The organism is Actinomadura sp. WAC 06369, from assembly GCF_003947565.1.
Lineage (GTDB): Bacteria > Actinomycetota > Actinomycetes > Streptosporangiales > Streptosporangiaceae > Spirillospora > Spirillospora rifamycini.
The window spans coordinates 1-43,071 of sequence record NZ_QHJN01000058.1 but is presented as its reverse complement, the minus strand read 5'-3'; the positions used below and the strand labels follow the sequence as shown (position 1 = coordinate 43,071).

At 74.3% G+C, this 43,071-nt stretch carries 35 protein-coding genes; 16 read left to right on the top strand and 19 right to left on the bottom strand.

Annotated elements, in window-relative coordinates; genetic code table 11:
- Positions 1 to 384 precede the first annotated feature (384 nt).
- Entirely contained in the window at positions 385 to 1,401 is a 1,017-nt protein-coding gene (hemE, locus tag DMH08_RS17775; protein ID WP_267898555.1) for a uroporphyrinogen decarboxylase, read from the top strand.
- A 12-nt stretch (positions 1,402 to 1,413) separates the two neighbouring features.
- Here hemE and DMH08_RS17770 read toward each other — a convergent pair whose 3' ends face one another.
- Together DMH08_RS17770 and DMH08_RS17765 are read right to left on the bottom strand one after the other, a co-directional pair.
- Positions 1,414 to 2,469, bottom strand: coding sequence for a DUF4349 domain-containing protein (locus tag DMH08_RS17770; protein ID WP_158642336.1), 1,056 nt, complete (start codon positions 2,467 to 2,469; stop codon positions 1,414 to 1,416).
- A 167-nt stretch (positions 2,470 to 2,636) separates the two neighbouring features.
- On the bottom strand, positions 2,637 to 3,818 hold the full coding sequence (locus DMH08_RS17765; protein WP_125615956.1) for a hypothetical protein: 1,182 nt from the start codon (positions 3,816 to 3,818) through the stop codon (positions 2,637 to 2,639).
- A gap of 124 nt (positions 3,819 to 3,942) precedes the next feature.
- On the opposite strand from DMH08_RS17765, the gene hemG reads away from it, so the two are divergent.
- Positions 3,943 to 5,361, top strand: coding sequence for a protoporphyrinogen oxidase (gene hemG, locus DMH08_RS17760; RefSeq protein WP_026400517.1), 1,419 nt, complete (start codon positions 3,943 to 3,945; stop codon positions 5,359 to 5,361).
- Positions 5,358 to 6,056, top strand: coding sequence for a hydrogen peroxide-dependent heme synthase (gene hemQ / locus DMH08_RS17755; RefSeq protein ID WP_026400516.1), 699 nt, complete (start codon positions 5,358 to 5,360; stop codon positions 6,054 to 6,056). The genes hemG and hemQ overlap by 4 nt, the downstream gene beginning before the upstream one ends.
- 65 nt (positions 6,057 to 6,121) lie before the next feature.
- On the opposite strand, the gene DMH08_RS17750 is transcribed toward hemQ, so the two are convergent.
- Together DMH08_RS17750 and msrB are read right to left on the bottom strand one after the other, a co-directional pair.
- On the bottom strand, positions 6,122 to 6,784 hold the full coding sequence (locus DMH08_RS17750) for a TIGR04222 domain-containing membrane protein (protein ID WP_267898554.1): 663 nt from the start codon (positions 6,782 to 6,784) through the stop codon (positions 6,122 to 6,124).
- Between the two features lie 44 nt (positions 6,785 to 6,828).
- On the bottom strand, positions 6,829 to 7,230 hold the full coding sequence (gene msrB / locus DMH08_RS17745; RefSeq protein ID WP_026400514.1) for a peptide-methionine (R)-S-oxide reductase MsrB: 402 nt from the start codon (positions 7,228 to 7,230) through the stop codon (positions 6,829 to 6,831).
- Positions 7,231 to 7,290: 60 nt separating this feature from the next.
- Between msrB and DMH08_RS17740 the strand changes: the two genes are divergently transcribed.
- Entirely contained in the window at positions 7,291 to 8,373 is a 1,083-nt protein-coding gene (locus DMH08_RS17740; protein ID WP_125615950.1) for a DNA polymerase domain-containing protein, read from the top strand.
- Positions 8,374 to 8,444: 71 nt separating this feature from the next.
- Here the strand turns inward: DMH08_RS17740 and DMH08_RS17735 are convergent, their stop codons facing one another.
- Positions 8,445 to 10,409 carry a Xaa-Pro dipeptidyl-peptidase gene (locus DMH08_RS17735; protein ID WP_034516122.1) on the bottom strand — a complete coding sequence of 655 codons (1,965 nt, stop codon included), beginning with the start codon at positions 10,407 to 10,409 and terminating at the stop codon, positions 8,445 to 8,447.
- A gap of 180 nt (positions 10,410 to 10,589) precedes the next feature.
- Here DMH08_RS17735 and DMH08_RS17730 point away from each other — a divergent pair, with 180 nt between their 5' ends.
- On the top strand, positions 10,590 to 10,796 hold the full coding sequence (locus DMH08_RS17730) for a DUF4236 domain-containing protein (RefSeq protein WP_084549703.1): 207 nt from the start codon (positions 10,590 to 10,592) through the stop codon (positions 10,794 to 10,796).
- Between the two features lie 95 nt (positions 10,797 to 10,891).
- On the opposite strand, the gene DMH08_RS17725 is transcribed toward DMH08_RS17730, so the two are convergent.
- Complete coding sequence (locus DMH08_RS17725) at positions 10,892 to 12,838, bottom strand: DNA/RNA non-specific endonuclease (RefSeq protein WP_125615947.1); 1,947 nt, start codon at positions 12,836 to 12,838, stop codon at positions 10,892 to 10,894.
- A gap of 208 nt (positions 12,839 to 13,046) precedes the next feature.
- Between DMH08_RS17725 and DMH08_RS17720 the strand changes: the two genes are divergently transcribed.
- On the top strand, positions 13,047 to 13,943 hold the full coding sequence (locus DMH08_RS17720) for a hypothetical protein (RefSeq protein WP_125615944.1): 897 nt from the start codon (positions 13,047 to 13,049) through the stop codon (positions 13,941 to 13,943).
- A 23-nt stretch (positions 13,944 to 13,966) separates the two neighbouring features.
- Here DMH08_RS17720 and DMH08_RS17715 read toward each other — a convergent pair whose 3' ends face one another.
- Positions 13,967 to 15,091 (bottom strand): hypothetical protein, encoded by a 1,125-nt coding sequence (locus DMH08_RS17715; protein ID WP_125615941.1) that lies wholly within the window; start codon positions 15,089 to 15,091, stop codon positions 13,967 to 13,969.
- 395 nt (positions 15,092 to 15,486) lie between these two features.
- On the opposite strand from DMH08_RS17715, the gene DMH08_RS17710 reads away from it, so the two are divergent.
- The gene (locus tag DMH08_RS17710) at positions 15,487 to 15,972 is read left to right on the top strand and encodes a peptidoglycan-binding domain-containing protein (protein ID WP_233617660.1); all 486 of its coding nucleotides are present in this window, start codon (positions 15,487 to 15,489) and stop codon (positions 15,970 to 15,972) included.
- Positions 15,973 to 16,041: 69 nt separating this feature from the next.
- Here DMH08_RS17710 and leuA read toward each other — a convergent pair whose 3' ends face one another.
- A complete protein-coding gene (gene leuA, locus DMH08_RS17705) occupies positions 16,042 to 17,727 on the bottom strand; it encodes a 2-isopropylmalate synthase (RefSeq protein ID WP_125615972.1) in 1,686 nt (561 codons plus the stop codon).
- A 287-nt stretch (positions 17,728 to 18,014) separates the two neighbouring features.
- Here leuA and DMH08_RS17700 point away from each other — a divergent pair, with 287 nt between their 5' ends.
- Positions 18,015 to 18,722, top strand: a complete 708-nt coding sequence (locus DMH08_RS17700) for a FadR/GntR family transcriptional regulator (protein ID WP_026400510.1) — start codon at positions 18,015 to 18,017, stop codon at positions 18,720 to 18,722.
- Between the two features lie 6 nt (positions 18,723 to 18,728).
- Here DMH08_RS17700 and DMH08_RS17695 read toward each other — a convergent pair whose 3' ends face one another.
- Positions 18,729 to 21,119, bottom strand: a complete 2,391-nt coding sequence (locus tag DMH08_RS17695) for a HelD family protein (protein WP_026400509.1) — start codon at positions 21,117 to 21,119, stop codon at positions 18,729 to 18,731.
- Positions 21,120 to 21,328: 209 nt separating this feature from the next.
- On the opposite strand from DMH08_RS17695, the gene DMH08_RS17690 reads away from it, so the two are divergent.
- Positions 21,329 to 23,008 (top strand): alkaline phosphatase D family protein, encoded by a 1,680-nt coding sequence (locus DMH08_RS17690; protein ID WP_125615935.1) that lies wholly within the window; start codon positions 21,329 to 21,331, stop codon positions 23,006 to 23,008.
- A 64-nt stretch (positions 23,009 to 23,072) separates the two neighbouring features.
- Here the strand turns inward: DMH08_RS17690 and DMH08_RS17685 are convergent, their stop codons facing one another.
- From DMH08_RS17685 to DMH08_RS17675, 3 genes are all read right to left on the bottom strand, one after another.
- The gene (locus DMH08_RS17685) at positions 23,073 to 24,887 is read right to left on the bottom strand and encodes an alpha/beta fold hydrolase (protein WP_125615932.1); all 1,815 of its coding nucleotides are present in this window, start codon (positions 24,885 to 24,887) and stop codon (positions 23,073 to 23,075) included.
- A gap of 70 nt (positions 24,888 to 24,957) precedes the next feature.
- Positions 24,958 to 25,530, bottom strand: a complete 573-nt coding sequence (locus DMH08_RS17680; protein WP_125615930.1) for a TetR/AcrR family transcriptional regulator — start codon at positions 25,528 to 25,530, stop codon at positions 24,958 to 24,960.
- 58 nt (positions 25,531 to 25,588) lie between these two features.
- The gene (locus tag DMH08_RS17675) at positions 25,589 to 26,680 is read right to left on the bottom strand and encodes an ATP-dependent DNA ligase (protein WP_125615927.1); all 1,092 of its coding nucleotides are present in this window, start codon (positions 26,678 to 26,680) and stop codon (positions 25,589 to 25,591) included.
- A gap of 62 nt (positions 26,681 to 26,742) precedes the next feature.
- On the opposite strand from DMH08_RS17675, the gene DMH08_RS17670 reads away from it, so the two are divergent.
- Entirely contained in the window at positions 26,743 to 27,438 is a 696-nt protein-coding gene (locus DMH08_RS17670; RefSeq protein ID WP_125615923.1) for a dihydrofolate reductase family protein, read from the top strand.
- Here DMH08_RS17670 and DMH08_RS17665 read toward each other — a convergent pair.
- Positions 27,417 to 28,151, bottom strand: a complete 735-nt coding sequence (locus DMH08_RS17665) for a pyrimidine reductase family protein (RefSeq protein WP_125615921.1) — start codon at positions 28,149 to 28,151, stop codon at positions 27,417 to 27,419. The two genes, DMH08_RS17670 and DMH08_RS17665, sit on opposite strands and share 22 nt — an antisense overlap.
- A 117-nt stretch (positions 28,152 to 28,268) precedes the next feature.
- On the opposite strand from DMH08_RS17665, the gene DMH08_RS17660 reads away from it, so the two are divergent.
- The gene (locus tag DMH08_RS17660; protein WP_125615918.1) at positions 28,269 to 28,670 is read left to right on the top strand and encodes a hypothetical protein; all 402 of its coding nucleotides are present in this window, start codon (positions 28,269 to 28,271) and stop codon (positions 28,668 to 28,670) included.
- A gap of 13 nt (positions 28,671 to 28,683) precedes the next feature.
- Here DMH08_RS17660 and glgX read toward each other — a convergent pair whose 3' ends face one another.
- The 3 genes from glgX to DMH08_RS17645 all read right to left on the bottom strand — a co-directional run bounded on the left by glgX (position 28,684) and on the right by DMH08_RS17645 (position 32,066).
- Positions 28,684 to 30,774, bottom strand: a complete 2,091-nt coding sequence (glgX, locus tag DMH08_RS17655) for a glycogen debranching protein GlgX (protein ID WP_125615915.1) — start codon at positions 30,772 to 30,774, stop codon at positions 28,684 to 28,686.
- Between the two features lie 112 nt (positions 30,775 to 30,886).
- Positions 30,887 to 31,486, bottom strand: coding sequence for a GNAT family N-acetyltransferase (locus DMH08_RS17650; RefSeq protein WP_125615912.1), 600 nt, complete (start codon positions 31,484 to 31,486; stop codon positions 30,887 to 30,889).
- 31 nt (positions 31,487 to 31,517) lie between these two features.
- A complete protein-coding gene (locus DMH08_RS17645; RefSeq protein WP_026400497.1) occupies positions 31,518 to 32,066 on the bottom strand; it encodes a DUF4262 domain-containing protein in 549 nt (182 codons plus the stop codon).
- A 128-nt stretch (positions 32,067 to 32,194) separates the two neighbouring features.
- Between DMH08_RS17645 and DMH08_RS17640 the strand changes: the two genes are divergently transcribed.
- Genes DMH08_RS17640 through DMH08_RS17630 form a run of 3 tightly spaced genes read left to right on the top strand, consistent with a single transcriptional unit; the run spans position 32,195 to position 35,402 of the window.
- Positions 32,195 to 33,370: an acyl-CoA dehydrogenase family protein gene (locus DMH08_RS17640; protein WP_233617659.1), complete on the top strand. Its 1,176-nt coding sequence runs from the start codon at positions 32,195 to 32,197 to the stop codon at positions 33,368 to 33,370.
- Complete coding sequence (locus DMH08_RS17635; RefSeq protein WP_199747860.1) at positions 33,361 to 34,209, top strand: phosphate/phosphite/phosphonate ABC transporter substrate-binding protein; 849 nt, start codon at positions 33,361 to 33,363, stop codon at positions 34,207 to 34,209. The genes DMH08_RS17640 and DMH08_RS17635 overlap by 10 nt, the downstream gene beginning before the upstream one ends.
- Entirely contained in the window at positions 34,206 to 35,402 is a 1,197-nt protein-coding gene (locus DMH08_RS17630) for a ferritin-like domain-containing protein (RefSeq protein WP_125615909.1), read from the top strand. The genes DMH08_RS17635 and DMH08_RS17630 overlap by 4 nt, the downstream gene beginning before the upstream one ends.
- Here the strand turns inward: DMH08_RS17630 and DMH08_RS17625 are convergent, their stop codons facing one another.
- Both DMH08_RS17625 and DMH08_RS17615 read right to left on the bottom strand, forming a co-directional pair.
- Entirely contained in the window at positions 35,403 to 36,575 is a 1,173-nt protein-coding gene (locus tag DMH08_RS17625; protein ID WP_125615906.1) for an epoxide hydrolase family protein, read from the bottom strand.
- Positions 36,576 to 36,809: 234 nt separating this feature from the next.
- Positions 36,810 to 38,990, bottom strand: coding sequence for an MMPL family transporter (locus DMH08_RS17615; protein ID WP_125615903.1), 2,181 nt, complete (start codon positions 38,988 to 38,990; stop codon positions 36,810 to 36,812).
- 239 nt (positions 38,991 to 39,229) lie between these two features.
- Here DMH08_RS17615 and DMH08_RS17610 point away from each other — a divergent pair, with 239 nt between their 5' ends.
- Together DMH08_RS17610 and DMH08_RS17605 are read left to right on the top strand one after the other, a co-directional pair.
- Positions 39,230 to 40,456 carry a sensor histidine kinase gene (locus DMH08_RS17610; protein WP_125615900.1) on the top strand — a complete coding sequence of 409 codons (1,227 nt, stop codon included), beginning with the start codon at positions 39,230 to 39,232 and terminating at the stop codon, positions 40,454 to 40,456.
- Positions 40,453 to 41,148 carry a response regulator transcription factor gene (locus DMH08_RS17605; RefSeq protein ID WP_026400491.1) on the top strand — a complete coding sequence of 232 codons (696 nt, stop codon included), beginning with the start codon at positions 40,453 to 40,455 and terminating at the stop codon, positions 41,146 to 41,148. The genes DMH08_RS17610 and DMH08_RS17605 overlap by 4 nt, the downstream gene beginning before the upstream one ends.
- Before the next feature lie 110 nt (positions 41,149 to 41,258).
- Here the strand turns inward: DMH08_RS17605 and DMH08_RS17600 are convergent, their stop codons facing one another.
- Positions 41,259 to 42,884, bottom strand: a complete 1,626-nt coding sequence (locus DMH08_RS17600) for an acyl-CoA dehydrogenase family protein (RefSeq protein ID WP_233617658.1) — start codon at positions 42,882 to 42,884, stop codon at positions 41,259 to 41,261.
- Between the last annotated feature and the right edge of the window lie 187 nt (positions 42,885 to 43,071).

The window sequence follows — 43,071 nt, the reverse complement described above, 5'->3', positions numbered from 1 at the left end:
GCCCCGACTGTCCGGAGCGCGCGCGCGGGATCGGGGGCCGGGTCGGGACCGACCAGGACGGCCGTACCGCAGTCGACGCACGCGCGCTCCGGACAGTCGGGGCCGTGCCCGTCGGGACACGGCGGCTGCTCGAACATACGTTCATCACCGCAGGTGGAGCAGTACAAGGGGGAACCTCCCTCACCTATGACACGGATCACGTTGGCACGAGCCGCCGACAGAATGCGGGACTTCGCTCGGCGTGTCCGGAACTTCATGCGCCCGCCGGACGTACGCGCGTCGCCGCGCCGGACTCTACGCGCTCCGCCGGAGTGCGGGGCCGGTGCGTGGCCGTACGGGTTTCGTGGGACCATCTCAGACGTGGTTGCCAACGAGAGCCCGTTCCTGCGCGCCTGCCGCCGCCTGCCCGTCGAGCACACGCCGGTGTGGTTCATGCGGCAGGCGGGACGGTCGCTGCCGGAGTACCTGCGGGTGCGCGAAGGCGTGCCGATGCTGGAGTCCTGCACCCGGCCCGACATGATCGTCGAGATCACGATGCAGCCGGTGCGCCGGTACGCCGTGGACGCCGCGATCTTCTTCAGCGACATCATGGTGCCGCTCCGGGCGATCGGCGTGGACCTCGACATCAAGCCGGGCGTCGGCCCGGTGATCGCCGACCCGATCCGGGACGCGGCGGACCTGGGCGCGCTCCGCCCGCTCGAACCGGACGACGTCCCGTACGTGAGCGAGGCCGTCGCGGGCCTCGTCGGCGAGCTGGGCGGCACGCCGCTGATCGGCTTCGCGGGCGGCCCGTTCACGCTCGCCTCGTACCTGATCGAGGGCGGCCCGTCCAAGAACCACGAGCGCACCAAGGCCATGATGTACGGCGAGCCCGAGCTGTGGTCCGCCCTCATGGAGCGGCTCGCCGACCTCACGATCGAGTTCCTGAAGATTCAGGTCGCCGCGGGCGCGAGCGCCGTCCAGCTGTTCGACTCCTGGGTGGGGGCGGTCGCCGAGCAGGACTACCGCGCGTCGGTGCTGCCGCACACCCGCCGCATCTTCGCGGCGATGGAGCCGCTGGGCGTCCCGCGCATCCACTTCGGCGTCGGCACCGGCGAGCTGCTCGGCCCGATGGGCGAGGCGGGCGCGGACGTCGTCGGCGTCGACTGGCGGGTGCCGCTGGACGAGGCCGTCGGCCGCGTCGAGCCCGGCAAGGCCCTCCAGGGCAACCTCGACCCGGCGATCCTGTTCGCCCCGTGGGAGACGGTCGAGGAGCGCGCGCGCGACGTCCTCGCCCGCGGCCGCACGGCGGAGGGGCACATCTTCAACCTCGGGCACGGCGTGCTGCCGTCGACGAATCCCGACGTCCTGGCCCGCCTCGCGGACCTGGTCCACGAGGCGAGCGCGGAACGCCTTTCCTGACGTCCGCACCGGTCAGGGCCTCCCGCCGGTGCCGCCGGTGTCGCCCGAGGGCGGCGGGCCGGACGGCTGCGACGGCGGGGCACCCGGACCCGGGGCACCCGGCGCGCCGCCCGGGACGTGCGGGGCGCCCGGGACGTGCGGGGCGGGCGCGAGAGGCCCGCTCGGGTTCGCCAGCGCGCGGAACCACGCGCGGAACCGCGCGCGCAGGCGGTGGCGGAGCAGGTAGACCGGGACGGCCAAGACCGCGAGCGTGACGAGGAACGGCAGCAGCCAGCCGAGCATGGTCGCGAGCCCGCCGGCGAACGTGCTGAACGCGTCCCAGCCGTCCCGCAGGCCGCCGAGGAAGCCGCCCGCCTCCTCCTTCTCGGGCTCGGCCTTCGGCTCGGCCTTGCCGACCAGGGTGACGGTGAGGGTCGCGTAGCTGGTGCTCTCCTGGAGGGCCTTGTGCCGGGCCTGCAGCGACTCCAGGTCCGACTCCCGGTCGGAGATCTCGTCCTCCAGCTTCATGATCTCGTCGAGGGAGTCGGCGCGCTCCAGCAGCTTGCGGAACGACGCGAGCGTGGCCTCCGCCGACCGGACGCGGCTCTCCACGTCGGCGACCTCCGCCGTGACGTCCTCCGCCTCCTGCGTCAGCGACAGCTTCTCGCCCAGCTCCGAACCCAGCCGCGCCAGCAGGTCCGCGTAGCGGTCCGCGGGGACCCGCAGGGTGATCTCCGCGCGCGGCGGGCTGCTGCTCGCCGACTCGCGCCCCACGTACCCGCCCGCCGCCGCGGCGAGCTGCTTGGTCCTGCCCGCGGCCTTCTCCACGTCGTCCGCGCGCATCCTGAGCTCGGACGTGTAGACGACGGCGCGGGCCGCGGACGGCAGCTTCGCGTCCGACCCGCGGGCGCCCCGCTCCCCGCCGGTCCCGCCGTCCTCCTCGCCGCCGGAGGTGTGCCGTTCCTTCTGCGGGGCGGCGCCGCCGCCCTGCCGGGTCCCCTCGTCGCGGGCCTCGGCGGGCGCGGAGCCCGCCGTGTCGCTCCCGCCCGAGCAGCCGGCGAGCAGCCCGGCCAGGAGCAGAGTGACCACCACGAATGTCGCTTGCCTGACGCTTCTCGCGATCCGCATGCGGCTTCGACGGGGTGGCGCAGATCACCGTTCCGCGGGGCGCGTCGCGATCCGGGCACGAACCGGGCACGCCCGGGTCACGGCCGGCGCCCCCGCCGGGCCGGCCGCGACCCGGGCGGGCCGGCCGGTCAGCGGCCCGCGACCCGGCCGGTCAGCACCATCGGCCCGCCGATGTCGACGGTCCCCAGCAGCCACAGGTCGCCGGTGCCCGGGACGAAGGCCAGCGCCCGCCCGTTGAAGTTGTCCCGGTTCGGCGCCGGGGTCGTCCGCACCCGCTCCCACGTCCCGCCGGCGAGGCGCAGCAGCCCGGGCTCGGCGGGCTCGTGCAGGGAGTGGCCCTGGGCCCAGACGGTGCCGTCCGGCCCGGCGACGAGCTCGTCCAGCTCGTTGAGGCCCGCGGGCGGCTCCACGTTCGTCCAGGAGGCGCCGTCCCAGCGCATGACGACGGGCGTGGCGGGGGACGTGCGGCGGTTGGTGCCGACGGCCCACGCCTCGGTGGGCGACACCCCGAGCACGCTCGTCAACCACGCCGATCCCGGGGGCTGCTCGATCGGGACGTCGTGCCACGCGCGGCCGTCGAAGCGGCGCGCGACCGTCCCGTCGCCGCGCCGGTCGCGGCCCAGCGCCCACATGTCGCCGTCCGCGCGGATGTCGATGGAGCCCAGCGCGTTCGGCTCGAAGGCCGGCGGCGCCACGTGCGTCCACGCGTCGCCCGTCCGGCGGTAGACGCCGCCGTCGCTCAGCAGCCAGACGTCCGAGCCCCGCACCCGGAGCCCGGCGGAGGTCGCGCCCTCGGGGAGGTCGACCTCCGTGAAGGCGGTCCCGGTGAAGCGGGCGACGTACGGCTCGCTGGGGTAGCCCTCCCAGGCCGACCCGTCCAGGTAGCGGGTGCCGTTGATCCAGACGTTTTCCGGCCCGGCGGTGTGCACGCCGGTGATGGTGCCGCGGCGGGACAGGCCGCCGAGGTCGTACTCCACCCAGCGGTCGCCCGTCCAGCGGCGCACCACCGGGTTCCCCGGGACGGTCCGGCCCGTGCCGGGGATGGGGCCGGGCACGACGAGCTCGCCCTGGACGCCGCTGATCCAGACGCTGTCTGGGGAAGCGGCGGCGAGGCCGTACAGGTAGTTGTTGGGCCAGAAGAACGGGAGTCCGACGGAGGAGAGCCCGACGGTCTCGGCGGCACCGGCCGCCGCGGCGGGGGCGGCGGGCGCGGCGGGCGCGGCGGCGGCCGGCGGCGCGGCCAGCGCGAGGCCGGTGCACAGCGCGCCGACGCCCGCGCCCGTGCGGCGGAGGAACGTCCGAAAGTCCATGGATGCCAGTATTCACTGGCGGAGTGTCGTCCGCTTGTCATCCGGGGCACAAAACGGGCACGGCCCGGCCCCGCAGCGGGCGCCCCGGTGCACGATCCGGCGGGGCGTCTGGAAAGGTGGAGACATGACCACGTCCCATGCCGTCGTCATCGGAGGCGGCATCGCGGGCCTCGCCGCAGCACGCCTCCTCGCCCGTGCGGGCGTCCGGACGACCGTGCTGGAGGGCTCCCCCCGGATCGGCGGAAAGCTGCGCGTCGGCGAGATCGCCGGGCTCCCGGTCGACGAGGGCGCCGAGTCGATGCTCGCGCGCCGTCCCGAGGGCCTCGGCCTCCTCCGCGAACTCGGCCGCACCGACGATCTGGTGCACCCCGGCACCACCTCGTCGGGCATCCGCAGCCGCGGCGCGCTCCGCCCCATCCCGTCCGGCCAGGTGATGGGCGTCCCCTCCGACCTCAAGGCGCTCGCCGCGGCGCAGGTGCTGTCCCCGGCCGGGCTCGCCCGGGTGCCCCTCGACCGCGTCCTGCCCGAGACGCCGCTCGGCGCCGACGTGTCCGTCGCCGACTACATCGGCGCCCGCGTCGGCTCCGAGGTCGTCGACCGGCTCGTCGAGCCGCTGCTCGGCGGCGTCTACGCGGGCCGCACCGAGCTGCTGTCGTTCGAGGCGACGATGCCGGCCGTCGCCGCCGCCGCGCGGTCCCACCGGTCGCTGATCGACGCGGTGCAGAGCGTCCGCGACGCCGCCCCGAAGGACCCCGGCCCCGTCTTCGCCAGCCTCCCCGGCGGCCTCGGCGCGCTGCCCGGGCTGGTCGCCGACGACCTGGCCGCCGCGGGCGGCACCGTCCGCACCGGCGCGATGGTCCGCGAGCTGCGGCGCCGCCCGGACGGCTGGCGCCTCACGGTCGGGCCCGCGCGGGCGCCCGAGGCCCTGGACGCCGACGCGGTGGTGGTCGCGGTCCCGGCCGCGCCCGCCGCGCGGCTGCTGGAGCCCGACGTGCCCGCCGCCGCGAGCGCGCTCGCCGGCATCGAGTACGCGAGCATGGCGATCGTCACCCTCGTCTACCCCGTCGCGGCGTTCCCGTCGCTCCCGGCGGGCAGCGGCTACCTCGTCCCGGCCGTGGAGAACACCAACGGGGTGAAGGCCGTGACGTTCAGCTCCGTGAAATGGCCCCACCTGCGCGACCGCGAGCCCGGCCTCGTCGCCGTGCGGTGCTCCCTCGGCCGGTTCGGCGAGGAGCACACCCTGCAGCGGACCGACGAGGAGCTGATCGCGGCGGCGACGGCGGAGCTGGCCGCGACCTGCGGCGCCGCCGACGTGCCCGCCGCCACCCGGGTGACCCGCTGGGGCGGCGGGCTCCCGCAGTACAACGTCGGCCACGCCGACCGCGTCGCCCGGGTCCGCGCGGCGGTCGCCGCGCAGCCCGGGCTGGCCGTCGCGGGCGCGGCCTACGACGGCCTCGGCGTCCCCGCGTGCCTCGCCACGGCGCGCGCGGCGGCCGACCGGGTGCTGGACCACCTGCGCAGTCGAGAAGGAGCAGCGAGATGACCGAGTCCGCGGCGAAGCCGAAGGCCCGCGACCTGAACAAGCAGATCCGCTACACCATGTGGTCGGTCTTCCGGGTGGCGCGCCCGGGCGAGATCGCCGAGAAGGACGCCGCCGAGGTGCAGGACCTCCTGGACCAGGCGGCCCGCAAGGACGTCACCACCCGCGGCCTCTACGACGTCGCCGGGCTCCGCGCCGACGCCGACTACATGTTCTGGTGGCACGCGCCGAGCTCCGACGACCTCCAGGAGGTCTACGGCCGGTTCCGCCGCACCGCCATGGGCCGCGCGAGCGAGCCCGTCTGGTCGCAGATGGCGCTGCACCGCCCGGCCGAGTTCAACAAGAGCCACATCCCCGCGTTCCTCGCCGACGAGGAGCCCCGCGCGTACGTGTGCGTGTACCCGTTCGTCCGGTCCCTGGAGTGGTACCTGCTGCCGGACGAGGAGCGCCGCGCCATGCTCGCCGAGCACGGCAAGATGGCCCGCGACTACCCGGACGTCCGGGCGAACACCGTCTCGGCGTTCGCGCTCGGCGACTTCGAGTGGATGCTCGCCTTCGAGGCCGACGAACTGCACCGGATCGTCGACCTCATGCGGCACCTGCGCGGCGCGAAGGCCCGCCTGCACACGCGCGAGGAGATCCCGTTCTACACGGGCCGCCGCAAGCCGCTGGGCGAGCTCATCGCGTCCCTCCCGTAGGGCCGCCGGCGCCCGGCGGCCGCCCGCCGGGACCGGCCGTCAGGACCGGCCGTCAGGACCGGCCGTCAGGGGGCGCCGCCCCCGCCGCCGGAGTCGTCGCCGCCGGGGTCGCCGCCGTGGCCGTACCGCAGGTCGACCGACGCGGGGTCGAGACCGCCCCACCCGCGCGAGCGGAACCCGCCGCGCGAGAGGCGCACCCGCTTCGGGGGCGGCTCGCAGAGCACCGCGCGCATCTTGGCGTCCTCGACGGCGGACGGCCCGAGCGCGGCGAGCCGCCCGACGTCCGCGGACCTCCCGCCGGGCGGGAAACCGGGCAGGACGCCCCGCCGCGCGGCCTCCAGGACGGCGCGGCCCTCGCGCGTCGGCCGGAGCCGGCGCGGGAACCCCGCGCCCAGCAGCCCGCCGTCGATCAGGGCGTCGCAGACGTCCCACACCGCGTCGGCCGTCCCGGCGAACACGAGCAGGTCGGCCAGCGGCGTTCCGGTGCGCGGCACCTTCTTCAGGAGCGCGGCCTCCACCGGGTGGAGCGCGGGGGCGTCGTCGTCCTCGCGGACGGCGGTGTCGACGCGGTGCGTCAGCCGGGACACCCGGACGACGCCCCGCTCGTACAGCGCCAGCAGCGCCGTCTGCACGACGCGCTTCTGGCGGCCGGACAGGAACGCGATCTCGTAGGGACCGTGCATGGGGACCCCCTCAGGGCGTGCCGTCGCCTCTTGGACGCGCGGCACGCTCGGGGGGTTTGCCGGAATTCGCCCGGCCGCGCCGACCGGGGTTACTCGGCGGGCTCGAGGGTCAGCGAGATCGAGTTGATGCAGTAGCGGTCGTCGGTCGGGGTGCCGTAGCCCTCCCCGTGGAACACGTGCCCGAGGTGCGAGTCGCACGTCGCGCACAGCACCTCGGTGCGGACCATGCCCAGGGACCGGTCCTCGCGCAGGACGACCGCGTCCGAGTCGGCCGGCGCGAAGAACGACGGCCAGCCGCAGTGGCTCTCGAACTTGGTCTCCGACCGGAACAGCTCGGTGCCGCAGGCGCGGCACCGGTAGACGCCGACGGTCTTCGTGTCGGTGTACTCACCGGTGAACGGCTTCTCGGTGCCCGCCTCCCGGAGCACGTGGTACTCCTCGGCCGACAGCTCGGCCCGCCACTCGTCCTCGCTCTTGCGGATCTTCTCCATGCCCTCGAACGTACCCGGCGCCTCCGGGGGAATGTCGCACCCCTGGGTTAACGTGCACCTATGGCCTCGCCCTTCATCGAGATCCCGGTCGGGGATCGGCTCGTCAAGGTGTCCAATCCCGACAAGCCGTACTTCCCGCGGCACGGTTACACCAAGCGGCAGCTGGTGGAGTACTACCTGGCCGTGGGGGAGGGGATCCTGCGCGCCACCCGCGACCGGCCGACCACGCTGGAACGCTGGCCCGCCGGTGTCTTCGAGGGGGCCAAGATGGCCACCCGGGAGGACTACGCCCGCGGCCAGGCGGGCATGGGCGCGGGCAAGTCCGACGCGTTCTACCAGAAGCGCATCCCCAAGGGCGCGCCCGACTGGGTGCCCACCGCGCGGATCAAGTTCCCCAGCGGCCGGTACGCCGACGAGGTGTGCCCGTCCGAGGTCGCCGTGATCGCCTGGGCCGCCAACCTCGGCACGCTGACGTTCCACCCCTGGCCCGTCCGCAAGGGCGACGTCGACCACCCGGACGAGCTGCGCATCGACCTCGACCCGCAGCCGGGCACCGACTTCGCCGACGCCGTGCGGGTCGCGCTCGGCCCCGCCCGCGACGTGCTCGGCGAGCTCGGCTACACCGGCTACGTCAAGACGTCCGGGAAGTCCGGCGTGCACATCTACATCCGGATCGAGCCGCGCTGGACGTTCACCGAGGTGCGGCGGGCCGCGCTCGCGTTCGGCCGCGAGGTCGAGCGGCGCGCCCCGACCCAGGTGACCACCCGCTGGTGGAAGGAGGAGCGCGGCGAGCAGATCTTCATCGACTTCAACCAGAACGCCCGCGACCGCACGATCGCCTCGGCCTACAGCGTCCGCCCGGCCCCGCACGCGCCCGTCTCGGCCCCCGTCACCTGGGACGAGCTGGGCGACGTCGACCCGCGCGACCTCACCATCGCGACGATGCCCGAACGGTTCGCGAAGGTCGGCGACCTGCACGCCGCCATCGACGACGCCGCGTTCTCGCTGGAGCCCCTGCTCGAACTGGCCGACCGCGACGAGAACGACCACGGCCTCGGCGACATGCCGTACCCGCCGAACTATCCGAAGATGCCCGGCGAGCCCAAGCGCGTCCAGCCCAGCAAGGACACCGACAACAAGTGAGGCCGCCGCCCCCGGAAGGGGGCGACGGCCTCGCGTCACGCGGTGGACGCGTCACGCGGTGCGGCGGCAGGTCAGAAGAACCGGCGCTCCGGCACCGGCAGGCTGACCTCGGCCGGCCCGCGCCACACCGAGGTCGGCCGCGGGACGCCGAGGTTCACCGGGGCGTCCTCGTCCAGCTCCACCACCGGGAACCGGATCGAGCTGGACGCCAGGTCCACGGTCACCGCCGCGCCCGTGGGCGTCTCGGTGGTGTAGTCGGCGTCCGTTCCGGCCAGCACCAGCCCGAGCCGGTGCCCCTTCTTCAGGACGTACTCCTGGCTCAGCGTCTCCCAGCGGATGCTCTCGAACTCGCCGGGCGTCAGCGGCTCGGGGGCGCTCAGCGAGTCGTGGTTCTGCACGTCCAGCCAGCCGCGCGCGATCACGTTGACCGGCGACGTCGCCGTGGTCACCCGCGTCTCCTTGTAGCACGCGTCGTCGAACGCGGTGCTCGCCCCGTGGCAGCTCTCGGTGTCCAGCGTCTCGATGCCCTCGCCGCGGCCGAGGTGGTCGACGCGCTCGGCCGTCCCGTAGTCGACGAGCAGCGCCGTGACGTTCGCGGTCGGCCGGTCCAGCTTGACGCGCAGCCGGACGTCCGGGGTGCCCGACAGGCGCCCGGTGTTCGGCAGCGGGCCCGACACGAACGCGGCCCGGTACGGCCGGTCGGCCGTCGGGTCCTCGACCATCGCGCCCTCGGAGTACCCGTTCCCCTCGGGGCCCGCCGCGTCGGCGAACGTCGCGGTGTCGCCCTTCGGGGTCCGCTGCTCCGCGAGCGTCCCGTCGGCTCGGGGCCGCAGGATCACCGTCTCGCCGTCCCGCGACGGCCAGTCGTCCTGCGTGATCCACTCGTCCGGCCCGACCTCGATGTCGGCGCGCGGCTCGTCGGTGATCCCGTTGTCGATGCCGTGCAGCTCGTGGTCGAACCAGCGGTGCAGCGTCCGCACCCAGTGGTCGCGGCGGAAGTCGAACGGGTCGACGTGCCCGCGCTGCGTCAGCCACACCTTCCGCTCGACGCCGTGCTGCGCGAGTTCCTCCCACCACAGCGAGAAGTGGTCGTCCTTGACGTTCAGGTCGTTCACGCCGTGGATCGCGAACACGCTGGCGCGCACCTTGCTCGCCCGCCCGACCGTCCCGTGCCGGTAGTCCGTCGTCTTCCAGTAGGCGTTGTAGTTGCCCGTCGCGTCGTCCTCGCCCGCGTCGAGGTCCGCGTTCACGGCGGCGCACTTCTCCGGCGGGTCGGTGTCGACGTAGCCCGCGAGCCACGGCTGCTCGTCCGTCCAGTACTTCACGCCGTTCATCCGGCTGTAGTTGTACCAGCCGCTGATCGCCGCGATCGGGACGATCGTCTCCAGCCCCTCGACGCCCGTTGCCGCGACCCCGTTCGCGAGCGTCCCGTCGTACGACTTGCCGATCATCGCGGTGCTGCCGGTCGTCCAGTCGGCCGCGACCGGGGTGCCGTCCGCGCGGAACGCCTTCGCGCGCCCGTTCAGCCAGTCGACGACCGCCTTGCCGCCCAGCACGTCCGACGGCCCGCCGCTCACCGGGCAGCCGTCGGACCGGGTCGTCCCGACCATGTCCACGGCCAGGAACGCGTACCCGCGGGGGACGAAGTAGTTGTCGTAGAACAGCGGGAACTTCAGCGGGTCGCCGTTCTCGGCGTAGGACTTGCGCTCGCCCTCGTTGCCGCGTCCCGAGTTGTCGTAGTACGGGCTCTCGTCCATGATCACGGGAACCTTGAGGCCCTGCTCGGTCTCCCGCGGCCGGACGATGTCGACGTTGACGCGGTCGAGTTCGCCGTCGCGGTCGCTGTCGACCTGCGTCTGCACGTACACGTGCTCGCGGATGGCGTCCTCGTAGGAGAAGACCGGCTGCGTCACGCCGTCCTCCACCGCGATCTCGGGCGCCGTCCGGGCGAGCGCCGTCCCGCCGCCCGCGGCGAGCGCCGCGCCGGTCAGCACGGCGATCGCGGCCGTCCGCCGCCTCAAGGGTCTGCTGGCCAACCCGCACCTCCGGGAGTGGGAATGATCTCTACCGGAGCACACGTTCCCGAACGCGCGGCATGAGGTAAAGAGCGGTGATCTGCCAACTCTCCGCAATTTTGGTCATGTCCTGCCCTTGCGTCCGGCCGTCCGATGCGGAACCCGAGGTGCAAGGCCGCGCGGAAGGGGAAACCCGCCGCCATGGGATGGCATTACCGAAAATCGATCCGGCTCGGACCCTTCCGGCTCAACCTGTCGAGGCGCGGAGTCGGCCACAGCGTCGGCGCCCGCGGCGCCCGCTACACCCGCTCCGCGCACGGCCACCGCTACCTGACCCTCCGTATCCCCGGCACCGGCCTCTCCTGGCGCCGCCCCCTGCGCCGCCGCACCCGCACCCACCGCCGCTGACGGCGCCCGCGGGCGACGCCGTGCGGCGGCTCCGCGACCCCGCGGAGCCGCCGCACGGCCCGAACGCCGTCCTCAGGGAAGCGAGGACGGACCGGTCAGAGGACGAGGTCTTCGGGACGGGCGACCTCGCGGGGCACGGGGAACGCTTCGCGCCCCTCCAGCGGGTCGGCCCGGACGTGCGCGTCCAGGTCCAGGCCCGTGAGGATCCCGATGGCGCGCACCGGGACCTGGTACGTCCGGTACGCGCCGTAGGAGAACTCCTCCTCGCCGGGGAGGCCGGCGATGAGGGCCGCCTGGCTGAGCAGGTAGCCGGTCACGGACAGTTCGCCGCTCTTCCGTGTCATCGCGACGATCTTCCAGAACCCGCGGGGCAGCGCGGTCCCGCGATGGACCGGGTCGTCGGGAGCCAGGACCGGGCCGGTGAACACGCTTACGGTCAGGTCGCGGTTGTCGGCGTTGCCGAGGATGTGGTCCTCGAGGCCGCGCCAGAGCGTCTCGCCGGCGTTGAAACCGTGGTGCTGGGGAGAGGCGTTGGTGTAGTGGAAGGTGTCGGCGCAGGCGGCTTCGGCCTGCGCCTCCGTCCCCCAGGCCGGGTCGAGCCGGCGGACCAGGTGGCCGCGGTCGAGTTCGGGATCGGCGTACACCTCCTCACCGGTCTGCTCGGCGGCGGGCAGCCGGGGATCGAAGGACCAGCGGTCCCGGCCGCGGCGCGGTCGCCGCGAGCGCCCGCCGTCGATGTTGCAGGCGGTGAACAGCGCCAGTTTGCGCCGCCGGTGCATGACGACGCTGAAGTGGTGGTAGCGCAGTTCCGCCGAGGCGGCGGCCGCCAGTTCGGGCGGCGGCAGGGGCGGCGGCAGCGGGCGGGCCAGGAACGCGGGATCGTACCCTTCGCGGTCGCTGTAGCCGGCTTCGGAGGCCGCCGCCCGTTCGCCCGCGGCCCGCCCGTCCCCGTCCGCGAGCCGGACCGTGATGTCGATCGGCCCGGGGACGACGAGGTTCAGCCCGCCGGACGGCGCGGGGGCGGCGAGCGGGGCGGACGCCGCGGCGAGGGAACCGGCCGACGCCGGCGCGGCGGCGCCCGCCTGCTCGACCCGTGCGGGAGCGAAGATCTCGTCGGCGAGCGCGCGCTGCCCGGGGGGCAGCGGCGCCTCCCGGACCGCCCGGCAGACGCGGCTGATGCGCACCCCCTCGTTGACGAACCCGCCGAGTTCCTCCTGCCCGGGCACGGGCACGCTCGCGTGGTGCAGCGCGACGACCTCCCACTGGTCGTTGAACACCGGTGAGCCGGACGACCCGGGCTCGGTGTCGGCCGCGTAGTGCAGGTGCCGCTCGGGAATGTCCACGATCTTGTTCTCCCGCAGCGCGACCTGCTTCTTGTCGCCCCGCGGGTGCTGGATGATCGTGACGAACTCGCCGATGATCGCCTTGCCCTCCGCTTCGACGAGCCGGTTGTGGCCGTACGCCTCCAGCCCGCCGGGCGGGGACGTCACCGCGACGAGGGCGAAGTCGAGTCCGGCGTCGGCGACGAAGAAGCGGTCCGGGTCGAGGGGGAAGGTCCGGGGCGCGAGCGGCCGTCCGTCGACGCCGTCCTGGAAGTCGAACTCGATGACGCTGGCGCGGGCCGTCTCGATGTCGGGGAGCACGTGGTGATTGGTCAGCAGCAGGCTGGCGGAGACCATCGATCCGGTCCCGTACCCGGTCGGCCGGCCGCGGTCGTCCCGGATGTCGACCCGTCCGACGGTGCGCGCGGCGACCACGCCCGCGTCCAGGTACCGCACGCCCACGTAGTCCACCGTGTTGATGATCTTCTCGAGCCGCGCCGCGGGCGCCGCGGCGGCCGGCTCCACCAGTTTCCCGGCACCGTGGAACCGGTTGAGCCGGTCGATCCGCTCGGCGATCCGCTCCGGCGTGTCGGCCTCGGCGATCCCGCCCGGCGCGGCCAGCACCCGCTCGTTGCCCCGCCGCCGCTCGGCGCGCTCCGCCACCCGCCGCGCGGCCGCCTCCTGCTGCCGCCGCTCCTCCTCTCGCTCCAGCAGCCTCATGATCGCCCTCCGATTATCAAATAGTTCGAAATGCAGGCATCAATTGCAATGTGTCAACCCATCGCATGATTTGGCTATAGGCTGGTTTCCGTTTTTGCCTGACAGCGGGAAAGGTTGTAAGCAGAGGGGACGTACCGGGAGGTCACGGCATGAGCGGATCAGCGAGCGGGCCCGCCGCGCCGCGTTCCGGAGCGGGCGGGGAAGCGCCGTGACGGCCACCGCCGTATTCGTGCACGGACGCCGCCAGGAAGCCCGCGACCCCGAAATCCTCGCGCGCGGCTGGCTGGCCGCTCTCAACACCGGGCTCGGCAGGGCCGGGCTGCCCGCGCTCGCGCCGGAACGCGTGTCACTGCCCTACTACGGCACCGCCCTCCACGACGCCACGGCGGAGCTGGCCGGGGCCCGCCTCCGGCTGGAGGACCTCCCCGCGGACGGTCCGCATGCCGGGGCCGCGCCGGGAACGCTGGATCCGGACCTGCCCGCCGACGTGGGCGAACTCGAGCGCCGGCTCGTCGCCGACATGGCCGCGGCGCTCTCCCCGGACGCCCCGCGGCGAGAGGCGCTCGAATGGTCCCCGGACCGGCTGCTGTCCTGGGACGCCGCCCGCCGGCTGCTCTCGGAGATCGCCCTGCGCACCCGGACGGACCAGTGGATCATCACCGTGCACCTGCGCGACGTCGCGGTCTACCTCACCCATGCCCGCGACGAGGTCCTGGCGGCCGTCCGCCGCGCCCTGCCCGCCGCGGGGCCGGTGGTCCTGGTCTCCCACAGCCTCGGCACGGTGGTCGCCCGCGACCTGCTCGCCGGGGCGGACGTGCGGGACCGCACCGTCGCGTGGATCACCGCGGGCTCACCGCTGGGACTGGAGGCGGTGCAGCGGAACATGCGCCCGCCCGGCGCCCGGCACCCGGGCCCCGCGGTGCCCTGGTTCAGCGCGTACGACGTCCGGGACGTCGTGGCGCTCGGCCATCCCCTCCGCCCCGCCTACGGCGAACCCCTCACCGACATCAGGGTGGAGAACGGCGACGCCCCCCACCTGATCGAGCGGTACCTCGCGCACGCGGACGTCGCGCGTCCCATCGGCGAGGCGCTCGCCCGCGGCTGAGCGCCGCGTCGTGCCCAGCGGTCTCACCGCCCGTCGGCGCCGCCCGCGACTCCGTCGCCGCCCGCCTTGGGCAGGGGCGCGGGGCTCCCCGCGCCCTGCACTCCCTCCAGCACGTCCTGACCGCGGCGGTCGACGAACCTGGTGAACAGCTCCTGCGAGTAGCCGAAGATGATCGCCCAGGCGATGATCTGCGCCGACGAGTCCAGCGCGGTGAGCCCGGGGATGAAGCCGCCGCGCATGAGGAGCAGGCCGAGCACCGCGGTGAGGGCGCCCGTCGGGAGCTTCAGCACGGCCAGCGCCACCGGTATGCCGAACGCCGTGGACGTGCCGCGGATCTTGCGCAGCGCCGACGCGGCGGCGATCCCGGCGGCCACGAGCCCGGCGAACTCGACGACGATGTAGTCCTCGCGCGTCACGACCCGCCGGGTCTCGGCGCCGAGCCGCTCCCCGGGAAGCCCCCGCGCGGATTCGCGGACCGGGCAGACGACGCTGTACATCTGCCGCCCGCTCGCCTGCGTGTCGGCCGGCTCGAAGCACAGCGGCACGGTCGTCCGGAAGATCGCCGACAGCACCGCGACGGCGGCCGCCAGCACGAAGAGGAACACGGCCACCCACCGCACGATCACCACGAAGCTTCCGGCGCGCACCCGCTCCCGCAGCGCGGCCTGGCGGGCGGCGTCCACGGCACCGATGATCGCCGCCCGTTCCGACGACTCGAGGTCGCGGGTCTTGCCCGCCTCCCGCGCGGCGCGCAGTTCCAGCGCGACCCGCTCCATCGCCGTCCGGCGCTCGTCGGTGTCGGACAGGTGGGCGCCGACGACCGCCAGCATCCCCGGGATGTGCGCTTCGAGCGCCGTGGACGGGAGGGTCCGCAGCCAGAGGGAGCGCGCGGTGTCGAGGTGGAGCCGGGCCGTCGTCACGTGCGAGGCGGACACCGCCCGGCGGTGGTGGTCGAAGTCGACGATCCGCCGGGCCGCGTCGAGTTCCCGCCGCGCCCCCGCCAGCAGTTCGGCGTCGCTTCCGGACGGGCGCCGCTCGCCGCGCTCGTCGGCGTCCAGGAGCGCGTCCAGTTCGATGAGCTGCGCGCGGATCTCCTCGCAGAGCACCCACGAGCCCCGCTCGCGCCACCATTCGGCGTACTTCTTCACCCGCGAGCCTCTCCGGCGACCTCGATGACCTGCGAGGACGCAGCCTAGGCCGGTGCGGAGGCCGGTTCGCCGCGCGGCGCGGGACCTGGCGGGCCCTTTGCCGTCGGCGGAACGGATGCGTGCCGGACAGGCGGGACCGGGCGGAGATTCTTTAAGGCTCAACACCTTTCGATCTAATTGTGGCTCCTTCAAGTATTCGCGTCACTGTTCGCTAGATTGGCAGTAAAAGGGGGAAATTGAACTCGACATTGCGGGTGTTCCGTCATATCAAGGAAGAAGCGTGGCCGGATATGGGGAGGCCGCGCCGGGGAGCGGCCCGCCGTGAGCGGACGGGGCGCCCGTTGGACCATCCCGGGCCCTCTTCGCCGAAACCTATGACGTATCGAGGAGGAGAAATGACGACACCGGAATACAAGCCGCCGCCGCTGAAGCACCCGCCGTCCACCCGCACCCCCGCCGTCACGACGTGGCAGAAGCAGATGCGGGACCGCGGCTGGCACATCGACGTGGACGGCATCTACGGCGAGGAGAGCAAGCGGCTCTGCGCCAACTTCCAGATGGAGCACCGCCTGGAGATCGACGGCATCGTGGGCCCGAAGACCTGGAAGGCCACCTGGGAGGCGGCGAGCACCAGGCCGCCGCAGGCGCCCGACCGCACGCTGCAGAAGGGCGACTTCAACAACCAGAACGTCCGGAAGTGGCAGCGCCAGGTGAACAACCGCGGCTGGCCGGAGCTCGAGGTCGACGGCGACTTCGGGTCGCAGACCGAGAGCATCTGCAAGGAGCTGCAGAAGTTCAAGGGCCTGCCGGAGACCGGCAAGATCGACCACGACACCTGGGACGCGGCCTGGCTGGAGAAGGTGCCCGTCGCGGCCATGTGAGGGACGGCCTCGGACACCCGGGCCGGCGCGCTCCGCACGCCGGCCCGTTCGTCGTGCCGGGCGTTCCCGCTATGCCGTCTTGGCGCGGTTCACCGCCGACAGGACGGCCTGGACGGACGCGGCGAGGACCGAGGTGTCGCGTCCGGCGCCCCAGGCGACGACGCCGTCGACGCGGCACTCGGCGTAGGCGACGGCGGGGGAGCCGCCGCCGGGCGCGGTCGCGTCGGTCGAGTGCTCGGCGAACCGGAGGACGTCCACCGCCACCCCGGCGGCGGCCAGCGCGCCGGTGAGCGCGTCGATCGGGCCGTTGCCGGTGCCGGTGTGCTCGCCGGCGCGGCCGTCCACCGCGACGGTGCCGGCGAAGTCGTGCCGGGCGGGGCCGGTGTGGGCGGTGCGCCAGCCGGTGACGGAGACGGGGCCGGCGCGGTCGAGGTACTCGGCGCGGAACAGGTCCCACAGCTGCTCGGCGGTCACCTCCTCGCCGCTGCCGTCGGCGGCCCGCTGCACCACCCGGGAGAACTCGATCTGCAGGCGGCGCGGCAGCTCCAGGCCGTACCCGGTGCGCAGCAGGTAGGCGATGCCGCCCTTGCCCGACTGGCTGTTCACCCGGATGACGGCCTCGTACCCGCGGCCCACGTCGGCGGGGTCGATCGGCAGGTACGGGACGTCCCAGGGGGCCTGCTCGGGCGGGACGCCCAGGTCGGCGGCGCGCTTCGCGTGGTGTTCCATGCCCTTCGCGATGGCGTCCTGGTGCGTGCCCGAGAACGCGGTGTGGACGAGGTCGCCGCCGTAGGGGTGGCGCTCGTGGACGGGCAGGCGGTTGCAGTGCTCGACCGTCCGGCGGATCTCGTCGATGTCGGACAGGTCGAGGCGCGGGTCGATGCCCTGGGCGTGCAGGTTCAGCGCGAGGGTGACGAGGTCGACGTTGCCGGTGCGCTCGCCGTTGCCGAACAGGCAGCCCTCGACGCGCTGGGCGCCCGCCAGCATCGCCAGTTCGGCGCACGCGACGCCGGTCCCGCGGTCGTTGTGCGGGTGCACGGAGAGGATGACGGCGTCGCGGCGGGCCACGTTCCGGTGCATGTACTCGATCTGGTCGGCGTACACGTTCGGGGTCGCGATCTCGACGGTCGCGGGCAGGTTCAGGACGACCGGACGGTCGGGGGAGGCGTCCCACAGGTCCGTGACGGCGTCGCACACCTCCAGCGCGAAGTCGGGCTCGGTGAAGTTGAACGTCTCGGGGGAGAACTCGAACCGGACGCCGGGGCCGGCGAGGCGCGCCACGTCCGCCGCGCCGTCCAGGATCATCCGGCGCACGCCGTCCCGGTCCTCGCGGAGGACGACCTCGCGCCAGGCGGGGCCGGTCGCGGTGTACAGGTGGACGACCGCGCGGGGCAGGCCCTCGATGGAGGCGAAGGTCCGCTCGATGAGGTCGCGGCGGGCGGGCGTGAACACGACGGGGGTGACGTCGTCCGGGACGCCGGTCTCGGCGAGCCGGCGGACGAACGCGAAGTCGGTGGCGCTCGCGGACGGGTAGCCGACCTCGATCTCCTTGAAGCCCATGGCGACGAACAGGGCGAACATGCGGGCCTTGCGGTCGGGGTCCATGGGTTCGGCGAGGGCCTGGTTGCCGTCGCGCAGGTCGACCGGCACCCAGAGCGGCGGTTCGGTCAGGCGGCGGGACGGCCAGGTGCGCTCGACGTCCGGGACGGGCGAGGGCTCGCGGTCGTGGACGGAGCGGTAGCGGTGCGAGGGCATGGTGCCGCCGCGCTGCGGGTTCCAGAACGGCGCGCCGGCGGGGACGGGGCCGCTGGGCGTCCGGAGTGTCGGGAAGGCGTGGGTCACGGGATGTCTCCTGATGTCGCCGGTCGGACGACCGGCAGCACCGGACCCCGCGGCGGGGTGCCGGTCGGATCAGGCCCCGCCGCGGCGGCCGAGAAGAAGGGGCTGCCACGCCATGCCGGGCACTCTAGCGACATGTCAGGTCCTCAGACAAGTTCGGGTCGCGCTACCGTGGTCCGGTCCCGCGTCCCGGAAGGATCCGCATGCCGCTCGGCCCGCTCCGTCCCAGCCCGCTCGTCGAGCAGGCCGCGCAGCGGCTGCGCGAGCAGATCGCGGACGGGACCTGGCCGGTCGGCACCCGGCTCCCCGGCGAGACGACGCTCGCCAGGGAACTGGGCGTGGGCCGGTCGACCGTGCGGGAGGCGCTGCGCGCCCTCGCCGGCGCGGGACTGGTGCAGGCGCGGCAGGGCGCGGGCGTGTTCGTCCTCGCCGCCGAGCCCGACGAGGACTGGCGGACCCGGCTGCGCCGCGCGTCCGTCGCCGACGTCTACGAGATCCGCGAGATGATCGAGGGCCGCGCCGCCGAGCTGGCCGCGGCGCGCCGCACCGACGCCGACCTCGACGCCATCGAGCGGGCCCTCGCCGAGCGCGACGCCGCCCGGCCCGCCCCGGGCGCCGCGGGCCCGGCCGTCGAGGCGTTCATCGACGCCGACATCGCGCTGCACGCCGCGATCGTCCGGGCCGCGCACAATCCGGTGCTCGTCGACCTGTTCGCCGAGTTCGTCCCGGTCCTGCGCGAGGGGCTGCTGGACCTGACGGCCCTGGTGGACGTGGCCCGCCACGACCTCGACCACGGACGGGACGCGCACGCCGCGCTGGTCGCGGCCGTGCGCGACCGCGACCCGGCGGCGGCGGCCGAGGTCATCGCCGCGGAGATGGAGCAGACCCTGGCGGGCCTGCGCCGCCGCTGACCCCGCTCACCCGAGGGACGCCAGGACGGGCGGCAGGTCGCCCGCGTGGACGACCGTGAGGCGGCGGGTCGCGCGGGTGAGGGCGACGTACAGGTCCTGACCGCCCTTCGGGGAACCGTCCAGGATCCCCGCGGGGTCGACCAGGACGACCGCGTCGAACTCCAGGCCCTTCGCCTCCTCGGTGGTCAGCACCACGGCGGGGGAGTCGAGGGCGGCCGGGGTCGCGCCGGCGGCCGCGCCGGGCAGGACGGCCCGGACGGCGGCGTGCCGCGCCGCGGAGACGATCACCGCGAGGCGGCCCTCGCCGATGGCGTCCAGCTCCTCCTCGACCAGGGCGGGCAGCCCGCTCACCGGGAGGTCGACCGCGCGGGGCGGCGCCTCGTCGTCGCGCACGGACTCGGGCGGCGTCTGCCCCGGGTCGACCGCGGCGAGCACCTCCGCGGCGACCCGCATGATCGCCGCCGGGGTCCGGTAGTTGACCATGAGGCGCTGCTCCCGCCACCGGCCCGGCACGTAGGGGTCGAGCATCTGCCCCCACGACGCGGCCCCGGCGGCGCTGCCCGTCTGCGCGATGTCGCCGACGACGGTGAGGGAGCGGGTCGGGACCCGCCGCATGATCGTCCGCCACGCCATCGCCGACAGCTCCTGCGCCTCGTCCACGATGACGTGCCCGTACGCCCACTCCCGGTCGGCGGTCGCGCGCTGAGCGGTGGTGAGCGGCGGGCCGTCCTGGTGGTGCCGCCCGGCGAGCCCGGCCGCGTCGATCACGTCGGCGGCGTTCAGCAGGCCCGACTCGTCCCGGGTCTCCAGGACCTCGCGGGCGTACCGCTCCTCCTCCGCGCGGGCCGCGGCGGCGGCGCGGGCGCGGGCCCGGTCGGCCGTGTCGTCGACGCCGAGCCATTCGGCGGCCTCGTCCAGCAGCGGGACGTCCGAGACCGTCCACTCGGCCGCGGGCGGGCGGTGCAGCAGTGCGGCCTCGTCCGGCCGCAGGCCCGCGCGACCGCCGATGCGGGCCAGGGCGTCCGGGTCGGCGAACAGGCCGGACAGGAGGCGCTGCGGCGTCAGCTCGGGCCACAGCGCGTTGATCGCCGACCGGACGGCCGGGTCGTGCCACAGCGCCTCCTTCGCCAGCCGCAGGTCGGCCTCGTCCATCAGCGGCTCGTCCTCCGCCTCCTCCATCAGCTCCCGCAGCCACCCGGGCAGCCCGCCCTCGCGGATCATCTGCTCCAGCGGCTCGTCGACCATCCGCTCGTACTGCTCGGCCCGGTTCAGCGCGAGCGCTTCCAGCAGGTCGTGGACGAACCGGCGCCGCTGCACGTTGTGGGGCACGCGCAGCGCGCGCGCACGGTCGCGGGCGCGCGCGCAGTCTTCGGCGGACGCCTTCAGCACCATGCCGTCGGTTTCCACCCGGAGCCCGTCCTCCGGGGCGCGCTGCCGGTCCCGGACGGCCTCCGCGACGAGGTCGGCCATCCGCGGATCGCCCTTCACCACCGCGACGTCCGGCCGGTCGGCCGCGGTCGCGCGCGTCCCCGGGAACAGCTCGCCGACCGTGGCGAGGACGACGTCGGTCTCGCCGAGCCCCGGGAGGACCTGCTCGATGTACCGCAGGAACGTCGCGTTCGGGCCGACGACCAGGACGCCGCGGCGTTCGAGCACGTCGCGGTGCGTGTAGAGCAGGAACGCGGCGCGGTGCAGCGCCGCGACGGTCTTGCCGGTGCCGGGACCGCCCTGCACGACGAGCACACCGTGCAGGCCCGCCCGGATCACCTCGTCCTGCTCCTGCTGGATGGTGGCGACGACGTCGCTCATCCGCCCGGTCCGGCCGCGGCGCAGCGTCGCGAGCAGCGCGGCCTCCCCGACGAGCGTGCGGCGCTCCGACTCCGCCAGCCCGTCGAGGTCGAACACCTCGTCGTCCAGCCGGGCGACCTCGCGGCGCCGCAGGTGCAGGTGGCGGCGGCGCGCGAGGGTGCCGGGCGCCCCGGACGTCGCGGTGTAGAACGGGCGCGCGGCGGCGGCGCGCCAGTCGATGAGCAGGGGCTCGTGGTCCTCGTCGCGCAGCCCGATCCGGCCGATGTAGAACGTGTCGCCCGGCTCGTCGCCGTCGGCGCGGTGGTCGATCCGGCCGAAGCACAGCCCGTCCTCCACGCCCGCCAGCCGCGCGAGCCTGCGGGCGGCCTCGTCGGTGGCGACGGCGCTCTCCAGCCGCGCCTGGAACGCGCTCCCGCCGCCCGCCGCCGGTCCCTCGCGCAGCGCGGCCTCGGCCTTGGCGCGCTCGGCGTCGAGCCGCCCGTAGAGGCGGTCGACGTGCTCCTGCTCCGCCCGGACGGCCGCGCGCCGCGCCGCGTCCCCGTCGGTGGTGCCGGCGGATTTGACAACGCTGGATTGACGGGTCTCCATGTGTTAGGTACACTCCTATGTGTAGGGGTGGGTTATCTGTGTCCGCACGTAACCCGCTACCCTAGCATCCCTGCGCGTCCTTTGCGGATGATCTTCCGAAAAGATCACCTTCGTTGCGCGGTGCGTCACCTTCCCGGTGCCCTTCCGTCACCGACCTTCGCGAGGCTGACCGGCGATCGCTGCCGGACTTCTCCGAAAGGTCGCTCCCCATGGCCGACGCGCCCCAGCTCGACCGGCGTTCCTTCCTCGTCACCACCGGACTCGCCGTCGGGACGGCCGCCGCCGTCTCCGCCCTCCCGGGCACCGCCCACGCCGCGCCGCGCCCCCGGCGCGCGTCCGGCGACCCGTTCACCCTCGGCGTCGCGTCCGGCGACCCCGCGCCCGACGGGTTCGTCCTGTGGACCCGGCTCGCCCTCGACCCCCTCGCCGAGGACGGCCGCGGCGGCATGCCGAACCGGAACGTGGACGTCCGGTGGGAGGTCGCGCGGGACGAGCGGTTCCGCAAGGTCGAGCGGCGCGGCACGGCCGTCGCGCGCCCCGAGGACGCCCACTCCGTCCACGTCGAACTGGACGGCCTGCGGCACGGCCGCGACTACTGGTACCGGTTCCGCGCCGGCGGCCACGTCTCCCCGGTCGGGCGGACGGTCACGGCGCCCCGCGCCGACTCGTTCGGCCCCGCGCTCGCCATGGCGTTCGTCTCCTGCAGCCAGTACGAGCACGGCTACTTCACCGCGTACCGGCGGCTCGCGGAGGAGCACCCCGACCTGATCCTGCACCTCGGCGACTACCAGTACGAGTACAAGCCCGACGACTACACGGTCCCGGGCGGGAACGTCCGCGACCACCGGGGGCCCGAGACCGTCACCCTGGCGAACTACCGGCAGCGGCACGCCCAGTACAAGGCCGACCCCGACCTCCAGGCCGCGCACGCCGCCGCGCCCTGGCTCGTCGTGTTCGACGACCACGAGGTCGAGAACAACTGGGCCGACGACGTGCCCGAGGCGGGCTCCGACACGCCCGACCCGGCCGCCTTCCGCCGCCGCCGCATCGCCGCCTTCAAGGCGTACTACGAGAACATGCCGCTGCGCCGCCGCTCCGTCCCGAACGGCCCGGACATCCAGATCTACCGGCGCGTCCGCTGGGGCAAGCTCGCCAACTTCCACATGCTCGACACCCGCCAGTTCCGCGACGACCAGGGCTGCGGCGACGGCTACAAGGACTGCCCGGCCGCCACCGACCCCAAGCGGTCCATCACCGGCGCCGAGCAGGAGAAGTGGCTGCTGGACGGCTTCGCCGCGTCCCGCGCCCGCTGGGACGTCATCGGCCAGCAGGTCTTCTTCGCGCAGCGCGACAACAACGCAGGCCCCGCGAAGATCACCTCGATGGACGGCTGGGACGGCTACGTCGCGTCCCGCGAGCGCATCACACGGGGCTGGCTCGACCGGAAGGTGCGCAACCCCGTCGTCCTCACCGGCGACGTGCACGCCCACTGGGCGAGCGACCTCAAGCTCGACTACGACGACCCGGACGCGCCGGCCGTCGGCTCCGAGCTCGTCGCGACGTCCATCACCAGCGGCGGCGACGGCACGGACTCCGACCCCGCCGACCACCCGTTCCTGCAGATCAACCCGCACCTGCGCTTCTACAACAACCAGCGCGGCTACGTGCTCACCAAGATCGACAAGCATGAGATGCGGGCCGACTTCAAGACCCTCCCGACCGTCCGCGACCACGGGGCCCGGGCGTCCACGAAGGCCACCTTCGTGATCGAGGACGAAGTGCCGGGCGTCCGGCAGACCTACCTGCGGCCCTTCGACGCGCCCAAGATGTCGGTCAAGTCCGACCGGGACCTGATCCAGGAGACCATCCGGAACGAGACCGTGCGCTGACCCGCGGTCTCCCGCCGGACCCCCGGGCGCCGCGCACCGCGCCCGGGGGTCCGGCCGGTCGCCCTCACCCTGCCGGGACGGCCTCCGCGGCGGCCTCCGCGATCGCGGCGGCCACCTCGGCGGGACGGCTGAGCTGCGGGTGGTGCCCGGCCCCGCGGACGACCGTCACCGGGACGCCCGGCACCGCCGCGACGAGCGGGTCGGCCTCCCCGGCCACGAGCCGCAGCGGCACCGGGCAGGACTCCGCCAGCGACCGCAGCGCCGCCCGCTCGGACGGCCGCTGCGCGCGGGCGAGCCACCGCGCCGTGCGGCGCGCGACCCCCGGGCGGCGCAGCTGCGCGGCCGCGTCCTCCAGCGCCCGCAGCGCCGGGCCGTCCGGCGCCTCCCCGCCGAGCAGCACCCGGCCGAGCCGTGCGGGCGAGGCCGTCCGCAGGGCCGGGCCGACGAGCGCCGGGGCGCGCAGGTGCGGGGCCGGGCGGCGCTGGAGGAAGTAGGGCGAGACCAGGACGAGCGCTCCGACCCGCTCCGGGCGGGCGTGCGCGAACCGGAGCGCGGGCCCGGCGGCGGCCGAGTGCGCGACGACCACCGGCCGGGTCCGCACCGGCGCCAGCAGGTCCGCGAGCCAGGCGTCCGGGGCGCCCGGCGCCGGGGCGGAGCGGCCGAGGCCCGGCAGGTCGGCGACCAGCGCCGGACCGTCCAGCTCCGCCGCGACGCCCCGCCAGCTCTCGCCGTCGAGCGGCAGGCCGTGCAGCAGGACGCGGGCGGGGGAGCGGCGGTCGCCCGCGACGTAGGTCCGGGCGCCGCCGACCGTGCGGAACCCGCCCGGCAGCGGCGGCTCGGCGCGCCCGAACCGCTCCGCGACGAGCCGGTCCGCCCACGCGCGCAGGGCGTCCGCCGCCGGCGGGTGCGCGAGCCCGGCCGCCGCCGCGAGCGCGTCGGCCGACGCGGTGTCGTAGCGGTCCTCGGACAGGAACGGCAGCGTCTCGGGATCGACGCCGATCAGGGCGCGCGGCAGCCGCCGGACCAGCCCGACGGGGACGACCGCGCGCGGTGCGCGCACGCCGAGGTGCCGCGCCAGGTCGCCGATCAGCTCCGGCAGCTCCGGCGTGGCGGCGTCCAGGACCCAGTGGGCGCGGTACGGCCCCGTGTCGTGCTCGGGCACGGCCGCCATGAAGCGCGCGAGGTGGTCGACGGCCACGACCGGGACGAACGTGCGCCGCGTGCCCGCGAGGGCCGGGAGCCGTCCCGTCCAGAGCCGCTCCACGAGTTCGGCGAGGCCGATGTACTGCCCCGCCTCGCCGGTGACCGAGTGGCCGATCACCCCGGACGGGTTGACCACGGTCAGCGGCACGCCCGCCTGCTCGGCGAAGGCGCGCACCGCCGCGTCCCCCTCGCGCTTCGACGCCTCGTACGCGCCGTACCGCCGGTAGAGGCCGTCGAGTTCCCCGGCGGGAACGGGCGCGTCCGCCGCGCCGGCGCGGTAGCCGGACACGTGGACGAGGCGGCGCAGGCGCGGGAGCGCGGCGGCCCACCGCGCGACGTGCAGCGCGCCGTCGACGTTGGCGCGGCGCGCCTCGTCCCGCCCGAGGCCGAACCGGTAGACGGCCGCGGTGCCGAAGACGTCCCGGACGGCGCGGAGCCGGTCGCCGTCCGCGGGCGGCAGCGCGAGCCCGGGGCGGGTGACGTCGGCCGCGACGGTCGTGAGCGCCCGGTCGTCGGCGCCGCGTTCGCGCAGCCACGCGCGCAGGCCGTCCGCGCGGGCCGGTCCGCCGCGGACGGTCGCGGCGACCGCCCGGCCGCGGCCGAGCAGCTCCGCCGTCAGCCAGCGGCCGATGAGGCCGGTGGCGCCGACGACGAGGGCGTCGGGTTCGGTGGCCATGACACCTCCAAGTAGACCGATCTACATAATTCGCGGGCATGCGAAGCGCGGCGCCTTCGCCGCCGGCGGGTCAGGAGCCGAGCAGGGGCCGCACGGCGCGCCGGGCCCGTTCGACGGGCGCCCGGCTGCGCTGCGCGCGCGCCAGGACGAGCGCCCCCTCGATCAGCGCCAGCAGCGCCCCCGCGAGGTCGCCGGCCCGGGCCGGGGAGCGGCCGTCGGCGACCAGGCGGTCCGCGAGCGCGCGCTCCCAGCCGCGGTAGACGTCCGCGCACGCCCGCTGCAGCGCGCCGTCGCCGGCCGCCGCCTCGAGGGCGACCGCGGCGATCGGGCAGCCCTTGGCGTACCCGGCCGCCTCCATCCGGTCCGCCAGCGCGTCCAGCACCGCCTCGACCAGCCCGGCGGTGCCGGGCGCCTTCTCGGCGAGCGCCGCGATCAGCTCGGTGACCTCCCGTCCCGAGACGGCGAGCGCCTCGGCGACGAGCTGGTCCTTGCCGCCGGGGAAGTGGTGGTACAGCGAGCCGCGCGGCGCCTTCGCGGCCGCGATGACGTCGTTCAGCCCGGCGCCGAAGTACCCGCGCTCCTCGACGAGCGCGCGCGCCGCCTCGATCAGCCGCGCCCGCGTAGCGTCCCCTCTGCCCGCCATGCGGTGGATACTAGACCGGTCTACATAATTCGTCCACCGGTGCCCCGGTGGACGGCCCTCAGCGGTCGGCGCGGGGGCTGGTCGCCGAGCCCCCGAGGATCTGGTCCAGGTCGTAGGCGACGGGCGTCTCGAGCTGCTCGTACGTGCACGACTCCGGCGTCCGGTCGGGGCGCCAGTTGCGGAAGCGGGCGGTGTGCCGGAACCGGTCGCCCTCCATCGCCTCGTAGGCCACCTCCACGACCAGCTCGGGGCGCAGCGCGACCCACGACAGGTCCTTCTTGCCGGTCCAGCGGGAGATCGCGCCCGGCATCCGGTCGACGGTCGCCTCGGTCTGCCGCGCCCACTCCGCCCACGGGTGGCCGTCGTAGTCTTCCATCCGGTACGGCTGGAGCTCCTCGACGAGCTCCGCGCGCCGCTTCATCGTGAACGACGCCGCCACGCCCACGTGCTGCAGGTGGCCCTTGTCGTTGTAGAGGCCGAGCAGCAGCGACCCGACGATCGGCCCGGACTTGTGCCAGCGGAAGCCCGCGACGACGCAGTCGCAGGTGCGCTCGTGCTTGATCTTGAACTGGACGCGCTTGTCGGGCTCGTACGGCAGGTCGCGCGGCTTGGCGATGACGCCGTCGAGGCCCGCGCCCTCGAACTCGTCGAACCAGCGCAGCGCCAGCTCGTACGAGTCGGACGCGGGGGTGACGTGGATCGGCGCGCCCGCCCCGGCCAGGGCCTCGACGAGCCGCCGGCGGCGCTCGCCGAGCGGCTCCTCCAGGTAGGACTCGTCACCGAGCGCGAGCAGGTCGAACGCCACGAACGACGCCGGGGTCCGCTCGGACAGCAGCTTGATCCGGGACGCGGCCGGGTGGATGCGCTGCTGCAGCGTGTCGAAGTCGAGCCGGGAACCGCGCGGCATGACGATCTCGCCGTCCACCACGCAGCGCTCCGGCAGCTCCCGCTTCACCGCCTCCACCAGCTCGGGGAAGTACCGGGTGAGCGGCTTCTCGCCGCGGCTCGACAGCTCCACCTCGTCGCCGTCCCGGAAGACGATGCAGCGGAAGCCGTCCCACTTCGGCTCGTACAGCAGGTCGCCCTGGGGCATGGTCTTGACCGCCTTGGCCAGCATCGGCGAGAACGGCGGACTGATCGGCAGCTCCATGCCCCCATCTTGCGCCCGGCCACCGACAGTACGCGGGCCCGGGGTCCGATAACGTGCGGCTCATGCGCCGCCTGCTGCCGGAACCCGCGATCGACGGCGCCGACCCCTACGCCGAGTACGGCGACGCGCCCGGGCTGCGCGTCGGCATGGTGATGAGCGCGGACGGCTCGGTCACCGACGCCGAGGGCTGGACGGACGGGCTCGGCGGGGCGGCCGACTTCCGGGTGTTCCGCACCCTGCGGGCGCTCGCCGACGCGATCCTCGTCGGCGCCGGGACCGTCCGGACGGGACGGCTCGGCCCCGCGCGGCTCCGCTCCGACCTGCGCGCGCGCCGGGGCGGCCCGCCCGCGCCCATCGTGGTCGTGAGCCGTTCGCTCGGCTTCGACTGGACGCTCCCGCTGTTCACCGAGGCCGAGACCCCGACCGTGGTCGTCACCACCGAGCGTGCGCGCGCGCACGTCCCGTCCGGGATCCGTGTGATCGCCGCCGGAGAGGACGACGTCGACCTGCCGGAGGCCGTCCGGCTCCTGCACGCCGAGCTGGGGCCGCGCCTGCTCTGCGAGGGCGGGCCCGGCCTCGCCACCGCGCTGCTCCGCGCGTCGCTGGTCGACGAGCTGTGCCTCAACATCGCCCCCGCGCTGCACGGTCCGCGCACGCCGCTGCTCGCCGCGCTGCCCGCCGAGATCCCGCTGGAGCCGGTGGCGCTGTACCTGGACGAGGGCGTGCTGTTCGTCCGCTACCGGGTGGCGCGGGTGTAGCGGAGGAAGAGGTAGTCCTCGTCGGTGAGGGCGTCCGCGAGCCGCCAGCACGCCGGGTCGGGCACGCTCGGGCCGTCGAGGATCCGCAGCGCGTCGCCGCCGAGCAGCATCGGGCTGAGCGTCAGGCACAGCTCGTCGAGGAGGCCGGCGGCGGCGATCTGGCCGAGGACGGCGGGGCCGCCCTCGCACAGCAGCCGCCGGTGGCCGCGCGCGGCGAGCGCCCGGAACGCGACGCCGAAGTCGAGGGCCCGCTCCCCGGCGATGATCACGTCGGCGTGCGCGCGGGCCGTCCGCAGCCGGTCCGGGTCGGCGTCCGCGCAGGTCAGCACGATCGTCGGGACGGGCGCCTCGGTGAACACCGGGCCGTCGAAGTCCAGGCCGAGGGAGCGGGAGACGATCACGAGCGGCGGCACCGGCGGACGTCCGTCCCGCACGCCGTCCCACTCGGGGACGGGCCGGACGGGCCCGTAGCCCTCGGCGCGGACGGTCCCCGCGCCGACGACGACCGCGTCGGCGAGGCCGCGCAGCAGCAGGAACAGCCGCCGGTCGGCCGCGTTGCCGAGGCCGCCGCTGCGCTCGTCGCGCTGGGCGGCGCCGTCGAGGCCGGCGACCATGTTGGCGCGCAGCCACATCCCCCCGGGCGGGGGATCGGCCGGGTAGGCGTACCGCTCGGCGAGGTCGGCGGGCTCGGCAGAAGACGTCAGTGGCCGCATAGGGATCTCACGGTAGTACACGGTCGCGAGCGGCAATCTGTGCGAATTCCTCATTTCCGCGTCATGCGGGGGCGACACTGCCGTCGGGGACATGAGAATCTCAGAAAGGAGCAGGGGGTGGAGTTCGCCGCGCTCGCAGCATGGGTCCTCGCCGCACTCGCGGGCGGGTACCTACTGATCACGTGGTTCGCGAACGGGGGGCTCGCGACCAAGGTGACGCGCTTCCCGCGACTCGTCGTCGCGGGGCATCCGCTGGCCGCCGGAGGCGGCCTCGCGCTCTGGATCGGGCACCTGGCCACCGGGGACCCGGTCTACGCCTGGTGGGCGTTCGCCGCGCTCATCGTCGTTGTCATGCAGGGCTTCCTGCTGTTCACCCGCTGGCTCGTCGGCCGGGGCAGGCACGCGCGCGGCGCGGAGCAGGCGTTCCCGGCGGCGGCCGTGGCCGTGCACGGCGCGGTGGCCGTCGCGACGGTCGTCCTGGTGTTCCTGACCGCGATGGAGGTGACCGCCGCGCCCTGACCCCGCGCCCCGGCTAGACGCGCCGCAGCACCGACAGGGACCGGTCGGCGATCTTCAGGGTCGCGCGGGCCTTGGCGAGCGGACGCTGCCCGACCCCGCCGGGCTCGGCGGTGTCCAGCGTGGGGGCCCACCGTTCGCCGTACTCGGCCCTCGGGAGGGTGAACTCCTGCGGGTCGGGACCGGCGTTGATCAGCAGGAGGAACGAGTCGTCCCGGACCCGGCGCCCGCGCCGGTCGGGTTCGGTGATGGCGTCGCCGTTGAGGAACACCCCGAGGCACTTCGCGAACCCGACGTTCCAGTCCTGGTCGGTCATGATCTCCCCGGCGGGGGTGAGCCAGGCGATGTCGGCGGCGGCGCCCGTCCCGGTCCCGGTGAAGAACCGGCGGCGCCGGAACACCGGGTGGTCGCGGCGCAGGCGCGACAGGGACCGGACGAACGCGACGTCCTCGGCGTCGTCCCAGTGCACCCACGCGAGCTCGTTGTCCTGGCAGTAGGCGTTGTTGTTGCCCCGCTGGGTGCGGCCCAGCTCGTCGCCGTGCGACAGCATCGGCACGCCCTGCGACAGGAACAGCGTGGCCAGGAAGTTGCGCTTCTGCCGGGCCCGCAGCCGCCGGACGGCCGGGTCCCGCGCGGGCCCCTCGTGCCCGCAGTTCCACGAGCGGTTGTCGTCGGTGCCGTCCCGGTTGTCCTCGCCGTTCGCCTCGTTGTGCTTGTGGTCGTACGAGACGAGGTCGTGCAGCGTGAACCCGTCGTGGCACGTCACGAAGTTGATGGACGCGAACGGGCGCCGCGCGCTGTGCTCGTACAGGTCGGACGAACCGGTCAGCCGGGACGCGAACTCCGGCATCGTCGCGTACGAGCCGCGCCAGAAGTCGCGGACGGTGTCGCGGTACTTGCCGTTCCACTCGGTCCACAGCGGCGGGAAGTTCCCCACCTGGTAGCCGCCCTCGCCCACGTCCCACGGTTCGGCGATCAGCTTCACTTGCGAGACGACCGGGTCCTGCTGGACGAGGTCGAAGAACGCGGCGAGCCGGTCGACGTCGTGCAGCTCGCGGGCCAGCGCGGACGCGAGGTCGAAGCGGAACCCGTCCACGTGCATGTCCAGGATCCAGTACCGCAGCGAGTCCATGATGAGCTGCAGGGCGTGCGGGCTCCGCACGTTCAGCGAGTTCCCGCAGCCGGTGTAGTCGAGGTGGTAGCGCTTGTCGTCGTCGCGCAGCCGGTAGTAGGACGCGTTGTCGATCCCGCGGAACGACAGCGTGGGCCCCAGGTGGTCGCCCTCGGCGGTGTGGTTGTAGACGACGTCCAGGATCACCTCGATGCCCGCCTCGTGCAGGGCGCGGACCATCGCCTTGAACTCCAGCACCTGCTCGCCGTGCTGCCCGGACGAGCTGTAGGAGTTGTGCGGCGCGAGGAACCCGATCGTGTTGTAGCCCCAGTAGTTGTCGAGGCCCCGCGCGACCAGCGCGTGCTCGGGCACCGACTGGTGCACCGGCATCAGCTCGACGGCCGTCACGCCGAGGTCGAGCAGATGGTCGATCATCACCGGGTGCGCCAGCCCCGCGTACGTCCCGCGCTGCTCCTCCGGGACCCCCGGGTGCAGCCGCGTCAGGCCCTTGACGTGCGCCTCGTAGATGACGCTCTCGTGGTACGGGACGCGCGGCGGCCGGTCGTCGCCCCAGTCGAAGAACGGGTTCACCACCACGTTCTTCGGCATGTAGGGGGCGCTGTCGTCCTCGTTGAGGACGTCCGGGTCGGTGAAGCGGTACGAGAACAGCGACTCGTGCCACCGCACGTTGCCCTCGACGGCCTTCCCGTACGGGTCCAGCAGCAGCTTCGCCGGGTTGCAGCGGTGCCCCTCGCGCGGGTCGAACGGCCCGTGCACCCGGTACCCGTACCGGCGTCCGGGGCCGACGCCCGGCAGGTACCCGTGCCAGACGAACCCGTCCACCTCGGGCAGCTCGTACCGCGTCTCGCGGCCCCGCTCGTCGAACAGGCACAGCTCGACCCGCCGCGCCACCTCCGAGAACAGTGCGAAGTTGGTGCCCGTGCCGTCCCAGGTGGCGCCCAGCGGGTACGGATCCCCGGGCCAGACCTCCAGCATGCTCTCCCACTCCCCGCCGTCTCGTCCCGGCCGTCTCGTCCCGCGCGCCACCGCGCAGCCGATTCTGACCTACCCGTGTCCGCCCCGCCCGCCACCGCCCGATATCAGAGTGTCATCCCGGCGTGTCCGTACCGGCGGCGCCGTCGGCGGGCAGGCGCCAGACGGTTTCGTCGTCGGCGGTCTCGGCGGTGGGATGCAGGCCGAGCCGGGCGGCGACGGCGGCGGACGGCCGGTTCGCGGGGTGGATCAGCGCGACGACCTCGTCGACGCCGCGGTCGCGGAGCCAGCCGAGCAGGGCGCGGGCGGCCTCGGTCGCGAACCCGAACCCCTGGTAGGGCATGCCGATCACCCACGCGACCGACGCGACCGTGGCGGGCGGCGCCGGGGTGACCGTCGAGCCCGAGGCGGACGGCGCGACGGTGTAGCGGCCCGGCGCCGGACGCACCGTCGCCTGGACGTAGCCGACGGCGCGGCCGTCGCGGACGCGGCGGACGATCCAGTACAGCCAGTACTCCTGGTGGAACGGGGCCGGGCCGGCGGCCAGCCGCGCATAGCGGTCGCGGAGCTCGTCGCGGGTCGGGGGCTCGCCGCCGATGTAGCGGTGCAGGCGGCGGTCGTCCAGGACGGGGGCCATCTCGTCGGCGTGGTGCGGCGCCGGCGGCTCCAGCACGAGCCGCTGCGTCCGGATGGTCTCCGCGATCGGCCCGTACACCCGGCGATCCTACGTCACGCCCCGTGCCCGCTCAGAGCCGTCGGGTCCACACGCCGGGGGAGTGCTGGCCGGGGGACAGCCACAGCCAGGGCTGCGAGCGCCGGAACGGAAGGTCGGTGCCGGGCTGCCAGGGGAACAGGCCGTCGGCGTTCGGCCACAGGACCTGCAGGAACGGCGGCGGCGTCCGCCGGTAGAACGCGACGGCGCCGTGCAGCAGCGGCTCGTACCAGCGGTGGTCGACGGTGCGGATCCCGGCGGGCCCGTCCCGGACGACGCCGTCGCGGCGCTCGCCGTCGGCGGGCGGGCGGCCCTCGGCGGACCGCCGGCCGAGCAGGTCCAGCGACTCCTCCATCTCGTACACGTCGCCGCCGAACATGGCCAGTTCGGGCACCCGGTGGGTGTGCCACAGCCCGATCGTGTACGCCCAGCCGGGGCCGATGTCGTCCGCGTGGTGCAGCACGACGCTCCACCCGTACTGGGTGATGTGGACCATCGTGCGGAGGAGGAAGTTGTCCAGCCGGTCGCGGTCGCCGTAGTCGTGGCAGAGCAAGCACGCGCAGGGGGGCGGACCGTCGGACATGCCGCAAGCTTACGGCGACCCGCGGACGCCGCGGGCGGCGAGCCGTTTGAACCGCGCGCACGGAGGAACAGCACCCTACGGCCGCCGATGATCATGCGCCGCGGCCCGCCGACACGTGGGAGCACCCTGTGACCTCTGCCGTCATGCCCGAACCCCGCGCCGCCGACGCGGCGCCCGACCGCGGCATCGACGCCGCGGTCGCCGAGGTGGTCGCCCCGAACGCCGCCGCGGTGGACGAGTCCGGGGCGTTCCCCCGCGAGGGCGTGGCGGCGCTCGCCGCCGCGGGCGCCCTCGGCCTGCTGAGCGCCCCGGAGGCGGGCGGCGCGGGGCGCGGCCTCGCGGACGCCGCCCGGGTCGTCGAGCGGATCGCCGGGGCGTGCGGGTCCACGGCGATGGTCGTCCTCATGCACTACGCGGCGACCGCGGTGCTCGAGGCGCACGGACCGGACGACGTCCGCCGCGCGATCGCCGCGGGCGAGCACCTCACCACCCTCGCGTTCTCCGAGACCGGGTCGCGCAGCCACTTCTGGGCGCCGCTCGGCACCGCGTCCCCCGCGGGCCCGGACGTCCGGCTGGACGCCCGCAAGAGCTTCGTCACCTCCGCCGGGGAGGCCGACGGGTACGTGTGGTCGAGCCGCCCGCTGGCCGCGGAGGGCCCGATGACGCTGTGGCACGTGCCGTCCGGCGCGTCCGGTCTGGCCGTCGCCGGGCCGTTCGACGGGCTGGGCCTGCGCGGCAACGCGTCGAGCCCGGTCACCGCCGACGGCGTCCGGGTCCCGCACGGCGCGATGCTGGGCGCGGACGGCGCCGGGCTCGACATCGCGCTCGGCACGGCGCTCCCGGCGTTCCTCGTGCTCGGCGGGGCGTTCTCGCTCGGCGTCATGGAGGCGCTGATGGACGCCGCCCGCGACCGCATGACCGGCACCCGCTACGAGCACCTCGGGCGGACCCCCGCGGACGACCCCGGGGCCCGCGCCGCCTACGCCCGGCTCCGCATCCGGGTCGACGGGGCCCGCGCGTTCCTGCGCGACACCCTCGACGCGCTCGGCACCGGACGCGCGGACGCGACGCTGCGGGTCCTGCAGGTCAAGGCCGTCGCGGGGGAGGCGGCCGCGGAGGTCGCCGACGGGGTGCTGCGGCTGTGCGGCGGGTCGGCGTTCGTCCGCGGCACGCCCGTCGAGCGCCGCTTCCGGGACGCGCTCGCCTCCCGCGTCATGGCGCCGACGACCGAGGCGCTGCACGACTTCGTCGCCCGGGCGGGCCTCGGCCTGCCGCTGTTCGGAGAGGAGACCCGATGCTGCTGATGGGGGCGGTCGCCTACGACCCGAAGGTCGTGACGATCTGGACCGGGTTCCGGGCGTGGCTCGCCGCGCGCGGGTTCGCGTTCGACTTCGTCCTGTACTCGAACTACGAGCGGCAGGTCGAAGACCTGGCCCTCGGCCGGATCCACGCGGCGTGGAACTCGCCGCTCGCCTGGATCCGGGCGCGCCGCCTCGCCGAGGCCCGCGGCCGCCGCGTGCGCCCGCTCGTCATGCGGGACACCGACCGCGACCTCACCTCGGTGGTCGTCGTGCGCGAGGGCTCGCCGTTCGCGTCCGTCGCCGACCTGCGGGGCGAGACCGTCGCGGTCGGCGCCGCCGACTCGCCGCAGGCCACGCTGCTGCCGCTGTCGCACCTGCGGGCGCACGGCCTGATCCCGGGGGCGGACGTCGACGTCCGCCGGTTCGACACCGGCGCGGGCCTGCACGGCGACGACATCGGCGGGGAGCGGGACGCGGCGCGGGCGCTGGCGTCCGGGGAGGTCGCCGCCGCCTGCATGGTCGACGCGAACCACCTCCTGTTCGGCACCGAGGGCGTCCTGCCGCCCGGAGGCACCCGGGTGCTCGCGCAGACCCCGCCCTACGACCACTGCAACCTCACGGTGTCCGACTCGGTGCCGGAGCGGGCCGCGGAGCGGTTCGCCGGGCTGCTGCTGTCGATGAGCTTCGCCGACCCGGACGCCCGCCCGCTGCTCGACCTCGAAGGGCTCAAGGCGTGGGAGGACGGCCGCGACGACGGCTACGCGGCGCTGGAGCGGGCCGTCGACGAGACCGGCTTCTACGACGCGGACGGACGGGTGACCGCGCGCGGCTACACCCCGTGAGGGCTCTCGACCTGGGCGGACTCGGCTTCGAGCGCGGCGCGCACCTGCTCGTCCGGCGCGCCCTGTCCGGTCTCGCGCCCGGGGAGGAACTGGCCGTCGCGGGCACCGACCCGGCCCTGACCGTCCACCTGGCCGCCTGGTGCCGCGCCGAAGGCCACCGCTTCGCCCCGCCGGAGGACCCGGCCGCCACCCCCGTCCGGGGCCGGATCGTCCGGGGCCGGGCGGACCTCGACCGGTGGGCGGGCGCCGAGCGGGCGGGCGCACCGGCGCCCGGCGGCGTCGCGCGGCGCCCCGACCCCCGCTGGGGGCTCGCGGCGCGCGGGGCGCTCGTCGAACCGGGCGGCCCCCCGCTCGGCAGCGACCTGGCCGACCGCGACGTCGTGTGGGCCGACGTCGCCCCCCGCCTCTACGCGCACGCCGCGTCCGCCCAGTGGGACCCCGCGGCGGCCGTCCCGTGGGACGCCGAGTTCGACGTCCCGGCCGAGGTCGAGCGGGCGGTCGTCCAGGTGATGACGTACCTGGTCGAGAACGAGCAGGCGGCGCTGGTCGTCCCGGCGCGGCTGCTCGCCCGCGTCCACCCGCACTTCCGGGAGGTCATGCAGCTGCTGGCCGTCCAGGCGGCCGACGAGGCGCGGCACGTGGAGGTGTTCACCCGGCGGGCGCTGCTGCGCGGCGGGGAGATGGGCACGTCCTCGGCGGGCGGCCGCGCGTCGCTCGCGACGCTGCTCGCGGAACCGGACTTCTCGCTCGCCTCGTTCCTGCTGTCGGTCCTCGGCGAGGGCGCGTTCCTCAACCTGCTGTCGTTCCTCGACCGGCACGCGCCCGACCCCGTCACCCGCGCGGCCGTCCGGCTGGCCCGGCAGGACGAGGCGCGGCACGTCGCGTTCGGCGTCGCCCACCTGGAGCACCGCGCGAGGCTCGACCCGGGGCTGCGCGGCCGGCTGCGCGGCGCCGTCGAGCGGCGCCACGACGCGCTGCGCGACACGGCCGGGCTGAACGCGGACGTGTTCGACGCGCTCGTCGTCCTCGCGGCGGGGGAGTGGACGCCCGCCGCGGTCGCGTCCGGTCACCGCGCGGTGCGGCGGCTCCGGGAGGAGATGGACGAGGGGCGGCGGCACCGGCTGGAACGCCTCGGCTTCCCGCCGGACGAGGCGGCGGAGCTGTCCGCCCTCCACACCCGCAACTTCATGTAGTCACCGATCGGCGGCGAGCACCGCCGCGAGCCCCTCCTGCAGGTCTTCGACGAAATACTCGGGGACCTCCAGCGACGGGAAATGCCCGCCCTTCTCGGGGCGGTTCCATCGGACGATCCGCCGGTACCGCTCCTGTGCCCAGGGGCGCGGGCACTTCTCGACGTCGCGGGGGTACATGGTGAGCGCCGACGGGACGTCCACGCGGAGTTCGGGATCGAGCGAGTTGTGGCTCTCGTAGTAGATGCGGGCCGCCGATGCGCCGGTCCGCGTCAGCCAGTAGAGGGTGACGTCGTCGAGAACGCGGTCCTTGGAGATCGTCTCGAACGGGCTGTCCTCGGTGTCCGACCACTCGGCGAACTTGTCGAGGATCCAGGCGAGCAGCCCGACCGGCGAGTCGACGAGCGAGTAGCCGATGGTCTGCGGCCGGGCCGCCTGCTGCTTCGCGTATCCCGCGCGGTGGCTCCAGAAATCGCGGGTCTCGTCGATCCACGCGCGCTCGTCCGCCGTCAGCCCGTCCGTCGGCAACCCGGGCGGCGCCTCCGCGAACGTCGTGTGGATGCCGATGACGTGCGCGGGGAACCGGCCGCCGAGGACCGTGGTGATGTTGCCTCCCCAGTCGCCGCCGTGGGCCGCGAACCTGCCGTAGCCGAGCCTTCCCATCAGTTCCACCCAGGCGGCCGCGATCTTCTCGGTCCCCCAACCGGTGGAGGCCGGCTTGTCGCTGTACCCGAACCCCGGCAGCGACGGGACCACGACGTGGAACGCCGGCGTGCCCGCGTCCTTCGGATCCGCCAGCTCGTCCACCACATCGATGAACCGGACGATGCTGTCCGGCCAGCCGTGCGTCAGGATCAGCGGTACGGCGTCGGGGCGGGCGGACCGGCGGTGCAGGAAGTGGATCCCCAGACCATCGATGGTCGTGCGGAACTGGCCGACGCGGCCGAGGAGTTCTTCGAACGACCGCCAGTCGTACCCGGTGCGCCAGTAGTCGACGACGTCGACGAGGTCGGCCAGGGGGACGCCCTGGTCCCATCGGCGGGGGCCGGGCGCGGCGCGATGGACCGTCTCGGCCTCCGGCAGCCGCGCCGCGGCCAGCCGGGCGCGCAGATCGTCGAGGTCGGCGTCGCTCGCGCGGGTCTCGAACGCTCTCACATCGCCGGTCGGACGGGGCATGCGACCTCCTGGTCATCGGGGGAACGCGGTCAGCGGGCCGCGAAGAAGCCGTCGAGGGCGGCGGCGCCGGGAGCGTCTTCGGCCACCCGGAGTCGATGCCGTGCCCGCGGACGTCGTCGGCCCACGCGCGCCAGATGCCGAGCGGGTCACCGTACAGCTCCTCGAGGTCGTCGCGCAGCGACCACAAGATCAGCGTAGGGCACCGCAGGCGGACGCCGGCGGCTGAGGGCGGGCTCAGACGCGGATCCCTCGCCCGATCTCGGTCGAGGAGGCCGGACTCCTTCGCGCGGCGCCGCGCCCGGGCATCCACCAGTTGCCCTTGCCGAACAGTTCCATCACGGCGGGGACGAGGACGAGCCGGACGATGGTGGCGTCGATGAGCACGGCGACGGCCATGCCCAAGCCTCCTTGCTTGACCGCGAGGTCGGGGCCGAGCAGGGAGGTGGTGAAGACGGCGATCATGATGGCGGCCGCGGCCGTGATGACCTTGGCGGTCCGCGCCAGTCCCCGGGCGACGGCCTCACGGGTGTCGCCCGTCCGCTCGTACTCCTCCCGCACCCGCGCGATCAGGAAGACCTGGTAGTCCATCGACAGCCCGAACAGGACCGGGAACATCATCATCGGCACCCAGGTTGTGACCGGCATGGCGGCGGGGAAACCGAGGGCGGGGCCGAGCCATCCCCACTGCACGACCGCGACCACCACGCCGTAGGCGGCACCGATCGACAGCAGGTTCATCACCGCGGCCTGCAGCGCGATCGTGACCGACCGGACCAGTGCGGTGAGCAGCACCATGGACATCGCGATGACGACCGCGATCATCAGGGGCAGGCGTGAGCCGGCCTCGTCGGCGGCGTCGATGGTGGCGGCATTCGGTCCGCCGACGAGGACCTGGTCGCCGCCGGGTGTCCGGGGCAGCACCTCGTCGCGCAGTTCGTGCACCAGGTCGGTGGTGGCCTCGTCCTGGTATCCGGTCGTGGGGAAGGCCATGAAGGTGGCGGCCCGCCCGTCCTCGCCGGCCCGGGGCGGTGTGGTGTGCGCGATGCCGCCGGTCTTGCCGACCGCGTCGACGACGGGACGCAGGTCGGCGTCCTCGGCGTCCGTTTCGGTGACGAAGACCAGGGGTGCGCCGTAGCCGGGGCCGAAGCCTTCGGAGAGGATCTCGTGCGAGATGTAGCTGCTCCTGTCGCGGGGCTGGACGCTGGCGTCGGGCTGGCTCAACCGCATCGACAGCGTGGGTGCGGCCAGCACCAGCAGGCTCGCGCCGGCGAGGAGGGCGGCGGCCAGCGGCCTGCGCTGCACCACGCCGGCCCAGCGCTCGGCGAGCGTGCGCCGCTTCCGGGACGGTGCGCCGGCGTCCTTGTCCCGGCGGGACGGGCGACGGGGGAGGCGCAGGGAGTTGATCTTGTGTCCGGTGAAGCCGAGGAAGGCGGGGAGCAGCGTCACCGCGGCGATCATGGTGATCAGCACGGTGATCGACGTGGCGACGGCCACCCCGGTCATCAGGCGCTGTCCCATGACGAGCAGGCCCAGCAACGCGATGACGACGGTCGTGCCGGCGAACAGCACCGCGCGGCCGGCGGTGGCGATGGCCTTCACCGCGGCGCCCTCGGGTCCGTCGCCGTCCCGGAGGGCGTCCTTGTAGCGGGTCACGATGAACAGGGCGTAGTCGATGCCGACGCCGAGGCCGATCATCGCACCGAAGATCGCGGTGAAGTCCGGTGCGGGGACCGCGTGCCCCAGCAGCTTCGTCAGCGCGAGACCGGCCGCGATCGCCATGAGCGCGGTCACGATCGGCAGTCCCATCGCCACCAGTGACCCGAAGGCGATGAACAGGATCACCGCTGCGGCCGCGATGCCGACGCTTTCGGCCGAACCCTGCGGCGGTGTCTCGGCCTTCTCGGCCATGTAACCGCCCAGCCCCATCGTGACGCCGTTGCCGGAGGCGTCCCTGACGACGTCGACCAAGGGTTTGACCTGGGACTTTTCTACGTCCTGGTCGCTCAGCGGGATGGTCGTGCGGGCGATGCGGCGGTCCTCGGTCACCAGGTCCTCGTCCCGGTACGGGGAGACCACGGGTCCGGTGACGGGCGAGGCGGCGAGATGCGCGATGATCCCGTCGATCTTCTGCCGGGCGGCGGGATCGTCGATCCCCTTCTCGGCCTTGATCGCGAGGGTCAGCGTGTCCCCTTGCCGCTCCGGGAAGTGCTTCTCGATCAGCTTCTGCGCCTTGGCCGACTGCGAGTCTCCCCCGGAGAAATCGTTGTCGGGGGCGGCGCCGTAGCCGAAGCCGGCGAACGCCACGGCGATGACGCCGGCGACCCAGACGAGAAGAACCAGGCGGCGGCGCCGAAAGCAGAACCGGGCCAGCGCCGCGAGACCGCCGTCCGTTCGGGGAGTCTCGGCCGCCGTCATCGTGTTCTCCGGTCCTTCCTCCGGCTCCGTGGGATCCGAGGACCGGATGCGGCTTGGGGACGGTTGATCGCTCATGGCGGCGATCGTCGCGCCGCCGGGGCAGCCGTCGCGTCGGTCAGCGGACGGCGGCATGTGCGCGATCGGACGTACGGCGGTCGGACCGCGCTACGCCCGCCGGAGTATGGAGTCGCGCATCTGAGCGCAGCGGCGCCCGCGCGACATCTCAGTAGGATCCCGACATGGAACGCCGCACCGGGTCGTTCTCCTTGCGTGTGGTCACGCACGACACGCTGCTCGCGCTCTTCGTGACCGTGATGCAGGTTCAGGGAACGGTCACCCGCGTCCACGAAGGAGCCACGCGCCCGCTCACCGACCTGGGAAACCTCGGGTACGCGCTGCTGATGGTGAGCGGGCTGGCCGTGGCCGTCCGCCGCCGGTGGCCGGCGCCGGTGTTCGCCACCGCCGCTCTCGCCAGCCTCGCCTACTACGCGCTCGACTTCCCGGACGGGCCCGGCTGGCTCGGGCTCTTCGTCTCCCTGTACACCCTCACGGCCTACGGTGACGGCCGCCGCTCCCTGGTGACCGCAGGGGCGGGTATCGCCGTGCTGACCGCCGTATGGCTGTACACCGCGGCCGACATCGAGCCGCGCGCCGCCATCGGCTGGGTGTTCTTCCGCATCGGCGCGTCCATCATGAGCGCGGCTCTCGGCGAGTCCGTACGGTCGCGCCGGGTGATCGCGGCCGAAGCCCAGGCGCGCGCCGAACTGGCCGAACGGACCCGCGAGGAGGTGGCACGCGCGCGGGTCGACGCCGAGCGGCTCCGCATCGCCCGCGAGGTCCACGACACCGTCGCGCACGCGATCGCCGTCATCAACGTGCAGTCCGGGGTCACCGCCCACGTGCTCGACAAGCGGCCGGAACGGGCGCGCGACGCGTTGCGGGCCATCGAGCAGACCAGTTCCCGGGCACTGCAGGAGATGCGGGCCATCCTCGGCGTGCTCCGTGACGAGGACGGCGGCCGCACACCCAACCCCGGTCTGGAACAGGTCGGCGAACTCGCGGCCAAGGCGCGCGAAGCCGGTTTGGACGTCACCGTCGAGATGGCCCCGCCCGCGGCGCCGCTGCCCGGCACCGTGGACAGTGCCGCCTACCGGATCCTGCAAGAGTCGATCACCAATGTGATCCGGCACGTCGGCCCCACCCGGGTGACGGTCGCACTGAATCCGGGAGCCGACCTTCTGGAGATCCGCGTGACCGATGAGGGCCGCAGGACCGGATCCTGGGACGACGCCGCGGACCGCCCGTCCGGCGGCGCGAACGGCCCGGCCCAGCCGGGCCGGGGAATCCTCGGCATGCGCGAGCGCTGCCGCCTGCTCGGCGGCGAGTTCGAGGCCGAGCCCACGCCGGGCGGAGGGTTCCGGGTGACGGCCCGGTTGCCCCTCGCGCCGACGGGACCGCGGCGGTGAACGCGTTCTCCGCGTCGCCGCCCACCGACCCGATCAAGGTGCTGATCGCCGACGACGAAGGGCTTGTGCGATCGGGGTTCAGGCTGCTCATCGACGTCGAGGACGACATCACCGTGGTCGCGGAGGCCGCCGACGGCGCCCGAGCCGTCGAACTGGCCCGCGCCACCCGCCCCGACGTCGTCCTCATGGACATCCGCATGCCGCGACTCGACGGGATCCGGGCCACGGCCCAGATCACCGGGATGCGCGGGCTCGACGACGTTCGGATCCTCATCCTCACCACCTACGACACCGACGCCAACGTCTTCGAGGCTCTGCAGGCCGGGGCGAGCGGCTTTCTCCTCAAGGACGCCGGACCGGCCGAACTCCTGCACGCCGTCCGAGTGATCGCGGCGGGAGAAGCGCTGCTCGCACCGCGGATCACCAGACGCCTCATCGGCCAGTTCACGGCCCGACGCGCCGCCGTCGAGGCGGCGGAGGACCGCCTCGCGCTCCTCACCGACCGCGAACGGCAGGTGCTGACGCTGATCGGACGGGGCCTGAGCAACCAGGAGATCGGCGCCGAACTGGTCATCAGTCCGGCCACCGCGCGCACCCACGTCAGCCGCGCGATGGCGAAGCTCGGGGCACGCGACCGAGCCCAACTGGTCGTCATCGCCTACCAGACGGGACTGGTCGCCCCCGACGTGTGACCCGCGGCACGACGCCCAGCACGCTCGGCCGGCCCGGCCGCAGATGACCGTCGTCCCCGCATCGCCCCCGGTCTGACACGTTGGGCCGCCTTCGCCGAACTCAGCGGGGGTCAGTCGATCTTCGGCACCGCGCGGTCGATGATCGGGGCTAGGTCGAGGCCCGGGGGGAGGGTGCCGAAGGCGGTGCCCCGGTCGCCGGCGAGGCGGGACGCGCAGAAGGCGTCGGCCACGGCCGGGTGGCCGTGCCTGACCAGCAGGGACGCCTGGAACACGAGGGCCAGGCGCTCGGCGACGCGGCGGGCGCGGAATTCGAGCGTCGCGGCGTCGGCGAAGGCGTCCTTCGTCTCCTTGACGGCGGCGTCGAGGCGGCGGTCGGCGCCGGCGGCGAGGCCGACCTCGTCGAAGAACGCGTCCAGCGTGTGCGGCTCGCGGAGAATGGCGCGGAGGAGATCGAGCGCCGCGACGTTGCCGGAGCCCTCCCAGATGCCGTTGAGGGGAGATTCGCGGAAAAGGCGCGGCATTCCGGATTCTTCGACGTAGCCGTTGCCGCCCAGGCACTCCAGGGCCTCGGCGGCGTGGGCGGGCCAGCGCTTGCACACCCAGTACTTGCCGACCGCGAGGCCGAGCCGCTTGACCGCCGCCTCGCCCTCGTCGCCGCGCACCGACCGGTCGGTCGCCCCGGCGAGCCGCAGCATCAGGGTCGTGGCGGCCTCGGACTCGATCGCGAGGTCGGCCAGGACGTTGCGCATCAGCGGCTGGTCGATCAGGGGGCGGCCGAACGCGGCGCGGTGCGCGGCGTGGTGCGCGGCCGTCGTCGCCCCGTGCCGCATCCCGGCCGCCGCGCCGATCACGCAGTCCAGCCGGGTCATGTTCACCATCTCGATGATGGTGCGGACGCCGCGCCCCTCGTCCCCGACGCGCCACGCGACGGCGTCGTCGTACTCGATCTCCGAGGAGGCGTTGGACCGGTTGCCGAGCTTGTCCTTGAGCCGCATCAGCCGCAGCGGGTTCCGCGTGCCGTCCGGCAGGACGCGCGGCACGAGGAAGCACGTGAGGCCGCCCGGGGCCTGCGCCAGCGTGAGGAACACGTCGCACATCGGCGCGCTCGTGAACCACTTGTGCCCGACGAGGCGGTACGTGCCGTCGGGCCGCGGCGTCGCGCGGGTGGTGTTGGCGCGGACGTCCGAACCGCCCTGCTTCTCGGTCATCGACATGCCCGCGAGGAGTGCGCGCTTGGTCAGCGGGGCGCGCAGCCCGTAGTCGTACTCCGTCGCGGCGAGCAGCGGCTCGTACCGCGCGGCCAGCTCCGGTTCCCGGCGCAGCGCCGGGACGGACGCGTACGTCATCGAGATCGGGCAGCCGTGGCCCGCGTCGACCCGCCACACGTAGAACTTCGCGGCCCGCGCGACGTGGGCGCCCGCGCGCCCGTCCGTCCAGGCGGCGCCGTGCAGGCCGTGCGTGACGGCCACGGTCATCAGCTCGTGCCAGGCCGGGTGGAACTCGACCTCGTCGATGCGGTGCCCGTACCGGTCGTGGGTGCGCAGGACGGGCGGGTGCTCGTTCGCGAGCCGGCCCTGCTCCTGCGCGTGCTCGGTGCCCGCCAGCCGGCCCAGCTCGCGCACCTCGTCGACCGCCCAGCCGGCGCCCTCGCGCGCCAAGCCGTCCAGCAGCGCCGCCTCGTCGGCGACGTCGTGCCCCGCGAGCGGCGGGACCTGGTTGAACACCTCGTGGGTCACGGCACTGCTCCCTCCCTGCGAGCCCACCCTACCGAACGGTGTTCGGCGGTTGATGATCATGTCAGGAGGGCCCCGCGCGGGGCATCCTCCTCAAGTGGTGGGGCATCTCGTCCGCGCGGCGGATTGTACGGAGGCCGCTGGGGCATACCTTCGGAACCATGAGTCAGTCCACCCCGCAGCCGGGATC

What these genes read in the sequence shown, in the direction of transcription:
- DMH08_RS17765 (WP_125615956.1), bottom strand. Translation starts at nt 3,818, where the DNA reads ATGGACTTTCGGACGTTCCTCCGCCGCACGGGCGCGGGCGTCGGCGCG.
- hemG (WP_026400517.1), top strand. Translation starts at nt 3,943, where the DNA reads ATGACCACGTCCCATGCCGTCGTCATCGGAGGCGGCATCGCGGGCCTC.
- hemQ (WP_026400516.1), top strand. Translation starts at nt 5,358, where the DNA reads ATGACCGAGTCCGCGGCGAAGCCGAAGGCCCGCGACCTGAACAAGCAG.
- msrB (WP_026400514.1), bottom strand. Translation starts at nt 7,230, where the DNA reads ATGGAGAAGATCCGCAAGAGCGAGGACGAGTGGCGGGCCGAGCTGTCG.
- DMH08_RS17740 (WP_125615950.1), top strand. Translation starts at nt 7,291, where the DNA reads ATGGCCTCGCCCTTCATCGAGATCCCGGTCGGGGATCGGCTCGTCAAG.
- DMH08_RS17730 (WP_084549703.1), top strand. Translation starts at nt 10,590, where the DNA reads ATGGGATGGCATTACCGAAAATCGATCCGGCTCGGACCCTTCCGGCTC.
- DMH08_RS17725 (WP_125615947.1), bottom strand. Translation starts at nt 12,838, where the DNA reads ATGAGGCTGCTGGAGCGAGAGGAGGAGCGGCGGCAGCAGGAGGCGGCC.
- DMH08_RS17710 (WP_233617660.1), top strand. Translation starts at nt 15,487, where the DNA reads ATGACGACACCGGAATACAAGCCGCCGCCGCTGAAGCACCCGCCGTCC.
- leuA (WP_125615972.1), bottom strand. Translation starts at nt 17,727, where the DNA reads ATGCCCTCGCACCGCTACCGCTCCGTCCACGACCGCGAGCCCTCGCCC.
- DMH08_RS17700 (WP_026400510.1), top strand. Translation starts at nt 18,015, where the DNA reads ATGCCGCTCGGCCCGCTCCGTCCCAGCCCGCTCGTCGAGCAGGCCGCG.
- DMH08_RS17695 (WP_026400509.1), bottom strand. Translation starts at nt 21,119, where the DNA reads ATGGAGACCCGTCAATCCAGCGTTGTCAAATCCGCCGGCACCACCGAC.
- DMH08_RS17690 (WP_125615935.1), top strand. Translation starts at nt 21,329, where the DNA reads ATGGCCGACGCGCCCCAGCTCGACCGGCGTTCCTTCCTCGTCACCACC.
- DMH08_RS17685 (WP_125615932.1), bottom strand. Translation starts at nt 24,887, where the DNA reads ATGGCCACCGAACCCGACGCCCTCGTCGTCGGCGCCACCGGCCTCATC.
- DMH08_RS17680 (WP_125615930.1), bottom strand. Translation starts at nt 25,530, where the DNA reads ATGGCGGGCAGAGGGGACGCTACGCGGGCGCGGCTGATCGAGGCGGCG.
- DMH08_RS17675 (WP_125615927.1), bottom strand. Translation starts at nt 26,680, where the DNA reads ATGGAGCTGCCGATCAGTCCGCCGTTCTCGCCGATGCTGGCCAAGGCG.
- DMH08_RS17670 (WP_125615923.1), top strand. Translation starts at nt 26,743, where the DNA reads ATGCGCCGCCTGCTGCCGGAACCCGCGATCGACGGCGCCGACCCCTAC.
- DMH08_RS17665 (WP_125615921.1), bottom strand. Translation starts at nt 28,151, where the DNA reads ATGCGGCCACTGACGTCTTCTGCCGAGCCCGCCGACCTCGCCGAGCGG.
- glgX (WP_125615915.1), bottom strand. Translation starts at nt 30,774, where the DNA reads ATGCTGGAGGTCTGGCCCGGGGATCCGTACCCGCTGGGCGCCACCTGG.
- DMH08_RS17645 (WP_026400497.1), bottom strand. Translation starts at nt 32,066, where the DNA reads ATGTCCGACGGTCCGCCCCCCTGCGCGTGCTTGCTCTGCCACGACTAC.
- DMH08_RS17635 (WP_199747860.1), top strand. Translation starts at nt 33,361, where the DNA reads ATGCTGCTGATGGGGGCGGTCGCCTACGACCCGAAGGTCGTGACGATC.
- DMH08_RS17625 (WP_125615906.1), bottom strand. Translation starts at nt 36,575, where the DNA reads ATGCCCCGTCCGACCGGCGATGTGAGAGCGTTCGAGACCCGCGCGAGC.
- DMH08_RS17615 (WP_125615903.1), bottom strand. Translation starts at nt 38,990, where the DNA reads ATGACGGCGGCCGAGACTCCCCGAACGGACGGCGGTCTCGCGGCGCTG.
- DMH08_RS17610 (WP_125615900.1), top strand. Translation starts at nt 39,230, where the DNA reads ATGGAACGCCGCACCGGGTCGTTCTCCTTGCGTGTGGTCACGCACGAC.